The sequence below is a fragment of the Streptomyces sp. P3 genome (genome assembly GCF_003032475.1).
Taxonomy (GTDB): Bacteria; Actinomycetota; Actinomycetes; order Streptomycetales; family Streptomycetaceae; genus Streptomyces.
This window is the reverse complement of sequence record NZ_CP028369.1, coordinates 576,715-634,385: the sequence shown is the minus strand read 5'-3', so window position 1 is coordinate 634,385 and position 57,671 is coordinate 576,715. Positions and strand designations below refer to the sequence as shown.

Annotated in this window: 50 protein-coding genes, 1 tRNA gene and 3 pseudogenes (2 of these 54 only partly in view); 41 read left to right on the top strand and 13 right to left on the bottom strand. The window is 69.1% G+C overall.

The window, feature by feature from the left end:
- The 5 genes and pseudogenes from C6376_RS02605 to C6376_RS02585 all read left to right on the top strand — a co-directional run.
- Positions 1–684 (top strand): annotated as a pseudogene (locus tag C6376_RS02605) (IS1380 family transposase) (its annotated part extends 481 nt beyond the left edge of the window); the annotation flags it as partial.
- 352 nt (positions 685–1,036) lie between these two features.
- Positions 1,037–2,650, top strand: a complete 1,614-nt coding sequence (locus C6376_RS02600) for an ISL3 family transposase (protein WP_107441907.1) — start codon at positions 1,037–1,039, stop codon at positions 2,648–2,650.
- Between the two features lie 83 nt (positions 2,651–2,733).
- Positions 2,734–2,982, top strand: a pseudogene (locus C6376_RS02595) (transposase); the annotation flags it as partial.
- Between the two features lie 190 nt (positions 2,983–3,172).
- Positions 3,173–4,294 carry an IS630 family transposase gene (locus C6376_RS02590; RefSeq protein WP_107441906.1) on the top strand — a complete coding sequence of 374 codons (1,122 nt, stop codon included), beginning with the start codon at positions 3,173–3,175 and terminating at the stop codon, positions 4,292–4,294.
- A 122-nt stretch (positions 4,295–4,416) separates the two neighbouring features.
- Positions 4,417–5,349 carry a MamI family restriction endonuclease gene (locus tag C6376_RS02585; RefSeq protein WP_159083139.1) on the top strand — a complete coding sequence of 311 codons (933 nt, stop codon included), beginning with the start codon at positions 4,417–4,419 and terminating at the stop codon, positions 5,347–5,349.
- Between the two features lie 57 nt (positions 5,350–5,406).
- Here C6376_RS02585 and C6376_RS02580 read toward each other — a convergent pair whose 3' ends face one another.
- Positions 5,407–7,416 carry a class I SAM-dependent DNA methyltransferase gene (locus C6376_RS02580; RefSeq protein WP_159083138.1) on the bottom strand — a complete coding sequence of 670 codons (2,010 nt, stop codon included), beginning with the start codon at positions 7,414–7,416 and terminating at the stop codon, positions 5,407–5,409.
- Between the two features lie 459 nt (positions 7,417–7,875).
- On the opposite strand from C6376_RS02580, the gene C6376_RS02575 reads away from it, so the two are divergent.
- The 5 genes and pseudogenes from C6376_RS02575 to C6376_RS44940 all read left to right on the top strand — a co-directional run bounded on the left by C6376_RS02575 (position 7,876) and on the right by C6376_RS44940 (position 12,223).
- Positions 7,876–8,724: an IS5 family transposase gene (locus tag C6376_RS02575; RefSeq protein ID WP_107441903.1), complete on the top strand. Its 849-nt coding sequence runs from the start codon at positions 7,876–7,878 to the stop codon at positions 8,722–8,724.
- A complete protein-coding gene (locus tag C6376_RS44945) occupies positions 8,721–9,191 on the top strand; it encodes a hypothetical protein (RefSeq protein WP_254075815.1) in 471 nt (156 codons plus the stop codon). The genes C6376_RS02575 and C6376_RS44945 overlap by 4 nt, the downstream gene beginning before the upstream one ends.
- 37 nt (positions 9,192–9,228) lie before the next feature.
- Positions 9,229–10,046 (top strand): IS5 family transposase gene (locus C6376_RS02565; protein WP_107441902.1). Its coding sequence is split into 2 segments (ribosomal slippage): positions 9,229–9,571 and positions 9,571–10,046, totalling 819 coding nucleotides; the frame shifts between segments, so codons are not numbered across the junction.
- Positions 10,047–10,242: 196 nt separating this feature from the next.
- A pseudogene (locus tag C6376_RS02560) lies at positions 10,243–11,935 on the top strand (ISAzo13 family transposase).
- 78 nt (positions 11,936–12,013) lie between these two features.
- Positions 12,014–12,223, top strand: a complete 210-nt coding sequence (locus tag C6376_RS44940; RefSeq protein WP_254075814.1) for a nuclease-related domain-containing protein — start codon at positions 12,014–12,016, stop codon at positions 12,221–12,223.
- A gap of 324 nt (positions 12,224–12,547) precedes the next feature.
- Here C6376_RS44940 and C6376_RS44935 read toward each other — a convergent pair whose 3' ends face one another.
- Both C6376_RS44935 and C6376_RS02545 read right to left on the bottom strand, forming a co-directional pair.
- Entirely contained in the window at positions 12,548–12,865 is a 318-nt protein-coding gene (locus C6376_RS44935) for a hypothetical protein (protein WP_254075813.1), read from the bottom strand.
- A gap of 591 nt (positions 12,866–13,456) precedes the next feature.
- Positions 13,457–13,528 (bottom strand) — tRNA-Arg (locus tag C6376_RS02545).
- A gap of 111 nt (positions 13,529–13,639) precedes the next feature.
- On the opposite strand from C6376_RS02545, the gene C6376_RS02540 reads away from it, so the two are divergent.
- From C6376_RS02540 to C6376_RS02405, 26 genes are all read left to right on the top strand, one after another.
- Positions 13,640–14,131 (top strand): response regulator, encoded by a 492-nt coding sequence (locus C6376_RS02540; protein WP_107448732.1) that lies wholly within the window; start codon positions 13,640–13,642, stop codon positions 14,129–14,131.
- A 333-nt stretch (positions 14,132–14,464) separates the two neighbouring features.
- Positions 14,465–15,559 carry an ArgS-related anticodon-binding protein NrtL gene (nrtL, locus tag C6376_RS02530; protein WP_107441901.1) on the top strand — a complete coding sequence of 365 codons (1,095 nt, stop codon included), beginning with the start codon at positions 14,465–14,467 and terminating at the stop codon, positions 15,557–15,559.
- A 14-nt stretch (positions 15,560–15,573) separates the two neighbouring features.
- Positions 15,574–16,965, top strand: a complete 1,392-nt coding sequence (lysA, locus tag C6376_RS02525; protein ID WP_107441900.1) for a diaminopimelate decarboxylase — start codon at positions 15,574–15,576, stop codon at positions 16,963–16,965.
- 196 nt (positions 16,966–17,161) lie between these two features.
- Complete coding sequence (locus C6376_RS02520) at positions 17,162–18,454, top strand: homoserine dehydrogenase (RefSeq protein WP_173985564.1); 1,293 nt, start codon at positions 17,162–17,164, stop codon at positions 18,452–18,454.
- Positions 18,455–18,457: 3 nt separating this feature from the next.
- Complete coding sequence (gene thrC, locus C6376_RS02515) at positions 18,458–19,516, top strand: threonine synthase (protein WP_107441899.1); 1,059 nt, start codon at positions 18,458–18,460, stop codon at positions 19,514–19,516.
- Positions 19,517–20,129: 613 nt separating this feature from the next.
- Positions 20,130–21,059 carry a homoserine kinase gene (gene thrB / locus C6376_RS02505; RefSeq protein ID WP_107441898.1) on the top strand — a complete coding sequence of 310 codons (930 nt, stop codon included), beginning with the start codon at positions 20,130–20,132 and terminating at the stop codon, positions 21,057–21,059.
- Between the two features lie 427 nt (positions 21,060–21,486).
- On the top strand, positions 21,487–23,523 hold the full coding sequence (gene rho, locus C6376_RS02500) for a transcription termination factor Rho (protein WP_107441897.1): 2,037 nt from the start codon (positions 21,487–21,489) through the stop codon (positions 23,521–23,523).
- A gap of 198 nt (positions 23,524–23,721) precedes the next feature.
- The gene (locus C6376_RS02495; RefSeq protein WP_107441896.1) at positions 23,722–25,524 is read left to right on the top strand and encodes a trypsin-like serine protease; all 1,803 of its coding nucleotides are present in this window, start codon (positions 23,722–23,724) and stop codon (positions 25,522–25,524) included.
- A gap of 168 nt (positions 25,525–25,692) precedes the next feature.
- Positions 25,693–26,868, top strand: a complete 1,176-nt coding sequence (locus C6376_RS02490) for an LCP family protein (RefSeq protein WP_107441895.1) — start codon at positions 25,693–25,695, stop codon at positions 26,866–26,868.
- Between the two features lie 169 nt (positions 26,869–27,037).
- Positions 27,038–27,262, top strand: coding sequence for a 50S ribosomal protein L31 (rpmE, locus tag C6376_RS02485; RefSeq protein ID WP_069769943.1), 225 nt, complete (start codon positions 27,038–27,040; stop codon positions 27,260–27,262).
- 107 nt (positions 27,263–27,369) lie between these two features.
- On the top strand, positions 27,370–28,446 hold the full coding sequence (gene prfA / locus C6376_RS02480) for a peptide chain release factor 1 (RefSeq protein ID WP_057584061.1): 1,077 nt from the start codon (positions 27,370–27,372) through the stop codon (positions 28,444–28,446).
- Between the two features lie 87 nt (positions 28,447–28,533).
- On the top strand, positions 28,534–29,373 hold the full coding sequence (gene prmC / locus C6376_RS02475; protein ID WP_107448730.1) for a peptide chain release factor N(5)-glutamine methyltransferase: 840 nt from the start codon (positions 28,534–28,536) through the stop codon (positions 29,371–29,373).
- 89 nt (positions 29,374–29,462) lie between these two features.
- A complete protein-coding gene (locus C6376_RS02470; RefSeq protein ID WP_107441894.1) occupies positions 29,463–30,110 on the top strand; it encodes an L-threonylcarbamoyladenylate synthase in 648 nt (215 codons plus the stop codon).
- Positions 30,107–30,784, top strand: coding sequence for a protein-tyrosine-phosphatase (locus C6376_RS02465; protein ID WP_057584057.1), 678 nt, complete (start codon positions 30,107–30,109; stop codon positions 30,782–30,784). Before C6376_RS02470 ends, C6376_RS02465 begins: the two co-directional genes overlap by 4 nt.
- 76 nt (positions 30,785–30,860) lie before the next feature.
- Complete coding sequence (gene glyA / locus C6376_RS02460) at positions 30,861–32,099, top strand: serine hydroxymethyltransferase (protein ID WP_107441893.1); 1,239 nt, start codon at positions 30,861–30,863, stop codon at positions 32,097–32,099.
- A gap of 174 nt (positions 32,100–32,273) precedes the next feature.
- Positions 32,274–33,626 carry an MraY family glycosyltransferase gene (locus C6376_RS02455; protein ID WP_107441892.1) on the top strand — a complete coding sequence of 451 codons (1,353 nt, stop codon included), beginning with the start codon at positions 32,274–32,276 and terminating at the stop codon, positions 33,624–33,626.
- A gap of 303 nt (positions 33,627–33,929) precedes the next feature.
- Positions 33,930–34,343, top strand: coding sequence for a hypothetical protein (locus tag C6376_RS02450; RefSeq protein WP_057584054.1), 414 nt, complete (start codon positions 33,930–33,932; stop codon positions 34,341–34,343).
- A gap of 222 nt (positions 34,344–34,565) precedes the next feature.
- Complete coding sequence (gene atpB / locus C6376_RS02445) at positions 34,566–35,375, top strand: F0F1 ATP synthase subunit A (RefSeq protein WP_107441891.1); 810 nt, start codon at positions 34,566–34,568, stop codon at positions 35,373–35,375.
- Between the two features lie 72 nt (positions 35,376–35,447).
- Entirely contained in the window at positions 35,448–35,696 is a 249-nt protein-coding gene (locus tag C6376_RS02440) for a F0F1 ATP synthase subunit C (protein ID WP_107441890.1), read from the top strand.
- Between the two features lie 45 nt (positions 35,697–35,741).
- Positions 35,742–36,290: a F0F1 ATP synthase subunit B gene (locus C6376_RS02435; RefSeq protein ID WP_107448729.1), complete on the top strand. Its 549-nt coding sequence runs from the start codon at positions 35,742–35,744 to the stop codon at positions 36,288–36,290.
- Positions 36,287–37,108, top strand: a complete 822-nt coding sequence (locus tag C6376_RS02430) for a F0F1 ATP synthase subunit delta (protein ID WP_107441889.1) — start codon at positions 36,287–36,289, stop codon at positions 37,106–37,108. The genes C6376_RS02435 and C6376_RS02430 overlap by 4 nt, the downstream gene beginning before the upstream one ends.
- A gap of 134 nt (positions 37,109–37,242) precedes the next feature.
- Positions 37,243–38,832: a F0F1 ATP synthase subunit alpha gene (gene atpA / locus C6376_RS02425; protein ID WP_057584041.1), complete on the top strand. Its 1,590-nt coding sequence runs from the start codon at positions 37,243–37,245 to the stop codon at positions 38,830–38,832.
- Between the two features lie 21 nt (positions 38,833–38,853).
- Positions 38,854–39,795 (top strand): F0F1 ATP synthase subunit gamma, encoded by a 942-nt coding sequence (locus C6376_RS02420; RefSeq protein WP_107441888.1) that lies wholly within the window; start codon positions 38,854–38,856, stop codon positions 39,793–39,795.
- Positions 39,795–41,231 (top strand): F0F1 ATP synthase subunit beta, encoded by a 1,437-nt coding sequence (atpD, locus tag C6376_RS02415; protein ID WP_107441887.1) that lies wholly within the window; start codon positions 39,795–39,797, stop codon positions 41,229–41,231. The genes C6376_RS02420 and atpD overlap by 1 nt, the downstream gene beginning before the upstream one ends.
- A gap of 133 nt (positions 41,232–41,364) precedes the next feature.
- A complete protein-coding gene (locus tag C6376_RS02410) occupies positions 41,365–41,739 on the top strand; it encodes a F0F1 ATP synthase subunit epsilon (RefSeq protein WP_057584029.1) in 375 nt (124 codons plus the stop codon).
- 142 nt (positions 41,740–41,881) lie between these two features.
- On the top strand, positions 41,882–42,328 hold the full coding sequence (locus tag C6376_RS02405) for a DUF2550 domain-containing protein (RefSeq protein ID WP_107441886.1): 447 nt from the start codon (positions 41,882–41,884) through the stop codon (positions 42,326–42,328).
- A 44-nt stretch (positions 42,329–42,372) separates the two neighbouring features.
- Here C6376_RS02405 and C6376_RS02400 read toward each other — a convergent pair whose 3' ends face one another.
- From C6376_RS02400 to C6376_RS02390, 3 genes are all read right to left on the bottom strand, one after another.
- Positions 42,373–44,190, bottom strand: a complete 1,818-nt coding sequence (locus tag C6376_RS02400) for a glycoside hydrolase family 18 chitinase (RefSeq protein WP_107441885.1) — start codon at positions 44,188–44,190, stop codon at positions 42,373–42,375.
- 126 nt (positions 44,191–44,316) lie between these two features.
- Entirely contained in the window at positions 44,317–44,970 is a 654-nt protein-coding gene (locus C6376_RS02395; protein ID WP_107441884.1) for a response regulator transcription factor, read from the bottom strand.
- Positions 44,967–46,154: a sensor histidine kinase gene (locus tag C6376_RS02390; protein ID WP_107448728.1), complete on the bottom strand. Its 1,188-nt coding sequence runs from the start codon at positions 46,152–46,154 to the stop codon at positions 44,967–44,969. The genes C6376_RS02395 and C6376_RS02390 overlap by 4 nt, the downstream gene beginning before the upstream one ends.
- Before the next feature lie 153 nt (positions 46,155–46,307).
- On the opposite strand from C6376_RS02390, the gene C6376_RS02385 reads away from it, so the two are divergent.
- Complete coding sequence (locus C6376_RS02385; RefSeq protein ID WP_107441883.1) at positions 46,308–46,877, top strand: hypothetical protein; 570 nt, start codon at positions 46,308–46,310, stop codon at positions 46,875–46,877.
- Here the strand turns inward: C6376_RS02385 and C6376_RS02380 are convergent.
- Complete coding sequence (locus C6376_RS02380) at positions 46,874–47,446, bottom strand: cob(I)yrinic acid a,c-diamide adenosyltransferase (protein WP_107441882.1); 573 nt, start codon at positions 47,444–47,446, stop codon at positions 46,874–46,876. The genes C6376_RS02385 and C6376_RS02380 overlap by 4 nt on opposite strands.
- 470 nt (positions 47,447–47,916) lie before the next feature.
- Here C6376_RS02380 and C6376_RS02375 point away from each other — a divergent pair, with 470 nt between their 5' ends.
- Both C6376_RS02375 and C6376_RS02370 read left to right on the top strand, forming a co-directional pair.
- Complete coding sequence (locus tag C6376_RS02375) at positions 47,917–48,240, top strand: STAS domain-containing protein (RefSeq protein ID WP_057584016.1); 324 nt, start codon at positions 47,917–47,919, stop codon at positions 48,238–48,240.
- 258 nt (positions 48,241–48,498) lie between these two features.
- Complete coding sequence (locus C6376_RS02370) at positions 48,499–51,063, top strand: ATP-binding protein (RefSeq protein WP_107441881.1); 2,565 nt, start codon at positions 48,499–48,501, stop codon at positions 51,061–51,063.
- A gap of 136 nt (positions 51,064–51,199) precedes the next feature.
- Here the strand turns inward: C6376_RS02370 and nucS are convergent, their stop codons facing one another.
- The gene (gene nucS / locus C6376_RS02365) at positions 51,200–51,880 is read right to left on the bottom strand and encodes an endonuclease NucS (protein WP_173985563.1); all 681 of its coding nucleotides are present in this window, start codon (positions 51,878–51,880) and stop codon (positions 51,200–51,202) included.
- 312 nt (positions 51,881–52,192) lie between these two features.
- Between nucS and C6376_RS02360 the strand changes: the two genes are divergently transcribed.
- Positions 52,193–52,585 (top strand): SCO5389 family protein, encoded by a 393-nt coding sequence (locus C6376_RS02360; RefSeq protein ID WP_107441879.1) that lies wholly within the window; start codon positions 52,193–52,195, stop codon positions 52,583–52,585.
- Between the two features lie 96 nt (positions 52,586–52,681).
- Here C6376_RS02360 and C6376_RS02355 read toward each other — a convergent pair whose 3' ends face one another.
- On the bottom strand, positions 52,682–53,710 hold the full coding sequence (locus tag C6376_RS02355; RefSeq protein ID WP_107441878.1) for an LLM class flavin-dependent oxidoreductase: 1,029 nt from the start codon (positions 53,708–53,710) through the stop codon (positions 52,682–52,684).
- Positions 53,711–53,930: 220 nt separating this feature from the next.
- Here C6376_RS02355 and C6376_RS02350 point away from each other — a divergent pair, with 220 nt between their 5' ends.
- Entirely contained in the window at positions 53,931–54,263 is a 333-nt protein-coding gene (locus tag C6376_RS02350; RefSeq protein ID WP_107441877.1) for an ATP/GTP-binding protein, read from the top strand.
- Between the two features lie 34 nt (positions 54,264–54,297).
- Here the strand turns inward: C6376_RS02350 and C6376_RS02345 are convergent, their stop codons facing one another.
- From C6376_RS02345 to C6376_RS02330, 4 genes are all read right to left on the bottom strand, one after another.
- Complete coding sequence (locus tag C6376_RS02345; RefSeq protein ID WP_107441876.1) at positions 54,298–55,179, bottom strand: ABC transporter permease; 882 nt, start codon at positions 55,177–55,179, stop codon at positions 54,298–54,300.
- The gene (locus tag C6376_RS02340; protein ID WP_107441875.1) at positions 55,176–56,471 is read right to left on the bottom strand and encodes an ABC transporter ATP-binding protein; all 1,296 of its coding nucleotides are present in this window, start codon (positions 56,469–56,471) and stop codon (positions 55,176–55,178) included. Before C6376_RS02340 ends, C6376_RS02345 begins: the two co-directional genes overlap by 4 nt.
- A 110-nt stretch (positions 56,472–56,581) precedes the next feature.
- On the bottom strand, positions 56,582–57,352 hold the full coding sequence (locus C6376_RS02335) for an ABC transporter permease (RefSeq protein WP_107441874.1): 771 nt from the start codon (positions 57,350–57,352) through the stop codon (positions 56,582–56,584).
- Positions 57,353–57,354: 2 nt separating this feature from the next.
- Positions 57,355–57,671, bottom strand: partial view of an ATP-binding cassette domain-containing protein gene (locus C6376_RS02330; protein ID WP_107441873.1) — the 3' end only. It continues 676 nt past the right edge of the window; only the last 317 of its 993 coding nucleotides appear in the window; its start codon lies off the right edge, out of view; its stop codon occupies positions 57,355–57,357.

Below are 57,671 nucleotides of genomic sequence, written 5' to 3'. Positions count from 1 at the left end.
GACGCCACGCTGGTCGCCTGTCACTCGGAAAAGGAACAGGCCGCCCCGACCTATAAGGGCGGCTTCGGCTTCCATCCGTTCCTGTGTTTCCTCGCGAACACCGGCGAGGCCGTGTCGGGGCGGCTGCGGCCGGGAACTCCGGAGCCAACACTGCCGCTGATCACGTTGTGGTGCTCGACCAGGCGCTCGCGCAGATCCCTGACGCTCACCGGCGCGGCATCGACATCCTGGTCCGCGCCGACAGTGCCGGCGAAAGTCTTCCTCACCCACATCGGCGACCTGCGGAAACGAGGAATCCGTACCTTCTTCTCAGTCGGATACGCGGTCACCGAGCCCGTCCGCCGCGCGATCCGCTCGGTGCCCGACCGCCTCTGGCATCCCGCCCTGGACCAGGGCGGGACGCTGCGTGATGGCGCAGAGGTTGCCGAGCTGACCGGCATAGTCGATCTGGACGGCTACCCGGCCGGCACCCGCATCATCGTGCGCCGCGAGCGGCCACACCCCGGTGCCCAGCTGTCCCTGTTCGATCAGGACGAGGGCCTGCGACATCAGGTGTTCCTCACCGACACCCCGTACTCCGGTGGTGGCTCCGCCCAGTTACTCGAGGTCCGCCACCGCGGGCATGCCACAGTCGAGGACCACATCCGGTGCGGTAAGACCGCCGGCTTCGGCCGTTTCCCCTCCCGCGGCTTCGGCGCCAACGCTGTCTCGGCGACGCCTGAATTCTGGTTCTGGATCACTTTCCGTGCAGCGTTGACGGACGGCACGGACCCACCCGGGCCGTGGGGCGGTCACGCGGCCAGCAGGACGCGCTTGCGTAGCAGGGCCAAGCCGGCCCGGCCGAACATCTGCCGCTTCAGCATCTTGATCCGGTTCACCTGCCCCTCGACCGCCCCCGAGCTGAACGGCAAGGTCAGCCCCACCTCCACCGCCCGCAGATCACACCCGATCCCGTTCACGAACGACACCCGTCTCTTGTGATCACTTCCGGTGCTTCCCTGCGCCGCCGCCCCCGGATGCCTAACGATCAAGGCCCGTGAGTGATGTGGAGGTAGAGGACGTCTTGTTCGCCGACCTGGACGGCCTGCAGGTCGACGATGTCGAGCTCAGCGACGACGCGGTCATCGTGGCCGCCCGCGCGTGCGCGGGCGAAGCCGCCTGCCCGGCCTGTAGGACGAGATCCCGGCGGGTCCACAGCTCCTATCATCGCCGCCTGGCCGACGCAGCGGTAGGCAGCCGGCCGGTGGTCGTGCACCTGCAGGTCCGGCGCTTCCGATGCCCGGCGGCATCGTGCCCCCGGGCGACGTTCGTCGAGCAGATCGACGGGCTCACCGTCCGGCACGGGCGGCGAAGCCAGCGGCTGAACACTGTCTTGCAGATGGTCGCGCTGATGCTGGCCGGACGAGCCGGAGCCCGCCTGGCCGCCGTTCTCAGCGCGGCCGTCAGCCGCTCCACCCTCCTGCGGCTGATCCACGCCCTGCCGGACCCGCCGACCGTGACACCGCGCGTGCTCGGCGTCGACGACTTCGCCCTGCGCAAGGGCCACGTCTACGGCACCGTACTGATCGACGTCGAGACCCGCCGCCCGATCGACCTGCTACCCGACCGGGAGTCGGCGACCCTGGCCCGCTGGCTGTCCGAGCACCCCGGAGTCGAGATCATCTGCCGCGACCGCGCCAGCGGCTACGCCGAAGGCGCCCGCCTCGGCGCCCCGGACGCCGTGCAAGTCGCAGACCGCTGGCACCTGTTCCACAACCTCACCGAAGCCGTGGACCGCTGCGTGACCAGGCACTCCACCCACTTACGCACCCCGGAGCCGCCGCCCAGCCCATCGGTCTCCGCCGCTGCGGCCGCCGAACTGGAGAAGATCACGGAGACCGTGAAGGCAGAACGAGCCGCCCACAGTTGCGCCGACCGCACCCGCGACCGGCACCAGGAGATACACGCCCTGATCGACAAGGGGCTCACCCTGCGCGAGATCAGCCGCGAGCTCGGCCTGGCCCGCAACACCGTGCGCAAGTTCACCCACGCCGCCACCGCGGAGGAGCTGAACGCGGGCAAGTGGCAGGGTCGCGCGAGCGTCCTTGACGACTACAAGCCCTACCTGCATCAGCGCTGGCAGGAGGGCTGCACGAGCGCCAAGAAGCTCTTCGAAGAGATCAAGGCCGCAGGGTTCCGGGGCGGCTACTCGGTGGTCCGCGACTACCTCCAGCCACTGCGTGCTGGAGCCAAGCCCGCCGACCGGGCACGTCGGCCGCCGTCGGTCCGGGAGGTCACCGGCTGGATCACCCGCCACCCCGACAGCCTCACCCAGGACGAGACTCTGCAGCTCAAGGACATCCTGACCCGGTGTCCGCAGCTCGATGCCACCGCCGAGCACGTCCGGGCCTTCGCCGAGATGATGAACGGGCGAGCCGGTCACAAGCTCGCGGCCTGGATCGACGGCGTGAAGGCTGGCGACCTGCCCGAGCTGGTGTCGTTCGTGAACGGGATCGGGTGTGATCTGCGGGCGGTGGAGGTGGGGCTGACCTTGCCGTTCAGCTCGGGGGCGGTCGAGGGGCAGGTGAACCGGATCAAGATGCTGAAGCGGCAGATGTTCGGCCGGGCCGGCTTGGCCCTGCTACGCAAGCGCGTCCTGCTGGCCGCGTGACCGCCCCACGGCCCGGGTGGGTCCGTGCCGTCCGTCAACGCTGCACGGAAAGTGATCCAGAACCCAGGTTTAGCCGCCGCCGACACGCTGTCTGGCTCGAACTCAGCCTCGCGGCGATCGACCTGCTGGCCTGGACGCGCGTCCTGCTGCTGGACGGGGAGCTGGCCACTGCCGAGCCGAAGAAGCTCCGCTACCGGCTGCTGCACGTCGCTGCCCGCCTCACCCGCGGCGGCCGACGCCTGCGCTTGCGGATATCGGCGACCTGGCCATGGAGAAACGAACTGGTCGCGGCCTTCCACCGTCTCGCCGCACTGCCCCGTCCCGCCAGCTGACCAGCAACCACCCTGCCCTCCCACGACCCGACGGACTCCGGAGAACCCGACCACCGCGCCGGGATTCCGCAATGTCCGAGCAACGAAATAGCGTCGGTCACCCCGCAGTTGTCCCTCAGCGACGACTCATCGCTCCAACCGAAACGGCGAGGCTAGTGTCCTGCGCCAGTAGTTGATCGTTAGTAGTTGTGTGACTTCTGCTGCTGGTGCGTCAGTTCCTCGTCGGGGCCCGAAGCTGGAACCGTTGCTGCTGTCTGATGACGAGCGGGCGGAGTTGGAGCGGTGGACGCGTAGGGCGACATCGGCCCAGGCCGTGGCCTTGCGGGCGCGGATTGTGCTGGCGTGCGCTGGTCCGGAGGTACCGCCAATCGTCGTGGTCGCCCGCGAGTTGCGGGTGGCCGCCGACACCGTCCGTAAGTGGCGGCGGCGGTTTTTGGCGGAGCGGCTGGACGGCCTGGTCGACGAGCCCCGGCCGGGCCGGCCGCCCACCATCAGCGTCGACCAGGTGGAGGCGGTCGTGGTCACGACGCTGGAGGAGATCCCGAAGAACGCCACCCACTGGTCGCGGAAGTCGATGGCGGAGCACAGCGGCCTGTCGAAGTCCACGGTCGGCCGGATCTGGCGGAAGTTCCAGCTCAAGCCGCATCTGGCGGACACGTTCAAGCTGTCGACGGATCCGTTGTTCGTGGAGAAGGTCTACGACGTCGTGGGTCTGTACTTCAACCCGCCCGAGGGTGCGGTGGTCCTCTCGGTGGACGAGAAGTCGCAGATCCAGGCCCTGGACCGGTCGCAGCCGGTGCTGCCGATAATGCCGGGCATGCCCGAGCGGCGTACTCACGACTACGTCCGCAACGGCCTGACCACCTTGTTCGCCGCGTTCGATGTCGCCACCGGCGAGGTGATCAGTGCCCTGCACCGTCGGCATCGGGCCGTGGAGTTCAAGAAGTTCCTGATCCGGATCGACAAGGAGGTGCCCGCGCACCTGCAGGTCCACTTGATCGTGGACAATTACGGCACTCACAAGACTCCCGCGATCAAGGCCTGGCTGGCCAAACACCCCAGGTTCGAGCTGCACTTCACCCCGACCGGCTCCTCCTGGATCAACCAGGTCGAGCGGTGGTTCGGCTACCTGGCCCACCAGATGATCCGCCGCGGCGCACACAAGAACATCCAGGCCCTCGAAGCCGACATTCGGGCATGGGTCAAGGACTGGAACAAAGAACCCAAGCCGTTCATCTGGACCAAGACAGCCCAAGAGATCCTCGACTCCCTTGCCCGCTTCTGCCGACGGATCTCTGGCGCAGGACACTAGCCTTCGACAGACAGTTAGAGTGGCGCTCGTCCACTCCTGGTCCACAGCGAACGGCTGGCTGCACGGCGTTGGTTGTCAGCTTCGCTCGTGTGCTACCCGTGTGAGCTGAGGTTGGAGCACTGGTGAAAAATGAGACTGCTGCTGCTATCGCACTAGGAATTACGAAGAGGAGAGAGCTTCTCAGGAAACTCACGCATAACCAGCGAAGGAAGCTCCTGGAAGAACTTTTCATAGACTTCTTCGCTAATCAGCATCTGACGTTGCAGAAATGGGCAGCATTGACTGGGCAGACCGCTCAGGTTGATACAGGATATATAGCCCAATTTGTTGCGTCTATCGTTCTCCAGGAACCTGGGCAAGGCTTTCGGGGAAAAGGTGACGACTTGACTGATGGTAGTGAGGTTAAGAGCGCAGCGAATATTTCCGGGGTGGACAGGCCGCGATGGAATCACAATCTCGGCTCATTGGTGGATGACGCGGTTCAGATAGAAAATGGAAGAGAGGAGCGTTGGAGGAAATATCTGAATTCCCCCTACCTCTTCTATGTGCTTGTAGATAGGCCCTTTACTGCAGGTGGAAAATCTGGAGGTGTGCCGATCAGAATAAGGGCTTGGTGTATTGATGCTCAGGAGGACGAAAGTTGGCGGTCGCTGATCCTTAAATTCGTTGAGAGTCGTAGCGGCAGAACCTACAACTTCCAGCTTCATCCGCCAGTAGGGCATGACGATGATCTAGTGGTTAATACGCTGGGCAACCTGGACTTTCGAGAGGTCTTGGTATTTGACGCTCGCTTGTATGTGAGGCCGGACGGCCAGCATAAGCTCGAATGGCATAAAGAACTTCCATCCGAAGTTCTGGGAATTAGAGGAAGAACCGTCGCCCTGGAATACGAACGCCAGCCAAGTCGGGCCACTAGGCTAACGGAAACGTCCGATATTGTTGCGGACGTAGCAATGGTCCCGCAACTCTTCGCGTCCGTCTTCGCTGAGGCTCAGGTTGAGGCAGTCGAAGAGGCCCTTAAGGCGGATATGGGGTCGTCGTCCGACCAAGACTAAGAACAGTTGCCCACTCCGCCCTTTCGCACATTGCGGGGTGGGCAACTAGATGTTGGCCTAGCCCGCTGCGATCTTTCCGAATTCGCTGCTTAGCGTGGCCCGGGCCCGGCTAATAGACTCCAGTGATTCCTTCAGCTTTATGTCCAACCGCGACATTGCTTGTTCGTCCAGCATGGGAACGGTGAGAGAGAGTACATCCTCCTCGTTAATTCGCCTGCGAGAGCTGGAAGTTCCTCGACCCAGCGGGCGCAGTTGTGCTTTAACACTCTCGGAGTACAGCAGTCCGAGAATTGCATAGGGATGCTGATGGGGTTTAAAGACTCCAAACTCGGCGGATACCTGTACGGTCTTCAATTCTTCGGGGATGACCGAGGCTCGTAGTTTTGAAGGATTGAGCAGGGAAATAATCAGATCCCCACCAGATGCAAGGATTCCCGGAGTGGTCGGCTGGTACCTTTCGGCTTCATGCCATGCGATAGTTCCCAGATCGTCGATGTGAAGCACGGAGATGAAGGGAACATCGGGGAGAAGCCGCGAACGGCGGGCGCGTACCTCCTGCATTAGAGCTTGGAGCTCCATGCCTCCGCGTTCCTTGATGGAGGCTCGCGCCCGGAGGGCCGCCGGGTCTACGCGTGAGGGGTCGAAGGACTGCAAGGCCCCCGGTTGCGCGATAGCAACTAGTGGCTCTTGGCTTTCAATGAATACCAGCGCGTTGCCAGCGGCTGATAGACCGCTACGCATCAGTTTCGGAATGCGAGGCAGATCGTTTCCCTGCGGGTCCCTTGCCGCCTTGCCGGCCTGGCGAAGATAGCCGACATGTTGGACGCGCGCCAAGGCGACCTGTGTACGCCTACTTTCCTTCTTGAGGAAAATGGCGCTTGTCTTTGCAACGGTACCGCTTAGGGAGAAAGTCGCTGTCGGGAGACTGACATTTGCTGCGACAGAAATGCCCCCCCCAAGGATTCCATTTCGTCCAGATGTTAGATCATCGAACGCACGAGACTCGATAACACCGTCGGGCAGGACAATCCCAAGGACCCCGCCCGGCTTCAGTAGCAGGAGCGATTGCACGAGGCCTGCTAGTGCAGGGTCAATCTTTTTCTTACCTGTTACCCGCGGGATGACGTATGCAGTTTGGGAGATGCCCGCCAGGCTGTCATACTTACCCTCGCCGAAAGGGGGGTTGGTGAGGATAATTTGAATTTTCCCGTGCAGCTTTGACAGGTCTTTGTCGACGATGGAGTCGGGAGTGGTCCATACAAGAGGATGCTCAACGCCATAAAGCATCATGTTGATGCGGGCTTTGGCCACAGAAGAGGTTGATTGGTCGGATCCAAACAGTCCCGTCGAGATGGCTTTCGTTGCTTCCGGTGTCCCGATTTCCCGGAGGATTTCAGCTGCTGCAACAAGAAATCGTCCAGTTCCGCAGAATGGATCTCCCAAAAGTAGATTTTCGGGCGTGTCGAAGCATGGTGCCTCTAGGAGATCGAAGGCGATCTCTGCCATCATTCGTGCGACACTGCTGGGTGTAAGATAGGTTCCCAAACCGCCGCTGTGGTCGTAACGGCCACTAAGTAGCGCATCGAATGCTGTACCCAGAGGATCTGAAACAGCTGGTGTGTGATCCTGAATCAGGTCTGAGACCAGCTTCACTGCTGAATCTAGTACATCGGGATTGCTCAGGCGAAATGGCTCGTCTACGGGCCATAGAGATTCTTTGATGCCGCTGGGAGTGAGGGCGGACAACTCGTCCGCGTTCAAAGCAAGATTGAATGCCTGCTTGAAGCTCTCAACCAGTCGTTGGCCGTTTTCTTTGGGTGAGAAGAGGATGTCGAGAGTAAGACCTGACGGCAGTGAGGTGTCGGGCTTTTTGAGCCACCAGAGGCGAAGGAAGATGAGCTTGGCCACTTCTTCGACTGCAGCATTGGTAGGGCGGACTCCGCCCTGCCGGTAGATCAATTGATGCAGGTCATCAAAACGTCGTGCAAATTCAATCTCTGCAAATCCGAATGAGCCGGATACCCCCAGCAGTGGGCTCTCTGCTGTCGAATCATCAGAAATGCTCATTGGATCTTCCCTCTCGTCTGTGTTCTGCGACATCTTAGCGGTCCTGTCGGTGGTCAAGTTAAGTGCAAGCAAGTTGGGCAGGCGGTCTAGCCATAATCAGCAAGCCTCACGGCACCTGCGGAGGTGCCGGTCATATGCTCGGTAGCGGGGTGGGCTCCTCGTCGGTCGGGCAGCTCTGCCAGACCAGGGTTCTCCAGGGGCCGCCAAGGCTCACATCGTGACGCTTGCACTTGGCCTTGGCGGCCCCTGGAGGTTCCTGGTACGCCTCCGAGGCCCGATCGACGAGGAGCCCACCCCGCGGCCCAAATCCAGGGCTGGAAGTATCTACAGTCGACCGCAGCAGATGGCACCTCTAAGTGGGCGGTTCGTGAGTCTTTGAGCGGTTCTGCTGTCGCCTGATGGTGTGGTGGCGGGGCGGAATCTACCGGTCCGCGGTTGGTGATCTGGTGATGTGACCGGGTGAGTGAACGCAAGCCGTACCCGAGTGACTTGTCGGACGAGCAGTGGTCGTTGATCGAGCCGGTGATCACCGCGTGGAAGGACCGGCACCGCTCGGTCAGCGGCCACCGGGGCGCCTACGACATGCGGGAAATCGTGAACGCGATCCTCTACCAGGGCCGGACCGGCTGCCAGTGGGCCTATCTCCCGCACGACCTGCCGCAGATGAGCGTGACCTACTACTACTTCGCCGCCTGGCGGGACGACGGGACCGACCAGGTCATCCATGAACTCCCGCGCTGCCAGGTCCGTGAACGCGCCCGGCGATTAGAGGACCCGACCCTGGTGGTCCTGGACACCCAGAGTGTCCACGTGGCCGCCGGGGTCCCCACCGCCACGAGCGGCCACGATCCGGCCAAGCGGGTGCCCGGCCGCAGGCGGGGCCTTGCGGTGGATGTCCTCGGCCTGGTCATCGCGGTCGTCGTCCTCGCCGCGAACGCCCACGACAACGCCGCGGGCATCGCCTTGCTGGACCAGGTCGCCGAGCACGCCGGCAGCACGGTCCGCAAAGCCCTGGTCGACCAGGGCTGCAAGAACCAGGTCGTCCTGCACGGCGCCGGCCTGGGGATCGACGTCGAGATCGTCGAGCGCAACCCGCTGGTCAAGGGGTTCGTGCCGCGGCCGAAGCGGTGGAGGGTCGAGCAGACCTACGGGATCCTGATACTGCACCGGCGCCTGGTCCGCGACTACGAGCACTGCCCCTCCTCCTCCGCCTCCCGCGTCTACTGGGCGATGACCCACGTCATGGCACGACGCCTCACCGGCGCGAACGCTCCCACCTGGCGCGAGCCGCAGGCAGCGGCAGCGTGAACATCCAGCCCCTGCTCGACGCCCTGGACCTCCAGGAACACGCCGCCCGGGCCCTGACCGACGACCTGCGCGCACAGATCGACTACCTGCAGACCCGTTTACGGGAGGCCGAGACCCACTTGGACCACATCGCGATCACCCGCAAGACCATCACCGGCCTCACCGACCGGCTCCCGGCGTCTTTGCCGGAGCTGCCCGAGCACCCGGACTACACGGGCATCCTCGCCGTCTTCAACGAGGCGACCGGCTCCCTGCGGGCCAAAGACGTCTGCGAAGCTCTCGGCCACGAACTGCCGAAGAAGGTCGAGGGCACCCGGGCCAAGCTGAAGCGCCTGGTCAAACTCGGCATCCTCACCGAAGTCGGCACCGGCAAACTTCGCCAGGAAGCAATAACCGACGCCACGACCAGCAACCCTGCTCCAAGCGTCACCCGGAAGCGGACATCACCTTACGAACCGCCCACTTAGACGGTGTCCTACGTGGTGATCGCTCGTTGGTCTGTTCATGGGGCGGGGTAAGTGGAGTTGGATTGTTCCGGACGGCTTGTGGGAGCTCGCCAGGCCGTTGATTCCGGAGGACCGGGTGCGGCCGCAGGGCGGTGGAACGCCGAACGCGCCTGATGAGACGCTGTTCGCGGCGATCGTCTATGTGCTGGTCAGCGGGTGCGCCTGGCGGGCCCTGCCGCCGTGCTTCGGGATATCGAAGTCGACGGCCCATCGCCGATTCCTGATCTGGTCGCGGGCCGGGGTATGGGGCCGGCTGCACGAGGCGGTCCTGCATCGGCTCGACGACGCGGGCCTCATCGACGTCTCCCGCGTGGTGCTCGATTCCGCCCACGTGCGGGCTAAAAAGGGGGCAGACACACAGGTCCGAGCCCCGTGGACCGGGGCAAGCCGGGTTCCAAGATGCACGTTCTGTCGGACGCGAACGGACTGCCCCTGGTCGTCGGCGTCTCCGCCGCCAACGTCCACGACAGCGAAGGGCTGAAGCCCATGGTGGCCGGTCACCAAACGAGACACGACCCCCACAACGGCCGCTACTTCAAGCCTCAGCGCCTACACGCGGACAAGGCCTACGACATTCCCCACCTACGGAAATGGTTACGGGGCAAGCGCATCGGCGTGCGTATCGCCCGCAAGGGCATCGAGTCCAGCGAACGCTTGGGCCGACGAAGGTGGGTGATCGAGCGCACGATCTCGTGGCTGTCCGGCTACCGCAGACTCAGCCCTCGCTATGAACGCGATCCACGCAACTACCTGGCCTTTCTCGGCCTCGCCGCAGCAATGTGCTGCTACAAGCGATTCGTCCGCCTCACCACGTAGGACACCGTCTTAGAACTCCTAGCCTCGATCTTTCGTGACGGTCTACCGACTCCGTCGGTAGACCGTCACGAAAGATCGAGGCTAACAACCCATCAGGCGCCAACATTCCAAGGTAATTGCAGCATTCTGTTAGGGGTTCTTAGGGCCCGTAAAGAATCAACACGTTGCTTCACGGTCTCCTTGTCGTTGGTGTGGTATGCGCATACCGAGCGAGACTCTTGACCAACTCGCCCTGCGATTCGGGGTGTTGTTACCTCATCTCAATGAGCGGCAGCAGCGGCTGGCGCTGGCTGCCGAGGCCCGGCTGCTGGGGCACGGCGGGGTCCGGGCCGTCGCGCGTGCCGCAGGGGTGAGCGAGACGACAGTACGGAAAGGTGTATACGAGTTGGAGGGCGGTGAGGCCCCACTGCCCGATGGCCGGGTCCGCCGGGATGGCGGCGGTCGCAAGAGCGCCGAGGAGCTTGACCCGCTGCTCGTTCCGGCGTTGCTGGCGCTGGTCGAGCCGGATGAACGGGGCGATCCGATGTCGCCGCTGCGCTGGACGACCAAGTCGCTGCGGTCTCTGGCTGGGGAGCTGACACGGCAGGGCCATGCCGCGTCAGCACCGACCGTGGGCAGGCTGTTACGGGAGAACGGTTTCAGTCTGCAGGCCAACGCCAAGACCCTTGAGGGCGCTCAGCACCCTGACCGGGACGCGCAGTTCCGGTACATCAACGACCAGGTCAAGGACCATCAGGCGGACGGTCGGCCAGTGGTCAGTGTGGATACGAAGAAGAAGGAAGTCCTCGGGGAGTTCAAGAATGCGGGACGTCAATGACGACCGGTCGGCGAGCCGGTGCGGGTCGATGTTCATGACTTCCCCGGTGATGCACTGGGCAAAGCCCTGCCCTACGGCATCTACGACCTGGCGGCGGACACCGGCTGGGTGAACGTCGGTACGGATCACGACACCGCGGCCTTCGCGGTCGAATCGATCCGCCGCTGGTGGAACGGGCAAGGACGCCTCGACTACCCACAGGCCAGACGTCTGCTGATCACCGCGGACGCTGGCGGCTCCAACGGCTACCGCACCCGGGCCTTCAAGACCGAGCTCGCTGCGTTCGTCGCCCGGACCGGCCTGACTGTCACGGTGTGCCACATGCCGCCGGGCACATCGAAGTGGAACAAAGTGGAGCACCGGCTGTTCTCCGCGATCACGATGAACTGGCGCGGCAGGCCCCTGAACAGCCATGAGGTCGTCGTGCAGTCCATCGCCGCGACCACCACCCGCACCGGTCTCACCGTCCACGCGGAACTCGACACCGGCGCCTATCCAGTCGGTGTGAAGGTCAGCGACGCCGAGCTGAACGCAGTGCCGGTCACCGGACATGCCTTCCACGGCGAATGGAACTACACCGTCCACCCCCACCCCCGCCGGCCCGGCAGGCCCCACCGGGCCAGCGTCCGAGCCGGCGGCGGTCTTCGACCGCGGTGATTTGTCGCACCCTGCACTGACCGGCATGACCCGCACCGCACTGACCGAGCTGACCGAAACCCTGAACGCCGACTGGCAGACGCTGCAGAAACAGGACGCCACCACACGACGCGACGGTGGTCAACGACGCCGGGCCCCGGGCGGCGGCCGCAAAGCCAAACTCGACCTGGCCGACCGGGTCCTGGTCACCGTGCTACAACAAAACCTCGCCCTGCCGCCCACCGTGCTGGCCCGCCTCTTCGCCGTCAGCAAAGACACCATCCGCCACACCACAAGCGAGATCCGGCGCTTGATGGACCAGCACGCACACACACCCCAGCAACCAGCACCACACCTCAACACCCTGGCAGGACTCCTCGTCCACGCCACCGCACACGGCGCGACCCTCACGGCTGAGACCAAATCAACGTGTTGATTCTTTACGGGCCCTTACAGATCCTGCGGCGCCCCCGAGTGGGACTCCTGGCGGAAGGGCCTGGCGGGGGAGCGGTGGGTGAGAGCCGAGCTGAACCGCTTGGAGCGGCACGGCTGGCGCGTCCTGCATTCCATCCTCTTGGCCGTCAAGGTCGACGTGGACCATTTGCTGATCGGGCCCGGTGGCGTGTTCAGCATCAATACGAAACACCATCACAAAAGGGCTGTGTGGGTCGGCGACGACTCCGTGAAGTTGGATTACGGAAAGCTGGCGCCGTATGCGCGTTAGAGCAGGGCTGAGGCCAAGCGGGTAGCCCGAGTGCTTGAGTGCTACTGCGGTTTTCCCGTACCAGTGGAGCCGGTGCTCGTTTTCGTGGGCGTGACTGATCTGAAGATGGTTGCCACGCAGCTCAGCGTGCGCGTGTACCGGAACCTGAGGTGGCGGCACTGGCGCCGCTCTCAGGGGTGCTGACAGTCGACCAGGTCGAGCAGGTGTACGGCGTCGCCCACCATCGCCAGGCTTGGAGCCAGGTCCCGCCGACGGCGACATGACCTTGCTCGTGTTTGAGGGCCGTGACGTGATGCCCAGAGGCCTCGTCGTTTCCTTGGCCCGTCAAGCAGGCCGGGTCGTCCGCGCCTGTTCGGAGGAGAGTAGACGTTCAAGGATCCTTCGCTCGCCATCGAGCACGGCGAGTATCCGTGTGCATGTGCGTTTGAAGTCGGGCTCGACCTCGACACCGAGGTCATGGCGCAGAGTGACCCGCAGCAGATACACCCCGTCGGACATTGGGCCGCTGAACCAAGCTTTGGCACGGCTGTACGACTCGTCCGGGTCAGGACTGTTCGGCAATTGTTTGACTACGGAATACCCGACTCCGAGCGCCCTGTTGAGGATCGAAACAATTTCGTGGACATGCTTCGGCAGCGCCATCTGTGCCGAAGAGTATTGCTCCAACCAAGCGTCCCTGGCGGTGTCAAGGACTGCTGGCTCGACGGTTTCACCACGCTCGGCTGCTCGGACGGAGTCTCGGGCAGCGACCCGATAAGCGCGAGCCGTGGTGTTCAGGCGGCGTAGAGATCCCGTCTGGCTTCCTGCGCTCGGTCGTGACGGTCCTCTGCTCGTTCACGATCCGCGCGCTGGTTCTGCTCTCGGGTGACGCGCTGGCTGAGCAGCGCTCCGCCCAGAGTTCCGCCGAGCGTTCCTGCGACGCCGCTGAGAGTAACTGCAAGCGTGGTCACGTCCAGGAGATCCCCCACCTCGTCCGATCATTTGCCCGTCGGCGGCGGTCGTCAGTCTTCCCTCCCTCAACGTCATCCACTACCGGGACGACGATAGCGAGCGGCGCTGCCGATCGACTTCCATGCGCTGTGCCACCTGCGGGAATGCCTCAAGATCCCGTCCACGCCTCGTCCACAGACCTCGACATACGACCGCTTCGGGCTGCATCCGGCTGCACATATGCCAAGACCCCGTCCTCAGCGAAACCGCTGGTGGCGGGGTCTTTGGGCACCTCATGCAAGGTGCCCCCGGCAGGATTCGAACCTGCGCACACGGCTCCGGAGGCCGTTGCTCTATCCCCTGAGCTACGGGGGCGTGTCGGGCCGGAGTTGTTTGCTCGCGGCGACGGGTAGAACACTACCAGCTCCCTCGGGGTGTTCATGAACGTGTTTCCGCGGGCCGGAGCGTCGCCCGCGGGGGGTGGAAGTGGGGAAAACCCGGACGCGGTGGCCGGTCCGGACCTACTCTCGAGGTGTGCCAGGCGCGTCGGGCCGGGTGCTTGTTGTCGACGACAACAAGGTCATCCGGCAGCTGATCAGGGTCAATCTCGAGCTGGAGGGCATCGAGGTCGTGACCGCGTCCGATGGTGTCGAGTGTCTGGAAGTCGTTCATCAGGTGCGACCCGATCTCGTGACACTCGATGTCGCCATGCCTCGGCTCGACGGGCTGCGGACCGCCGCTCGACTGCGTACCGATCCACGCACGCGCGATCTTCCGCTCGCCATCATCAGTGCCTGTACGCAGTACGAGGTGGAGGCCGGTCTGGAGGTCGGCGTCGACGCCTTTCTCGCCAAGCCCTTCGATCCCGCCGAACTCGTCTCGCTCATTCGGGCCTTGATGGACCGGGAGAGCGGTGCAGGGGAGGGCGTGAGGGCCGGGACGGGTGGCGGGTCCGGCGCGGGGCCCATGACCGAGTAGGGCTGCCTTCCTTGTTTCTGACCCCGGCCCGGCCTCGCCCCAACGCCCGGCCCGCCCTCGCCCCAACGCCCGGCCCCGCCCAGTACCCCGCCACCGCCTCGGTACCCGACCCCGCCACCGCCTCGGTACCCGGCCGCGCCCCAGCACCCGGCCCGGCCTCGTTTCCTCTCCCTGTTCCGGGCTTCGCTCTCTCCTGTCGTTCCGGGTTTCGCTTTCCTTCGCTGTTCCGGGATGCGCTTCCCGTTGCCCCTCTTTCCTGTGCGGGCGTCCACATCGCGGACCTCTCGTAAACCTGCTCGCCTACCCACCCCCCTCCTCCCCTACGCTTGTCCCGTGACCCCCGTCGAGCTCTCCCGTACCGTGCTGTGCGCGGTGCGTCGTGCCGTGGAGGCCGGGGAGCTCAGCGTGGCCGTGCCCGCGCGGGCCGTGGTCGCGCCGCCGGGGCCCGGTGGGCGTGGGGACTACGCCACCAACATCGCCCTTCAGCTCGCCCGGCCGGCCGGGCAGCCGCCGCTCCGTGTCGCCGAGGTGCTCCGGTCGTACCTGGCCGCCTCCGAAGGGGTCGCCGGCGTCGAGATCACCGGGCCGGGGTTCCTCAACCTCCGCCTCGACGGTTCCGCCGGCTCAGTCCTCGTCCGGCGGGTCCTTCGTGAGGGATCGCGGTACGGGCACGGCGACCGGCTCGCCGGGCAGGTCTTCGCGGTGCGGGTGCCGTACGAGGTGCGGGCGGAGGTCGTCGCCGACGCGCTCGCGCGGATCGTCGCGGCGCAGGGCGGCCGCGTCGACATCGGTCACGGCGGTCCCGTCACCCTGCGGCCCGCGCCCGCCCCCGAGGACCCCGCCCCGCTCGGTCCCGACGCCGCCCGCTGGGCCCTGCTCCACCCGGCCCCGCACGACCGGCCCCGGATCACCGCCGACCACCTGGTCCAGCGGGAGAGCAATCCTGTCTTCCGCGTCCGTTACGCCCACGCCCGCACCCGGGCCGTGCGCCGCAACGCCGCAGATCTCGGATTCGGGCCGTGGTCCGACTCCGGCCCGCACGACACCGTCGCGGATACCGTCGTGGACGCCGCTGCCGCGGATACCGCCGGGGATACCCTCGCCGCCGGCCTCGGCCAGCAGGCGTCGTCCGAGGCTCACGACCTGCTTCCTCTTCTCGCGGACTACCCCCGCATCCTCGCCACGGCCGTGACCGACGCCCCACAGCCGGGCACCCCCGGCCTCGACGCCGGCGCTCCCTCCCGTCTCGCCCGACACCTTCTCGCTCTGGCCGACGCGACCCTCGTCCTGCTTCCCGCCGTCCTTCCCCGTGGTGAGGAGAAACCCTCGGCCGCCCACCGTGCCCGGCTCGCGCTTGCCGAAGCCGCCGGGGCGGTGCTGGCCGGTGGCCTGTCCCTGCTCGGTATCGACGCACCCGATCACCTCTGAGAGAGCACGCCCAGATGAGCCGTTCCGCCCACCCCGCCGGGCCCCGTCACGCCGACGTCCTGCCCGAGGGCCACTACTCCGCGCCGCCCGCCGACCTGAACACCCTCGACGCCAAGGTCTGGGCGCAGACCGTCACGCGCAACGCCGACGGCGTGCTGACCGTCGGCGGCGTCGACGTCGTCAGCCTCGCCGAACAGCACGGCACCCCGGCCTACATCCTCGACGAGGCGGACTTCCGCGGCCGGGCGCGCGCCTGGCGCACCGCGTTCGGCAAAGACGCCGACGTCTTCTACGCCGGTAAGGCGTTCCTGTCCCGGGCCGTCGTGCGGTGGCTGCACGAGGAGGGGCTCAACCTCGACGTCTGTTCCGGCGGAGAGCTGGCCACCGCCCTGTCCGCGGGAATGCCGGCCGACCGCATCGCCTTCCACGGCAACAACAAGTCGACGGAGGAGATCCGCCGGGCCGTCGAGTCCGGGGTCGGGCGCATCGTCCTCGACTCCTTCCAGGAGATCGTGCGGGTCGCGCACATCGCGCAGTCCCTCGGCAGGCGCCAGCGGGTGCAGATCCGCGTCACCGTCGGCGTCGAGGCCCACACGCACGAGTTCATCGCGACCGCCCACGAGGACCAGAAGTTCGGGATCCCGCTCGCCGGCGGCCAGGCCGCCGAGGCGGTGCGGCGCGCCCTTCAGCTCGACGGGCTCGAACTGATCGGGATCCACTCGCACATCGGGTCGCAGATCTTCGACATGTCGGGGTTCGAGGTCGCCGCCCACCGGGTGGTCGGGCTGCTCAAGGTGATCAGGGACGAGCACGGCGTCGAACTGCCCGAGATCGACCTCGGCGGCGGTCTCGGCATCGCCTACACCAGCGACGACGACCCCCGCGAGCCGCACGAGATCGCCAAGGCGCTGACCGAGATCGTCACCCGGGAGTGCGAGGCCGCGCGGCTGCGCACCCCGCGCATCTCCGTCGAGCCGGGCCGCGCGATCGTCGGACCGACCGCCTTCACCCTCTACGAGGTGGGCACCGTCAAGCCGCTCGACGGGCTGCGGACGTACGTCTCCGTCGACGGCGGCATGTCCGACAACATCCGCACCGCGCTGTACGACGCCGAGTACAGCGTGGCGCTCGTCTCGCGTGCCAGCGACGCCGAGCCGATGCTGGCACGCGTGGTCGGCAAGCACTGCGAGAGCGGGGACATCGTGGTGAAGGACGCTTTCCTGCCGTCGGACCTGGCACCCGGTGACCTCGTCGCCGTCCCCGCGACGGGGGCGTACTGCCGTTCCATGGCCAGCAACTACAACCACGTGCTGAGGCCGCCGGTGGTCGTCGTGCGCGAGGGGGAGTCGCGGGTCGTCGTGCGCAGGGAGACCGAGGAGGACCTGTTGCGGCTCGACGTGGGCTGAGCGGCCGGCCGGGAAATCGGCCCCGCGAAGGAGAATGGGCGGCGGAGAGGAAAGGGCGGAAGATCTCCTGTCTGCCGCCTCTGCGAAAATGAAATAGATGTCTCACGATCCGGACCGGGGATAGAAACTCCGGTCCGGTGAGTGAGACTGAACCAACCGGAAACAGTCGTAGACGGTATTCAGGAAACGAGGTCGGATGATGCGTACGCGTCCGCTGAAGGTGGCGCTGCTGGGCTGTGGAGTGGTCGGCTCAGAGGTGGCGCGCATCATGACGACGCACGCCGACGACCTCGCCGCGCGGATCGGCGCTCCCGTGGAGCTCGCCGGTGTCGCCGTGCGGCGGCCGTCGCGGGTCCGGGAGGGCATCGATCCCGCCCTCGTCACCACCGACGCCACCGCCCTCGTCAAACGCGGGGACATCGACGTCGTCGTCGAGGTCATCGGCGGCATCGAGCCCGCCCGCACGCTCATCACCACCGCCTTCGAGCACGGCGCCTCCGTCGTCTCCGCCAACAAGGCGCTGCTCGCCCAGGACGGCGCGGCGCTGCACGCCGCCGCCGACGGGCACGGCAAGGACCTCTACTACGAGGCCGCCGTCGCCGGCGCCATCCCGCTGATCCGGCCGCTGCGCGAGTCGCTCGCCGGCGACAAGGTGAACCGGGTGCTCGGCATCGTCAACGGCACCACCAACTTCATCCTCGACAAGATGGACTCCACCGGCGCCGGTTACCAGGAGGCCCTCGACGAGGCCACCGCCCTGGGGTACGCGGAGGCCGACCCGACCGCCGACGTCGAGGCCTTCGACGCGGCCGCCAAGGCCGCCATCCTCGCCGGGATCGCCTTCCACACGCGCGTGCGCCTCGACGACGTCTACCGCGAGGGCATGACCGAGGTGACGTCGGCCGACTTCGCCTCCGCCCGGCAGATGGGCTGCACCATCAAGCTGCTCGCCATCTGCGAGCGGGCTGCCGACGGAGGGTCCGTGACCGCGCGGGTGCACCCCGCCATGATTCCGCTGAGCCACCCGCTCGCCTCGGTGCGCGGGGCCTACAACGCCGTGTTCGTCGAGTCGGACGCGGCCGGCCAGCTCATGTTCTACGGCCCCGGCGCCGGCGGTGCACCCACCGCCTCAGCCGTGCTCGGCGACCTCGTCGCCGTCTGCCGTAACCGGCTCAGCGGGGCGACGGGGCCCGGCGAGTCGGCGTACGCCGCCCTGCCGGTGTCGCCCATGGGCGATGTCGTCACGCGCTACCACATCAGCCTGGACGTCGCCGACAAACCGGGTGTTCTCGCCCAGGTGGCGACCGTGTTCGCCGAGCACGGGGTGTCCATCGATACGGTGCGCCAACAGGGCAAGGACGGCGAGGCCTCTCTCGTCGTCGTCACCCATCGCGCGTCCGACGCCTCCCTGACGGGGACCGTCGAGGCGTTGCGCAAGCTCGACACCGTGCGGGGTGTCGCCAGCATCATGCGGGTTGAAGGAGAGTAACCAATGACCCACCAGTGGCGCGGAATCATCGAGGAGTACCGGGACCGGCTGCCGGTATCCGACAGCACGCCGGTCGTGACGCTCCGTGAGGGCGGTACGCCGCTCGTCCCCGCGCAGGTGCTCTCCGAGCGCACGGGCTGCGAGGTCCACCTGAAGGTGGAGGGCGCCAACCCGACGGGGTCCTTCAAGGACCGCGGCATGACGATGGCGATCACGCGGGCGAAGGAGGAGGGCGCGCAGGCGGTCATCTGCGCCTCGACGGGCAACACCTCTGCCTCCGCCGCCGCCTACGCCGTCCGTGCGGGCATGGTCTCGGCCGTGCTCGTGCCGCGCGGCAAGATCGCGCTCGGCAAGATGGGCCAGGCCCTCGTCCACGGCGCGAAGATCCTCCAGGTCGACGGCAACTTCGACGACTGCCTCACCCTCGCCCGTGCGCTGAGCGACAACTACCCCGTGGCGCTGGTCAATTCGGTGAACCCGGTGCGCATCGAGGGACAGAAGACGGCCGCCTTCGAGATCGTCGACATGCTCGGCGACGCCCCCGACATCCACGTCCTGCCGGTCGGCAACGCGGGCAACATCACCGCGTACTGGAAGGGGTACCAGGAGTACGCAGCCGACAAGATCGCCGCCAAGACCCCCCGGATGTGGGGGTTCCAGGCGTCCGGCAGCGCTCCGATCGTGCGCGGCGAGATCGTCAAGGACCCGTCGACGATCGCCACCGCGATCCGCATCGGCAACCCCGCCTCCTGGAAGTTCGCGCTGGCGGCGCAGGAGGAGTCCGGCGGCCGGATCGACGAGGTGACGGACCGTGAGATCCTGCGCGCCTACCGGCTGTTGGCGGCTCAGGAGGGCGTCTTCGTGGAGCCCGCGTCCGCCGCGTCGGTGGCCGGTCTGCTGAAGGCCGCCGAGCAGGGTCTGGTCGACCCGGGCCAGCGCATCGTCTGCACGGTCACCGGCAACGGCCTCAAGGACCCCGACTGGGCCGTCGCCGGCGCGCCGCAACCCGTCACCGTCCCGGTCGACGCGGTCACTGCGGCCGAGCGCCTCGGCCTCGCGTAGCGGAACCCTGTCCACCGCGGACCGACCGGCGGCACACCGGCACACCGGCACACCGGCACACCGGCACACCGGCACACCGGCACACCGGCACACCGGCACACCGGCACACCGGCACACCGGCACACCGGCACACCGGCACACCGGCACACCGGCACACCGGCACACCGGCACACCGGCACACCGGCACACCGGCACACCGGCACACCGGTCCGCGGTGGACGCGACCGGCCCGGAGCATCCGCTCCGCCGGTACGCCGGTCGACGGGGGACGAACGACCGGGAGCACCCGCTCCACCGCGGACGGCCGCTCCATCGGGAACATCCGTTCCGCGAGGGACACCCGTTCCGCGAGGGACACCCGCTCCACCGGGAACACCGCTTCCCCTGCACCCCCGACAGGGACTTCCCCGTCGGGGGTGCACAGGGGGCTTACGACACGCATCGTGCGCCTCCTGTGCGCCCTATGTCGCCGCTGAACCTTCCTTCGATAGGCTGTACTGAACCCGCCCGCCGCATATGCCGCGGCGCCGCGTCGCCGTAGCGGCGGCAGGGTCCTCATGTACGTAGCGCATCTCATTCGACAGCCCCGCAGCTCAAGGAGAGTCATCGCAAGATGGCCGGTCCCGCCTTCCGTGCCGCCCCCGTGCGCGTGCGCGTTCCCGCCACCAGCGCCAATCTCGGCCCGGGTTTCGACGCCTTCGGCCTCGCACTGGGGCTCTACGACGACGTCGTCGTCCGGGTGGCCGACTCCGGGCTGCACATCGACATCGCGGGCGAGGGCAGCGAGACGCTGCCGCGCGACGAGACGCACCTGCTCGTCCGTTCCCTGCGCACCGCCTTCGACGTCCTCGGCGGCCAGCCGCGCGGACTGGAGATCGTCTGCGCCAACCGCATCCCGCACGGCCGGGGCCTCGGCTCCTCGTCCGCCGCGATCTGCGCCGGCATCGTCGCCGCGCGCGCGGTGACCATAGGCGGGGAGAGCAGGCTCGACGACGCCGCCCTGCTCGAGCTCGCGACCGAGATCGAGGGCCACCCGGACAACGTGGCGGCCTGCCTGCTCGGCGGTTTCACCCTGTCCTGGATGGAGGCCGGCTCCGCGCGGGCGATCAGGACTGAGCCCGCCGATTCCATCGTTCCGGTGGTTTTCGTGCCCGGGAAGCCGGTCCTCACCGAGACCGCGCGCGGTCTGCTCCCGCGTTCCGTCCCGCACGTCGACGCGGCGGCCAACGCCGGCCGGGCCGCGCTGCTCGTCGAAGCCCTCACCCGGCGCCCCGAACTGCTGCTGCCCGCCACCGAGGACCGTCTGCACCAGGAGTACCGCGCGCCTGCCATGCCGGAGAGCGCCGCGCTGGTGGAGCGGCTGCGCGCCGACGGGATCCCGGCCGTCATCTCCGGCGCCGGACCCACCGTGATGGCACTGGCCGACGCGGCCACCGCCGACAAGATCGAATCCTCGGCCGGCGCGGACTGGGCCGCGAACCGCCTGGCCATGGACCTGCAAGGGGCGTGCGTAATGCCTCTTGCGCCCTCCGGCGACATGTGAAAGGCGCACGGTTGCCGGATTTCGAGAGGGGGAATGTTTGTTGGATCCGGTAGTGTTAACCTCAAGTCTGCACCCGACCCCACCACGGCGCGGTGCTTCGTGTCCCGCTTCGGGACAGACATTCTTCCGGGAGCTCCCCAAGCCGCACTGCGTTCCGTACGTCGTACCTGGGCAGTACGCCGTGCAACGACGCTGAGCGGCCCGCAGATGGGGGTCCCCCCTCTGGGGGAGCTTCGGAATCGGTGCTACCACGCCACGTGACACTGGGTGTCACGACTCGTCGGGGAAGCGCCATCACCAGCAAATTCTCTTCCGCCGCATAAGGCGGACCACCGCCCCGGCTTCGCCTCAGCAAGGACCGAAGCCGGACAGCACAAACGGTCGCCGAGCCAGACAGGCCGACGTCCGCTCCAGGGAAGGACCCTTCGTGAGCGACACCACCGATCTGATGGGCGCACGTGTCGAGGAGACCGCTGCCGCGCCCGCCACGGACGCCTCCGCGCCTGCCACCGGTGCAGGCTCCCGGCGACGCCGCGGTACCGGCCTCGATGGCATGGTGCTGGCCGAGCTGCAGCAGGTCGCATCAGGCCTCGGCATCAAGGGCACCGCGCGGATGCGCAAGAGCCAGCTGATCGAGGTCATCAAGGAGGCGCAGGCCGGAGGCGGTGCCCCGGCCAAGGCCGAGGACCCGGCCGCCGAGGCCAAGCCCAAGCGCCGCGCCACCTCCAAGGCCCGCACGGGAGAGGCCGCCGACAAGAAGGCGGACGCCGCCCCGGCCGAGGCCGCCGCCGAGAAGGCCGTGGCCCAGCAGCAGATCGAGATTCCGGGCCAGCCGGCCGGCGCCGACGCGCCCGCCGAGCGCCGTCGCCGTCGTGCCACCGCCGACGCGGGCAGCCCGGAGACGGTCGCCGCCGAGGCCAAGAGCGCACCGAAGGCCGAGACGCCCGCGCAGGCGCAGACCGAGGCCCAGGCGCAGTCCCAGGGTGACGCCAGGAGCGACGCCGACGGTGGCGAGGGCCGTCGCCGCGACCGCCGTGAGCGCGGCCGCGACCGTGGCGAGCGCGGTGACCGGGGCGACCGCGGTGACCGCCGCAAGGGCGACGACCAGCAGGGCGGCCAGCAGGGTCAGCAGCAGCGCGGCGGCCAGCAGGGTCAGCAGCAGGGCGGCGGTCGTCAGGACCGTCAGCAGCGCGACAACGGCCCGCAGGACGACGACGAGTTCGGCGACGGCCGGCGTGGCCGCCGCGGCCGCTACCGCGACCGCCGTGGGCGCCGCGGGCGCGACGAGATCGGCGCCCCCGAGCCGCAGCTCGCCGACGACGACGTGCTGATCCCCGTCGCGGGCATCCTGGACATCCTGGACAACTACGCGTTCATCCGGACCTCCGGCTACCTGCCGGGCCCGAACGACGTGTACGTCTCGCTCGCCCAGGTCCGCAAGAACGGCCTGCGCAAGGGCGACCACGTCACCGGCGCCGTCCGCCAGCCCAAGGACGGGGAGCGCCGCGAGAAGTTCAACGCGTTGGTCCGCCTGGACTCGCAGAACGGCATGGCGCCCGAATCCGGGCGCGGCCGCCCCGAGTTCAACAAGCTGACGCCGCTCTACCCGCAGGACCGGCTCCGCCTGGAGACCGACCCGGGCGTTCTCACCACCCGCATCATCGACCTCGTCGCGCCGATCGGTAAGGGCCAGCGCGGTCTGATCGTGGCCCCGCCGAAGACCGGCAAGACCATGATCATGCAGGCGATCGCCAACGCGATCACGCACAACAACCCCGAGTGCCACCTGATGGTCGTCCTGGTCGACGAGCGTCCGGAAGAGGTCACCGACATGCAGCGGTCGGTCAAGGGCGAGGTCATCTCCTCGACCTTCGACCGTCCGGCCGAGGACCACACCACGGTCGCCGAGCTCGCCATCGAGCGCGCCAAGCGTCTGGTGGAGCTGGGCCACGACGTCGTCGTCCTGCTCGACTCGATCACGCGTCTGGGCCGTGCGTACAACCTCGCCGCCCCGGCCTCCGGCCGCATCCTGTCCGGTGGTGTCGACTCGACGGCCCTGTACCCGCCGAAGCGCTTCTTCGGTGCGGCCCGCAACATCGAGGACGGCGGCTCGCTGACCATCCTCGCCACCGCGCTGGTGGACACCGGGTCCCGCATGGACGAGGTGATCTTCGAGGAGTTCAAGGGCACCGGCAACGCCGAGCTCAAGCTCGACCGCAAGCTCGCCGACAAGCGCATCTTCCCGGCGGTGGACGTGGACGCGTCCGGCACCCGCAAGGAAGAGATCCTGCTCGGCAACGAGGAGCTCGCGGTCACCTGGAAGCTGCGCCGGGTGCTGCACGCGCTCGACCAGCAGCAGGCGATCGAGCTGCTCCTCGACAAGATGAAGCAGACGAAGTCGAACGGCGAGTTCCTGATGCAGATCCAGAAGACGACGCCGTCGCCGGGCAACAACAACGACTGACGTCGACAACGACTGCTGTCAACGAAGACCGACGTCAACGACGACCGACGTCGTCGACGACTGACGTCGTAGCCCGCAGACATCGGATCAGGGCCGTCCCCGCACGCGGGGGCGGCCCTGATCCGCGCTTCACGGGCGGGATACGATCTCGCTCTTCCACCATCCTGATCCCGAGGGGGGACTCGCGTGGGTACACCCATGTCCGGGGGCGGCGGCCGGCACAGACGCCGGATACGGATCGCCCTGCCCGTCGCCGCGGCCGGCCTGGCAGCGGCCGTCGCCGGCGCGCTGTTCCTGTCGTCCGCACAGGCGGCCGAGGCGCCGCCGGCGCCCGCCACGGCCGCGACGAAGTCGGCCAAGGAACTGCGGAAGCTGATCGACGTCGCGGTCGGCGGCGACGAGACGCCGGGGCAGACCTCGAAGGCATCCCTCAGCGGGAGCACGAGCGCCGGATCGGCCAAGGTCGACCCGAAGATCATCGGCGGTACGACGACGACCGTCGCCCGGGCCCCGTGGATGGCCCAGCTCTGGTACGGCGACGACCGTGGCACCAGCACCACCAGCGACGACGTCGGATTCTTCTGCGGCGGCTCGGTCGTCTCGCCGACGAAGATCCTCACCGCCGCGCACTGCGTCAAGAACTACAACTGGCAGGCCCACGGTTACGTCGTCACGGGCAGCGCCCAGCTGATGTCCGAGGACGGCAGCCTGCACGGCGGGACCGGCACCTACGTCCGCCGGCAGTGGAACCACCCGTCGTACAGCGCCACGACCATCGACAACGACATCGCCGTGCTGACCCTCGAGACGCCGGTCAGGGCCACGCCGATCAAGATGACGACGAGCACGGACACCGCCTCGTACGCGACCGGCGCCAAGGCCACGCTGTACGGCTGGGGCCGGACCACCTCCACCACGCAGGACCTCTCCGAGACGCTGAAGACGGCCGTGCTGCCGATGCGGTCGGACGCCACCTGCGCGGACTACTACGGCGCCGACTACCGCAAGGGCCACATGGTGTGCGCGGGCACGCCCGCCACCGGCGTCGACACGGGCACCACCAGCGCCTGCAACGGCGACTCCGGCGGTCCGCTGATCGTGCGGAACGCGGCCGGCCAGGACCGGATCGTGGGCGTCGTCTCGTGGGGCGTCACCGACTGCGTCGAGAGCGGCGCGTACAGCGTCTTCAGCAAGGTCTCCGCGTACGTCGGCAGCGCCTACCCGCGCGTCGACGACAGCAACCTCAGCGGCGACCAGCTGGCCGACCTGTGGGCGCGCACCGCGTCGACCAAGACCGGGTACGAGATGGACTCCAAGGGCGCCTCGCTGGGCGCCCGCGAGTCCTGGGGCACCTGGAGCAGCTACAACCTGGTCCTGCAGACCGACCTGGACCGCGACGGCGTCCAGGACCTCCTCCTGCGGCGCGCGTCCGACGGTGACGTCTTCTGGCGGCACTACGTGCCCTCCAGCGGCACCTGGGCGACCAAGCTGATCGCCGACAACTGGAAGACCCGCACCCAGATCGTCGCCCCCGGCGACGTCACGGGCGACTACCTTCCCGACCTGGTCTCCGTCGACTCGGCCGGCGCCCTGTGGGTCTACCCGGGCAACGGCGGCGGCTCCTTCGCCGCGCGGGTCAAGAACGGCACGGGCTGGAACCAGTACAACGTCCTGCGCGGACACGGCGACTTCACCGCCGACGGCAGGGCGGACCTGATCGCCCGCAACAAGAGCACCGGCGCGGTCTACCTCTACAAGGGCAACGGCGCCGCCGCGTCCGCCTTCGCGGCCCGCGTCAAGGTCGCCACCTGGAGCAGCACGACGTACAACGTCGTCGCCGCCGTCGGGGACGTCAACGGCGACGGCGTGGCCGACCTGCTGGCCCGCACGCCCGCCGGAGTGCTCTATCTGTACAAGGGGACCGGAAGCGCCACGAGTGCGATCTTTGCCACAAGGGTCTCACTCGGGACGACTTTCAAGCAGTACGACATCTTCGGCTGACGCCCCACGAAGCCGCAGGTGAGCGCCGTGTGCGGCGCTCACCTGCGGCACGCTCCGTGTCCGTTCCGGCACGTTTCGCACACAGGGCGACGTGTAACCCTGTCCCGAGTTTCCCCGTCCGTCCTGGCGGAGCGACGATGGTGAGGTTCCACGAGAACAGAGGAGCACATGTCTGCCGAGAGCACGCCGGAGCCCGGCACACCGGGTGAAGCCGGCACGACGAGCGGGGCCGGCCACAGCGGTCCCGGCCACCCGGGCGGCCGGGACGGTCGGCGCGGTCCGCGCCACCGCAAGCAGCGCGGCGGCAGACGCAAGGGCCTGCTGATCGCCGCGTGGAGCGCCGCGGGCGTCCTCGTCCTGGGCGGCACCGGAGCGGGATACCTGTACTTCAAGCTCAACGGCAACATCAAGAGCGTCGACATCGACCAGGCGCTGGGCACGTCGCGGCCCCCCAAGGCCGACAACGGCTCCGAGAACATCCTCGTGCTGGGCTCGGACACCCGCTCCGGCACGAACAAGAAGCTCGGCGGCGGCGCCGACGACGGCAGCGCCCGTTCCGACACGGCGATGGTCGTGCACGTCTACGAGGGCCACAAGAGGGCCAGTGTGGTCTCCATACCGCGCGACACCCTCGTCGACCGGCCCGCCTGCACGGACACGAAGGGCGTCACGCACGACGCCGCGCCCGACGCGATGTTCAACTCGGCGTACTCGACCGGCGGCGCGGCCTGCGCGGTCAAGACGGTCGAGGCGATCAGCGGTATCCGCATGGACCACTACCTGGAAGTCGACTTCGCCGGCTTCGAGAAGCTGATCGACGAACTCGGCGGCGTCGAGGTCACCACGACCCGGGCCATCGACGACCCCGACAGCCACCTGAAACTCGACGCGGGCACCCACAGGCTCACCGGCGGCCAGGCGCTCGGCCTGGTCCGCACCCGGCACGGCGTGGGCGACGGCTCCGACCTCGGCCGTATCCAGCTCCAGCAGGCCTTCCTCAAGGCCCTGGTCGACCAGGTCGAGCACGTCGGTCTGTTCACCGGCGGGACCAAGCTGTACGACCTCGCCGACACCGCCACCAAGGCCGTCACCACCGACTCCCGCCTAGGGTCGCTGAACTCCCTGATGTCCTTCGCGCGCGGTCTCAAGGGTATCGGCGCGGCGGACATGACCATGGTGACGATGCCGGTCCGGTACGACCCGTCCGACCTCAACCGCGTCCTCGTCTCCGAGGCGAAGGCCGAGCAGGTGTGGACGGCGCTCAGGAACGACCGGCCCGTCCCGAAGGCGGCCACCGAGGGCAACGCCAGCGGTGAGGCGGCCGGGGTCGTGGCCGCGTCGTAGCCGCCCGGGGGCCCACCGCACCCGGCGCCGAGGCCCCCGGGAATAGATCGCCCCGCCCCCCGGTTTTGGGGGATACGGCCAGTGCTGGCAGACTGGTACGTCGGCTCCGGTTCACGTTTGCCGTATCCCGCGGCAGCGACCCGGCGCCCTCCCGAAACTAGGAGACACCTTGAAGCGCGACATCCACCCCGAGTACGTCGAGACGCAGGTCAGCTGCACCTGTGGCGCGTCGTTCACCACCCGCAGCACGATCGAGGGCGGCAACATCCGCGCCGACGTCTGCTCCGAGTGCCACCCGTTCTACACGGGCAAGCAGAAGATCCTCGACACCGGTGGCCGTGTGGCCCGCTTCGAGGCCCGCTTCGGCAAGGCCGCCGCCGGCTCCAAGAAGTAGCGAGCCCCTCTTCGCCGGTCCACGGCAGTGTCCCCGCCCGGGACACGCCGGGACCGGCGTTTTTGGTCGCCCGCCCTTCCCCCACGTACGTCATTCAGGAGCCCACCATGTTCGAGGCCGTCGAGGAGTTGCTCGGAGAGCACGCCGACCTGGAGAAGAAGCTCGCCGACCCGTCGGTCCACGCCGACCAGGCCAACGCGCGCAAGCTGAACAAGCGCTACGCCGAGCTCACCCCCATCGTCGGTACGTACCGCTCCTGGAAGCAGACCGGCGACGACGTCGAGACCGCGCGCGAGTTCGCCGCCTCCGACCCGGACTTCGCCGCCGAGGTCAAGGAGCTGGAGAAGCAGCGCGAGGAGCTGACGGAGAAGCTGCGGCTGCTGCTCGTGCCCCGGGACCCGTCCGACGACAAGGACGTCATCCTCGAGATCAAGGCGGGCGCGGGCGGCGACGAGTCGGCCCTGTTCGCCGGCGACCTGCTGCGGATGTATCTGCGCTACGCCGAACGCGTGGGCTGGAAGACCGAGATCATCGACGCGACCGAGTCCGAGCTGGGCGGCTACAAGGACGTCCAGGTCGCGGTGAAGACCAAGGGCGGGCAGGGCGCGACGGAACCCGGACAGGGCGTCTGGGCGCGGCTGAAGTACGAGGGCGGAGTGCACCGTGTGCAGCGGGTGCCCGCGACCGAGTCGCAGGGCCGGATCCACACCTCCGCCGCCGGCGTGCTGGTGACGCCCGAGGCCGAGGAGGTCGACGTCGAGATCAACGCGAACGACCTGCGCATCGACGTGTACCGGTCCTCCGGGCCCGGCGGCCAGTCCGTCAACACCACCGACTCCGCCGTGCGCATCACGCACGTTCCCACCGGAGTCGTGGCCTCCTGCCAGAACGAGAAGAGCCAGCTGCAGAACAAGGAGCAGGCGATGCGTATCCTGCGCTCCAGGCTGCTGGCGGCGGCGCAGGAGGAGGCGGAGCGGGAGGCCGCCGACGCCCGCCGCAGTCAGGTCCGCACCGTCGACCGCTCCGAGAAGATCCGCACGTACAACTTCCCGGAGAACCGCCTCTCGGACCACCGCGTCGGCTTCAAGGCGTACAACCTGGACCAGGTCCTGGACGGCGACCTCGACGCGGTGATCCAGGCCTGCGTCGACGCGGACTCGGCCGCCAAGCTCGCGGCCGCGTAGGCGTTGTAGGACGGACGCACGACGAGTACGACACGGAGGACTTGCGTGCAGCAATCATTTGGGGGACGCCCCCCGAGCCCTCGCAGTCTGCTGCTCGCTGAGGTAGCTCAGGCCACCCAGCGGCTGGCCGACGCCGGCGTGCCCTCGCCGCGCAACGACGCGGAGGAGCTCGCCGCGTTCGTGCACGGCGTCAAGCGCGGTGAACTCCACTCCGTGAAGGACCCCGACTTCGACGCCCGGTACTGGGAGACCATCGCCCGGCGCGAGCAGCGCGAGCCGCTCCAGCACATCACCGGCAGGGCCTTCTTCCGGTACCTGGAGCTCCAGGTCGGCCCCGGCGTCTTCGTGCCGCGTCCCGAGACCGAGTCGGTCGTCGGCTGGGCCATAGACGCCGTACGCGCCATGGACGTCGTCGAGCCGCGGATCGTCGACCTGTGCACCGGCAGCGGCGCCATCGCGCTCGCCCTCGCGCAGGAGGTCCCGCGCTCCCGGGTGCACGCCGTGGAGCTGTCCGAGGACGCCCTGGTGTGGACCCGCAGGAACATGGAGGGCTCCAGGGTCGACCTGCGCCAGGGCGACGCCCTGGACGCCTTCCGCGACCTCGACGGCCAGGTCGACCTCGTCGTCTCCAACCCGCCGTACATCCCGCTCACCGAGTGGGAGTACGTCGCCCCCGAGGCGCGTGACTACGACCCCGAGCTCGCCCTGTTCTCCGGTGAGGACGGGCTCGACCTGATCCGCGGCATCGAGCGCACCGCGCACCGGCTGCTGCGTCCGGGCGGCGTCGTCGTCATCGAGCACGCCGACACCCAGGGCGGCCAGGTGCCGTGGATCTTCACCGAGGAGCGGGGCTGGGCCGACGCGGCCGACCACCCCGACCTCAACAACCGTCCGCGCTTCGCCACCGCCCGCAGGGCGACGCCGTGAGCGCCCCCCGCACTCTCGACCCGCAGCAGGACGCGTACGCGTCCGTATTCGTGTACTTCGTGAATTCCGTGTACGAGGAGGCTCGCTAGATGGCCCGGCGATACGACACCAACGACGCGACCGACCGTGTGACGGGTCTGCGCGAGGCCGCGTCCGCCGTCCGCCGGGGCGAGCTCGTGGTCCTGCCGACCGACACGGTGTACGGGATCGGCGCCGACGCGTTCTCCTCGGAGGCCGTCGCCGACCTGCTGGACGCCAAGGGCCGGGGCCGCAACATGCCCACCCCCGTCCTCATCGGCTCCCCGAACACGCTGCACGGCCTCGTCACCGACTTCTCCGAGCTGGCCTGGGAACTGGTCGACGCCTTCTGGCCGGGCGCGCTGACGCTCGTCGCCAGGCACCAGCCGTCCCTGCAGTGGGACCTGGGCGACACCCGGGGCACGGTCGCCGTGCGCATGCCGCTGCACCCGGTCGCCATCGAACTGCTGACCGAGGTCGGCCCGATGGCGGTCTCCTCCGCCAACCTCACCGGCCACCCGGCGCCGGAGAACTGCGACTACGCGCAGGAGATGCTCGGCGACTCCGTCTCCGTCTACCTCGACGGCGGTCCGACCCCCGGCAACGTGCCCTCCTCGATCGTCGACGTCAGCCGTGAGGTGCCGCTGCTGCTGCGGGCGGGCGCGATCTCCGCGGACGAGCTGCGGAAGGTCGTACCCGACCTCGAGGTGGCGAATTGACAGCCCCTGACGCGGGGCGTGGCATAGGCAACGGGGAACGTGCCGCGGAGCAGACGACGACGTTCGGATATCCGCGCGACACCTTCCGCATCCTCCACGTCAGCACCGGCAACGTCTGCCGCTCGCCGATCACCGAGCGGCTGACCCGGCATTTCGTGTCGCAGCGGCTCGGTCTGCTGGGCGGCGGGCTGATCGTGGAGAGCGCGGGCACCTGGGGCCACGAGGGCGCGCCGATGGAGGCCAACGCGGAGACCGTGCTGGCCGAGTTCGGCGCGGACGCCTCCGGGTTCACCGGCCGGGAACTCCTCGACGAGCACGTCATCATGGCCGACCTGGTCCTGACCGCCACCCGCGACCACCGTGCCCAGGTCATCTCCATGGGCCACTCGGCGGGGCTGCGCACCTTCACCCTGAAGGAGTTCACCCGCCTGGTGAACGCCATCGACCCGGCCACCCTCCCGCCGCTGGACGAGGGCGTGGTGATGCGCGCACGGGCGCTGGTCCGCGCGGCGGCGGCGCTACGCGGGTGGCTCCTGGCCCCGACCCTGGAGGCCGACGAGGTCTACGACCCGTACGGGGCGCCCCTGCCGTTCTTCCGCTCCATCGGCGACGAGATACACCAGGCCCTGGACCCGGTGGTCACGGCCCTGACCGGGGTGCCGACGCGAGCTTGACCTCGCGAGCACGGGGCATGGCGGGCGGTGCGGGCCTACATTGGACGTACGTCACCGTCGACGCCCGGAGCGCACCATGTCGGTCACCCATGCCCCCGAGACCGATGTCCTGCGCCGGCAGGACCCCGAGCTGGCCGGGATCATCCTCGGCGAACGGGAGCGGCAGGCGTCGACGCTCCAGCTGATCGCCGCCGAGAACTTCACCTCGCCCGCCGTGCTCGCCGCCCTCGGCTCGCCGCTCGCCAACAAGTACGCGGAGGGGTATCCGGGCGCCCGTCACCACGGCGGCTGCGAGATCGTCGACATCGCCGAGCGCATCGCCGTGGACCGCGCCAAGGCGCTGTTCGGCGCCGAACACGCCAACGTGCAGGCGCACTCGGGTTCCTCGGCGGTGCTGGCCGCCTACGCCGCCCTGCTGCGGCCCGGCGACACCGTGCTGGCCCTCGGGCTGCCCCACGGCGGCCATCTCACCCACGGGTCGCCGGCGAACTTCTCCGGACGCTGGTTCGACTTCGTCCCCTACGGGGTGGACGCGGAGACCGGGCTCATCGACCACGAGCAGGTCCGCACGCTGGCCCGGGCGCATCGGCCCAAGGCGATCGTGTACGGGTCCATCGCCTACCCGCGCCACTTCGACCACGGCTTCTTCCGCGAGGTGGCCGACGAGGCCGGCGCGTTCCTGATCGCCGACGCGGCCCATCCCATCGGGCTGGTCGCCGGGGGAGCGGCGCCCTCCCCGGTGCCGTACGCCGACATCGTCTGCGCCACCACCCACAAGGTGCTGCGCGGGCCGCGCGGCGGAATGATCCTGTGCGGCAGCGACCTCGCCGAGCGGGTGGACCGGGCCGTCTTCCCGTTCACGCAGGGCGGTGCGCAGATGCACACGATCGCGGCGAAGGCGGTGGCGTTCGGGGAGGCGGCGACTCCTGCGTTCGCGCTGTACGCCCATCAGGTGGTCGCCAACGCGAAGGTTCTCGCGGCCGCGCTGCAGCGGGAGGGGCTGGTCGTGACGACCGGCGGCACGGACACGCACCTCATCACCGCCGACACCGCGCCCCTGGGGGTCGACGGACGTGCCGCGCGGGGGCTGCTGGCGGCCGCCGGGATCGTCCTGGACTGCTGCGCCCTGCCGCACGGCAACGCGCGCGGCCTGCGCCTGGGCACCGCCGCGGTGACCACGCAGGGCATGCGGGAGGAGGAGATGACGCGGATCGCGGCGCTGCTGGCCGGGGTGCTCAGGGAGGACACCGAAGCCAGGACGGCCCGTGAGGACGTGCGCGAACTGACCCGGGCGTTCCCGCCCTGTCCGGCCTGAAACCGGGTAGACGCGCCCTGTGCGCTCCCGGGTGCGCACCCCCGGTGCGCCACGGCTCACAGCCTCACGTGAAACCATCGTCACTACCCGGGAGTCCTCACACATATGCGCCGTGACGTAGTCGATCGCTAGGGTGTGGGACTGAGATGGCCGGCGAGACATGTGGGGAAGCCCGTGCGTGAATACCTGCTGACGCTCTGCATCACGGCCGCGGTGACGTATCTGCTGACAGGGCCGGTACGGAAATTCGCGATCGTGGCCGGAGCGATGCCGGAGATCAGGGCCCGTGACGTGCACCGGGAACCCACTCCGCGGCTCGGCGGGATCGCGATGTTCTTCGGTCTGTGCGCCGGCCTGCTGGTCGCCGACCATCTCACCAACCTCAACGAGGTCTTCGAGAAGTCGAACGAGCCGCGCGCCCTGCTGTCCGGAGCCGCGCTGATCTGGCTGATCGGCGTCCTGGACGACAAGTTCGAGATCGACGCCCTGATCAAGCTGGGCGGTCAGATGATCGCCGCGGGCGTGATGGTCATGCAGGGTCTGACGATCCTGTGGCTGCCGGTGCCGCTGGTCGGCACGGTCGCCCTGACACAGTGGCAGGGCACGCTGCTGACGGTGGCGCTGGTCGTCATCACCATCAACGCCGTCAACTTCGTGGACGGGCTCGACGGTCTCGCCGCCGGCATGGTGTGCATCGCCGCGGCCGCGTTCTTCATGTACGCGTACCGCATCTGGTACTCGTACGGCATCGAGGCGGCCGCCCCGGCGACGCTGTTCGCGGCGATCCTGATGGGCATGTGCCTGGGCTTCCTGCCGCACAACATGCATCCCGCCCGGATCTTCATGGGCGACTCGGGCTCCATGCTGATCGGGCTGGTGCTGGCCGCGGGCGCGATCTCCGTCACGGGTCAGGTCGACCCCGATGTGATGAAGCTGTTCTCCGGTTCGGAACGCGCCGCCGTCCACCAGATGGTGCCGGTCTACATCCCGCTGGTGATGCCGCTGACGATCATCGCGATCCCGGCCGCCGACCTGATCCTGGCGATCGTGCGCCGCACCTGGCGGGGGCAGTCGCCGTTCGCGGCGGACCGCGGGCACCTGCACCACCGGCTGCTGGAGATCGGCCACTCGCACAGCCGCGCGGTGCTGATCATGTACTTCTGGTCGGCACTGATCGCCTTCGGCGCGCTCGCCTACTCGGTCAACTCGGCCTCTATGTGGATCGTCCTCGGCGTCGTGTTCCTCAGTGCGATCGGGCTGGTGCTGCTTCTGCTGCCGCGCTTCACGCCGCGCACGCCGCGCTGGGCCGAGGCGTTCGTCCCGCCGCGCTACCGGCGCCGGCGGCGCTCCGTGGCTGCCCTGGAGCAGCAGTCGGCGGTGGACTCCGTCGAGCAGTCCGCGGGGGATGCGGAGCCTGTCGCGGCCCGTGCGGGGGAGGAGCGGCAGACCCCTGTCACGGTCGGGGTGGCGGGGGCCAACGGGGCCACCGCGATCGGCGGTCGGCGCAGCTCCAAGGTAAGAATCTGACGAGAGCATTGCCAAGTCGTGGGGGAGTCAGGGGAGGGCAAAGCCCCCATTACCAGACAAGCCACCCCGGATTCCGCACAGACGCGCACTGTCACTCTCATGTGTGACAGTGGGCACACCCTCCAGGTAAAGACCTCATCAAATAGTTTGTGATACGGTTCACGAGAACCCCCGGATAGAGCCGAAGGACCGTGCTGAGACGGTTCGTTGGAGCGAGGCGGAGCGAGGTCACTCGCCCCCTCGAGCCGGGACTACGCTCGTCCATGACGACACCCTGCCCCCGTTGAATGCGGAGTTGCCGCCATGCAGTCCAACGACGTACGAACGCTCCTGCACTGTGCCCTGCCCACCGCGGTCGCGGGTGTGGCGGGAGTCGCGGTGAGCGCCGCCGTTGCCGGCGGCAAGGGAGCGCTCGGCGCCGTCTTCGGTGCGGTGCTCGTCCTGCTTTTCATGGGCGGCGGGCTGATGGTGCTGCTGCGCACCGCGCGCCAGCTTCCCCATCTGTTCCAGTCGATGGGGCTGTTGCTGTACACCACTCAGATTTTGCTGTTGATGATCGTGCTGATCACGTTCAAGGGGACCTCGGCCTTCGATCCGAAATGTTTCGCCTTCACGCTGCTCGCGGCCACTCTGGTGTGGATCGCCGCCCAGGTGCGTTCGCACATGAAGGCCAAGATCCTCTACGTCGAGCCGGATTCCGCTCGGACGTCGTCGTGACCTGTAGGGCCGGTGTAAAGGGACTTCCGCTCTTTTGCTATGGTCTCGCCACAACTGCGGCAGAGCTGGCGCGGGCGGCAAGCGTGCCTGTGACGTCTCACGGTTCGGAGCCCAGTCGCCGCCCCCTAATCCGCAAGTCCAGTCCAGTGCCGTCCCGCGGTCGCAGGCCGCGCCGACACATCGAGGTTGCCGTACCCATGCGCCACGCTGAAGGAGCTCGCGGTGAGTAACGCCAAGACGCTCGCCTTCGAGACCGACTGTCATATTTTCGACGGGTGCGGTTTCCCGACCCCCGGCCTGCACTCGTTCATGTTCGAGCCGCTCTTCACTGTCGGCGGCATCGAATTCAACAAGCCGATGCTGCTCTCGCTGGTGAGCACCGTCGTCGTCATCGGATTCTTCTGGGCGGCCTTCAACAAGCCGAAGCTGATCCCCGGCAAGCTCCAGATGGTCGGCGAGGCCGGCTACGACTTCGTCCGCCGCGGAGTGGTCTACGAGACGATCGGCAAGCGCGAGGGCGAGAAGTACGTCCCGCTGATGTTCGCGCTGTTCTTCTTCATCTGGATCATGAACCTGTGGTCGATCGTCCCGGTGGCCCAGTTCCCGGCCACCGCGGTGATCGCCTTCCCGGCAGGTCTCGCCGCGCTCGTCTACATCCTGTGGATGAGCATCACGTTCAAGCGCCACGGCTTCGTCGGCGGCTTCAAGAACATCACCGGCTACGACCGCTCGCTCGGCCCGGTGTTCCCGATGGTCATGTTCTTCGAGTTCCTGTCGAACGTGTTCATCCGGCCCTTCACCCACGCCGTCCGGCTCTTCGCCAACATGTTCGCCGGGCACGTGCTGATCCTGATCTTCACCATCGGAACCTGGTACCTGCTCAACGGCATCGGTATCGCCTACTCGGCGGTCTCGTTCCTGATGGTCCTCGTGATGACGGTGTTCGAGCTGTTCATCCAGGCTCTCCAGGCCTACGTCTTCATCCTCCTGTCCTGCAGCTACATCCAGGGCGCGCTCGCCGAGCACCACTGAGCACCCGCACCACCCCCTGAACTTCCGGTGGCCAACCCCCACCGGCCTGTGTAAAGAGAAGGAAGTTACGGCATGTCCGCTCTCGACACCCTCGCCGCGGTCGAAATCAAGGGCAACCTCGCTGCCATCGGCTACGGTCTCGCGGCCATCGGCCCCGGCGTCGGCGTTGGCATCATCTTCGGCAACGGCACCCAGGCGCTGGCCCGCCAGCCCGAGGCCGCCGGCCTGATCCGTCAGAACCAGATCCTCGGCTTCGTCCTCTGTGAGGCGCTCGCCCTGATCGGTCTGGTCATGGGCTTCGTCTACCCGACGTCGTCCTGATCCGGTCCACGCCGACGAGAGAATTCCACGGAAGGAACTGATGTGATCTCGCCCTTGCTGCAAATCGCGGCTGAGGAGGAGGCCCAGAATCCTCTGATCCCGGAGATCCCCGAGCTCGTCATCGGTCTGATCGCCTTCGCGATCGTGTTCTTCGTCCTGGGCAAGAAGCTCCTTCCGAACATCAACAAGGTTCTGGAAGAGCGTCGCGACGCCATCGAGGGCGGGATCGAACAGGCCGAGATTGCTCGCACGGAGGCCCAGAGCGTCCTGGAGCAGTACAAGGCCCAGCTCGCCGAGGCCCGTCATGAGGCCGCGCGGCTGCGCCAGGAGGCGCAGGAGCAGGGCGCCACGCTCATCACCGAGATGCGCGCGGAAGGCCAGCGCCAGCGCGAGGAGATCGTCGCCGCCGGGCACAGCCAGATCGAGGCGGACCGCAAGGCCGCCGCGTCCGCGCTGCGTCAGGACGTCGGCAAGCTCGCCACCGAACTGGCCGGCAAGCTCGTCGGGGAGTCCCTCGAGGACCACGCCCGCCAGAGCCGCGTCATCGACCGCTTCCTCGACGAGCTCGAGGAGAAGGCCGAGGCGTCTCGATGACCGCACACGGAGCGAGCCGCGAGGCATTCGCAGCAGCCCGTGAGCGTCTCGACGCGCTGACGGACTCCACGTCCGTGGACGCCGCGCAGCTTGCCGGTGAGCTGGCGACCGTCACCGCGCTGCTCGACCGCGAGGTCTCACTGCGTCGGGTCCTCACCGACCCGGCGCAGGCCGGCGAGGCCAAGGCCGAGCTGGTCCAGCGCCTGCTCGGCTCCCGGATCAGCGGCCCCGCCGCCGACCTGGTGTCCGGCCTGGTGCGTTCCCGCTGGTCGCAGCCCCGCGACCTGGTGGACGTGCTGGAGGAGCTGGCGTCCATCGCCGACCTCACGGCCGCGCAGAAGGCCGGCACGCTCGACGACGTCGAGGACGAGCTGTTCCGCTTCGGACGGATCGTCTCCTCGAACACCGAGCTGCGCGCCGCACTGACCAACCGGAAGGCCACCGTCTCGGCCAAGAGCGAGCTGCTGGGCAGCCTGCTCGGCAGCCGGGCCGACGCGGCCACCGAGCGACTGGTGACGCGCCTCGTGACCGCGCCGCGTGGACGTAGCCTGGAAGCGGGCCTCGAAGCCCTGTCCAAGCTCGCCGCAGAGCGCCGGGACCGCATGGTCGCCGTCGTCACCTCGGCGGTACCGCTGAGCGACCCGCAGAAGCAGCGCCTCGGCGCCGCCCTTGCCAAGCTCTACGGCCGCCCGATGCACCTCAACCTCGACGTGGACCCCGCGGTCCTCGGCGGGATCCGGGTGCAGGTCGGCGACGAGGTGATCAACGGTTCCCTCGCGGACCGCATCGAGGACGCCGCCCGCCGCATGGCGAGCTAGCAGCAACTCAAGACCGCAGTACGAACTGATGGCGGCCCTGGTTGGGCCGTGCAGAGGATTCACCTCTTTCAGGGGGGAGTCCCCATCCCCCCAAAGTGAAACTTCGGGCCCAACAAGGAGAGCAGGGAACCCAGATGGCGGAGCTCACGATCCGGCCGGAGGAGATCCGGGACGCGCTGGAGAACTTTGTCCAGTCGTACAAGCCGGACGCGGCCTCGCGCGAGGAGGTCGGTACGGTCACCCTTGCCGGCGACGGCATCGCGAAGGTCGAGGGCCTCCCCTCGGCCATGGCCAACGAACTGCTGAAGTTCGAGGACGGCACCCTCGGTCTTGCGCTCAACCTCGAAGAGCGCGAGATCGGTACCGTCATCCTCGGCGAGTTCAGCGGCGTCGAAGAGGGCCAGCCGGTCACCCGCACGGGAGAGGTCCTGTCCGTCGCCGTCGGCGAGGGCTACCTCGGCCGTGTCGTCGACCCGCTCGGCAACCCGATCGACGGCCTCGGCGAGATCGAGACGTCCGGTCGCCGTGCGCTGGAGCTGCAGGCTCCCGGCGTCATGGCCCGTAAGTCGGTGCACGAGCCGATGGAGACCGGCTACAAGGCCGTCGACGCGATGACCCCGATCGGCCGTGGCCAGCGTCAGCTGATCATCGGTGACCGCCAGACCGGCAAGACCGCCCTGGCCGTCGACACGATCATCAACCAGCGTGACAACTGGCGCTCCGGTGACGTGAAGAAGCAGGTCCGCTGCGTCTACGTCGCCATCGGCCAGAAGGGCTCGACCATCGCCTCCGTGCGTGGCGCCCTCGAAGAGGCCGGCGCGCTGGAGTACACGACCATCGTCGCCGCCCCGGCGTCCGACCCGGCCGGCTTCAAGTACCTGGCGCCGTACACCGGTTCGGCCATCGGCCAGCAGTGGATGTACGAGGGCAAGCACGTCCTCATCATCTTCGACGACCTCTCGAAGCAGGCCGACGCCTACCGCGCCGTGTCCCTGCTGCTGCGCCGCCCGCCGGGCCGCGAGGCCTACCCGGGTGACGTCTTCTACCTGCACTCCCGTCTGCTGGAGCGCTGCGCGAAGCTCTCCGACGACCTGGGCGCCGGCTCGATGACCGGTCTGCCGATCGTCGAGACGAAGGCCAACGACGTCTCGGCGTTCATCCCGACCAACGTCATCTCCATCACCGACGGCCAGTGCTTCCTGGAGTCCGACCTGTTCAACGCCGGCCAGCGTCCGGCCCTGAACGTCGGTATCTCGGTCTCCCGCGTCGGCGGTTCCGCCCAGCACAAGGCCATGCGCCAGGTGTCCGGCCGGCTCCGCCTCGACCTCGCCCAGTACCGCGAGCTGGAGGCGTTCGCCGCCTTCGGTTCCGACCTGGACGCGGCGTCGAAGTCGCAGCTGGAGCGCGGTCAGCGCCTGGTCGAGCTGCTCAAGCAGCCGCAGTACCAGCCGATGCCGACCGAGGACCAGGTCGTCTCCGTGTGGGCCGGTACCACCGGCAAGATGGACGACGTTCCGGTCTCCGACGTCCGCCGCTTCGAGAAGGAGCTCCTGGAGTACCTGCACCGCAAGGAGCAGGGCCTCATGACCTCCATCAAGGAGGGCGCGAAGATGTCGGACGACACCCTCACCGCTGTTGCCGACGCCATCGCCGAGTTCAAGAAGCAGTTCGAGACCTCGGACGGCAAGCTTCTCGGCGAGGACGCCCCGGCCGCGGCCAAGTGACGTAAGGAAGGGACCTGACTCATGGGAGCCCAGCTCCGGGTCTACAAGCGTCGCATCCGATCCGTCACCGCGACCAAGAAGATCACCAAGGCGATGGAGATGATCGCCGCCTCGCGCGTCGTCAAGGCGCAGCGCAAGGTGGCGGCCTCCGCGCCGTACGCGACCGAGCTCACCCGCGCGGTCACGGCGGTCGGCACCGGTTCGAACACGAAGCACGCGCTGACCACGCAGGCCGAGACGGTCGTGCGGTCCGCGGTGCTGCTCCTCACGAGCGACCGCGGTCTCGCCGGCGCCTTCAACTCCAACGCCATCAAGGCCGCGGAGCAGCTGACGGCACGCCTCGAGGCCGAGGGCAAGCAGGTCGACACGTACATCGTCGGCCGGCGTGGTCTCGCGCACTACAACTTCCGTGAGCGCAAGGTCGCGGAGTCGTGGTCGGGCTTCACGGACGAGCCGACGTACGCGGACGCCAAGAAGGTCGCGGGTCCGCTGATCGAGGCCATCGAGAAGGACACGGCGGACGGTGGGGTGGACGAACTCCACATCGTCTTCACCGAGTTCGTCTCGATGATGACGCAGACGGCGCTCGGCGACCGTCTGCTGCCGCTCAGCCTCGACGAGGTCGCGAAGACCGAGTCATCAGCGGCTCCCGCCGCGGGGGCGCCGAAGGGCGAGATCCTTCCGCTGTACGACTTCGAGCCCTCGGCGGAGGACGTCCTCGACGCCCTGCTGCCGCGCTACGTGGAGAGCCGCGTCTACAACGCTCTCCTCCAGTCGGCAGCCTCGAAGCACGCCGCCACGCGGCGCGCGATGAAGTCGGCGACCGACAACGCGGGCGAGCTCATCGAGACGCTCTCCCGGCTTGCCAACGCGGCCCGCCAGGCCGAAATCACCCAGGAAATCAGCGAGATCGTCGGTGGCTCCGCAGCCCTGGCCGACGCGACCGCGGGGAGTGACAGGTAATGACGACGACAGTTGAGACGGCCGTTGCCACGGGCCGCGTCGCCCGGGTCATCGGCCCGGTCGTCGACGTGGAATTCCCCGTCGACGCCATGCCGGAGATCTACAACGCCCTTCACGTCGAGGTGGCCGACCCGGCCCAGGACGGCGCGAAGAAGACGCTGACCCTGGAGGTCGCCCAGCACCTGGGTGACGGCCTGGTCCGCACGATCTCGATGCAGCCCACCGACGGCCTGGTCCGCCAGGCCCCGGTCACCGACACCGGCACGGGCATCACCGTCCCGGTCGGCGACTTCACCAAGGGCAAGGTGTTCAACACCCTCGGTGAGGTGCTGAACGTCGACGAGAGCTACGAGGGCGAGCGCTGGTCCATCCACCGCAAGGCCCCGAACTTCGACGAGCTCGAGTCGAAGACCGAGATGTTCGAGACCGGCGTCAAGGTCATCGACCTTCTCACCCCGTACGTCAAGGGTGGAAAGATCGGTCTGTTCGGCGGCGCCGGCGTCGGCAAGACGGTGCTCATCCAGGAGATGATCTACCGCGTCGCCAACAACCACGACGGTGTCTCCGTGTTCGCCGGCGTCGGTGAGCGCACCCGTGAGGGCAACGACCTCATCGAGGAGATGGCCGACTCGGGCGTCATCGACAAGACCGCCCTGGTCTTCGGTCAGATGGACGAGCCCCCGGGCACCCGTCTGCGCGTGGCCCTGGCCGGTCTGACCATGGCGGAGTACTTCCGCGATGTGCAGAAGCAGGACGTGCTGTTCTTCATCGACAACATCTTCCGCTTCACCCAGGCCGGTTCCGAGGTCTCGACCCTGCTCGGCCGGATGCCCTCCGCGGTGGGCTACCAGCCGAACCTGGCCGACGAGATGGGTCTCCTCCAGGAGCGCATCACCTCGACCCGTGGTCACTCGATCACCTCGATGCAGGCGATCTACGTCCCCGCGGACGACCTGACCGACCCGGCGCCGGCCACCACCTTCGCCCACCTCGACGCGACGACGGTGCTCTCCCGTCCGATCTCCGAGAAGGGCATCTACCCGGCCGTGGACCCGCTGGACTCCACGTCCCGGATCCTGGACCCCCGCTACATCGCGGCGGACCACTACAACACCGCGATGCGCGTCAAGACGGTCCTGCAGAAGTACAAGGACCTTCAGGACATCATCGCCATCCTCGGCATCGACGAGCTGGGCGAGGAGGACAAGCTCACCGTCCACCGCGCCCGTCGCGTGGAGCGCTTCCTGTCCCAGAACACCCACGTCGCCAAGCAGTTCACCGGCGTCGACGGGTCGGACGTGCCCCTGGACGAGTCGATCACCGCGTTCAACGCGATCATCGACGGCGACTACGACCACTTCCCGGAGCAGGCGTTCTTCCTGTGCGGTGGTATCGAGGACCTGAAGGCCAACGCCAAGGAGCTGGGCGTCTCCTGAACTCCCTGAGTTCGAAGTGAGCCCTTCGGCTCACGTCTGAGGGGGCGGGCGCGTCCCGCCCCCTCACGCACGCCCCTTAGACTTGTAACCAACACCCGGCAGAACCCGCCGGGTGGTGACCCGAGGAGCCACCTTGGCTGCTGAGCTGCACGTCGCGCTGGTCGCGGCCGACCGAGAGGTCTGGTCCGGCGAGGCCACCCTGGTCGTCGCGCGCACCACGTCCGGCGACATCGGCGTCATGCCCGGTCACCAGCCGCTGCTCGGTGTGCTGGAGTCGGGCCCGGTGACCATCCGTACGAGTGATGGTGGAACGGTCGTCGCCGCGGTGCACGGCGGTTTCATCTCGTTCGCGGACAACAAGCTGTCGCTGCTGGCCGAGATCGCCGAGTTGTCGGACGAGATCGACGTCCAGCGCGTGGAGCGCGAACTCGAGCGCGCGAAGGCGGAGGGCGATGCCGCCGCCGAGCGTCGCGCGGACGTACGACTGCGTGCGGCGGCCTCGCGCTGACCCAGCGCGGAACCGCAGGACGTCACTCAGCCGCGGTCGGCACCGGAGCAATCCGGAGCCGACCGCGGCTGAGGCAGATATGGATGATTTTTCCGTTCCGTTACCTATTTTCGGTACCCAGGAGACGAGGAGGTCGGTGTCGATGGTCCTCGCTCTGACTGTGTGCGGAATTGTCGTGGCCCTGGTGGCGCTGGGGTTGTTCGTCTTCGGCCTGCGCCGCAGACTCATCCAGCGTTCCGGCGGCACCTTCGACTGTTCCCTGCGCTGGGATGTCTCGGAGAAACCGGATACGAGCGGCAAGGGCTGGAGCTACGGCGTCGCCCGCTACAACGGCGACCGCATCGAGTGGTACCGGGTCTTCTCCTACGCGTACCGCCCGCGCCGGGTCCTGGAGCGCGGCTCGATCGAGGTGGCCGGCCGCCGGCTCCCCGAGGGCGAGGAGGAGCTGGCGTTGCTGTCCGACGCGGTGATCCTCGTCTGCCTGCACCGGGGCACACGCCTGGAGCTCGCGATGAGCGAGGACGCGCTGACCGGATTTCTCGCGTGGCTGGAGGCGGCCCCGCCCGGACAGCGGGTGAACGTGGCGTAGGGCCGTTCACCCGCTGGATCATCCGTGCTCTCCCGCGACGGTCGTCACAGTCCCCTGTTGATGGCGTTCACCAGTTCGCCGTTCGCGGTGTCTCCGCTGAACTCCCAGAAGAACGCGCCGCCGAGGCCCTGGTTCCTGGCCCAGGCCATCTTCCCGGCGATGGTGGCGGGGGTGTCGTAGGACCACCAGTTGCCGCCGCACTTCGCATACGCCGTGCCGGCGATCGTGCCGGTGGCCGGACAGGACGTCTTGAGGACCTTGTAGTCCTCGATGCCCTGCTCGTAGGTTCCCGGCGCCGGGCCCGTGGCGGTGCCGCCCGGGGCGTCCTGGGTGACGCCCGTCCAGCCGCGTCCGTAGAAGCCGATGCCGATGAGCAGCTTGCTCGCGGGTACGCCCTTCGCCTTGAACTTGGCCATCGCGTCGGCCGTCGTGAACCCGGCCGTGGGGATGCCGCTGTACGAGGTGAGCGGCGAGTGCGGGGCGGTCGGGCCCTGGGCCGCCCAGGCGCCGAAGAAGTCGTACGTCATCACGTTGTACCAGTTGACGTACTGTGCGGCGCCGGCGTAGTCGGCGGCGTCGATCTTGCCTCCGGAGGTGCCGTCGGCGGTGGTCGCCGCGGTGACCAGGTTGCCCGTGCCGAACTTGGCGCGCAGTGCCTGCATCAGGTTCTTGTAGGCAGCCGCCCCGCTGGTGTCGCAGGACAGGCCGCAGGCGTTCGGGTACTCCCAGTCGATGTCGATGCCGTCGAAGACGTCGGCCCAGCGCGGGTCCTCGACCAGGTTGTAGCAGGACTGGGCGAACGCGGCCGGGTTGGCCGCGGCCTGGCCGAAGCCGCCGGACCAGGTCCAGCCGCCGAACGACCAGAGCACCTTGATGTGCGGGTACTTGGCCTTCAGCTGGCGCAACTGGTTGAAGTTGCCCCGCAGCGGCTGGTCCCAGGTGTCGGCGACGCCGCTGACCGACTGGTCGGCGGTGAAGGCCTTGTCGTAGTCGGCGTAGGAGTCGCCGATCGCGCACTGTCCGTTGGTGACGTTGCCGAAGGCGTAGTTGATGTGGGTGATCTTCGCGGCCGAGCCCGACGTCACCAGGTTCTTGACGTTGTAGTTGCGGCCGTAGATGCCCCACTCGGTGAAGTAGCCGAGCTTGACCTTGTCGCCGGTGGTCGGGGGAGTGGTGCCGCCGGAGGTACGGACGGCGACCGCGCCGCCGGCCGGTCCCGTCTGGTCGGCGGTGTCACGGGCCCGGACGGTGTAGGAGTAGTCGGTGCCCGCGGTGAGACCGGTGTCGGTGTACGAGGTGGTCGTCACGGTGGCGACCCTGGCGCCGTCGCGCAGGACGTCGTAGTTATTGACGCCCTTGTCGTCGGTGGCGGCGGACCAGGTCAGTTTCACCGAGGTGTCGGTGACCGAGGAGGCCGTGGGCGTGCCGGGGGCCGAGGGGGCGGCGTCACCGGGGACCGACGTGCCGTCGCAACCGCCGCCGTTGAGCCTGCAGGCGGAGGGCGAGCCCGAGCCGGTGCCGTTGAAGCCGAAGGAGACGGAGGCGCCGGGGGCGAGGGAGCCGTTCCACGACTTGTTCCTGGCGGTCCAGTGGACGCCGGCGGAGGTGACGTCGGCGTCCCAGGCGGAGGTGACGGCCGTGCCGGAGGGGAAGTCCCACTCGACCGTCCAGGAGCTGATGGCGGTGGCGCCGGTGTTCTTCACCGTCCACCTGCCCTCGAAGCCGGTGCCCCAGTCCGAGGCCTTGGTGTAGGTGGCGGTGGCGGTCGTGGCTGCCTGGGCGGGGCTCGCCAGGCCGACCAGCCCGGCCAGGGGGAGCAACAGCGTCGCGAATCCTGCCGTGGCTCTGTGTCCGAAGCGCATCCTGCGCCTCCTCGGGGAGTCGGGGGGGCGTGACTGAGCCTTCACGCCCACGGTGCCGCGAGAATAGAAAGGTCTGGACCACAGGTCAATAGGTCTGGACCAGTACGATCTGCCCCGCTCCCGGATTCACCGGACGCCCAACTCCTGCGCCAGGACCGCCGCTTGCACCCGGCTGCGCAGTCCCAGCTTGCCCAGCAGTCGGCTGACGTGCGTCTTCACCGTCGCCTCCGCCATGTCGAGGCGCTCGGCGGTCTCCGCGTTGGACAGCCCCCGGCCCAGACAGGCCAGCACCTCGTGCTCACGCCGGGTCAGCGCGTCGAGGACGGCGGGGTCGGCCCCGGGCGCCCGCGCGGGCACGGCGGCGAACTCGGCGATCAGACGACGGGTCACGGCCGGGGCGATCAGGCCCTCGCCGCCCGCCACGGTCCGGACCGCGGCCAACAGGTCCCGCGCCTCCGTGTCCTTGAGCAGGAATCCGGCCGCACCGGCACGCAACGCCCCGAAGACGTAGGCGTCGAGGTCGAAGGTGGTCAGGACGAGGACGTCGGCCAACCCCTCCTCGACGACCATCCGGGTCGCCGACACCCCGTCGAGGCGCGGCATCTGAACGTCCATCAGCACCAGGTCCGGCCGCAGCTCGCGGGCCAGTGCCACCGCCTGCTCCCCGTCCGCGGCCTCTCCGACGACCTCGATGTCGGACGCGCTGCGCAGGATGAGGACCAGGCCGGCGCGCACGGCCGACTGGTCCTCGGCGACGAGCACACGGATGACGGAGCTCATGCGGGCTCTCCTTCGACGAGGGGCAAGGTGGTGCGGACGGTCCAGCGGGACCCCTGCGGCCCGGCGTCGAACGTGCCGCCCAGCAGGGCCGCCCGCTCCCGCATGCCGACCAGCCCCGCCCCGGAACCGGGGGCGCGCGGTCCGTCCCGGCGGCCGTAGGGGCTGCTCACCCGCACGTCGAGCGTGTGGTCGCGCCGGCGCAGGGCGACGGTGACCCGGCCGGGGCAGGCGTGCTTCAGCGCGTTGGTCAGCGACTCCTGCACGATCCTGTACGCGGCCAGTTCGACGGGGGCGGGGACCGGGCCGTGGCCGGCGTCCGGGGCCATGTCCAGGGTCACGTCGAGCCCGTTGGCGCGGGCGCCGTCGACGAGGGCCGCCAGCCCGTCGAGGGTCGCTGCCGCGACCGGTTCGTGGTCCCCGCTGCCGTCGCGCAGGATCCCGATGAGCCGCCGCATCTCCGTCAGCCCCTCGACGCTGTTCTCGCGGATCACGGTCAGCGCCTGCCGGGACGTGTCCGGATCGTCGATCGACAGCGCCGCCGTCGAGTGGATGGCGATCGCGGACAGGTGGTTGGCGACCATGTCGTGCAACTCCCTTGCCATCCGCGCCCGTTCGGCGGTGACGGCCTGGGTCCGGTCCATCTCGGCGAGCAGCGCGGTCTGTTCGGCGCGCAGCCGGGCCGCCTCGGCGGCGTCGCGGTGGTCGCGCACGATCCAGCCGGTGGCGGCGGGCCCGTACGCGACGACGCCGACCACCACGCCGATCAGCAGGGCCTCGGGCACCCGCCAGATCGCGAACGGCACCAGCGTCCCCGCCACCGTCAGCAGCCCGGTGATCCACTGGATGCGGCGGGCGGAGGCGAGCGGGCCGTACAGGACGGCCGCGTACACGAGGTCGGTGTACATCAGGATCGTGGACAGGTTGCCCTGGGTCACGAGGTCCGCGGTGATCGCGGCCGTGCCGGTGAGCAGGGCCGCGCGGGGAGCCGTCCGGCGCAGCACCTCGCAGCCGGCCATCACGGTGAGCGGCACCAGCACCGGCCAGGGGCCGTCGAACAGCGTGATCGGGTCGTCGGACGGCCGGGTGCCCAGACCGATCACCACCAGCAACAACCCGCCCAGCAGTCCACCGACCCCCACCCAGACGTCGAACCGGTGCGGGCGGGGCAGTCGTCGTACGGCCATGCCCTCCATCCAACACGCCTCGCAGGGCGTGCGCCTGCTCCCCGGGGACGGTCCGGAACTGCATCTTTCGATGTACCGGAACCTCGTCACCGGCGACGACGCATCCGGCAGCGCGGGACGGGAGCCTGGGACGGTGAGCGAGGGGAGCGAACCGTGGTCGTCACACTGATCGTCGTCTGCGAGGTGGCCTTCTGGGTGCTGCTGGCCGCCGGGCTGGCCTTCCGGTACGTCTTCCGGATGCCGCGACTGGGCCTCGCCCTGCTGCTGTGCGAGCCGCTGCTGGAGATCGTGCTGTTCGCCGTGACCGCGACCGACCTCAAGAACGGCGCCGAGCCGGACTGGCGGCACGGCCTCGCCGCCGTCTACATCGGCTTCACCGTGGGCCTCGGCCACTCCACGATCAGATGGGCCGACGCCCGGGTCGCCCACCGGTTCGCCGGTGGCCCGCCGCCGGTACGGCCGCCGAAGTACGGCACGGCCCGCGCCGTGCACGAGTGGAAGGTCGCGGGCCGGTGGACCCTCGCCGCTCTGGTCGCCGTCGCCCTGCTCCAGGCGGCCGTCCGGTACGTCGGCGGCGACGCGGAGACCGGCTCGCTGCGGGCCTGGCAGCAGCGGATGCTGTTCGTCGTCGGCGTCAACGTCCTGATCGCCGCGAGCTACACCCTCTTCCCGAAGCGGGAACCGAAGGGCGGCCCGGAGCGGGAACCGGCCAAGATGGACTAGCGTTCCCCGCCCGGCACCCACAGCACGTCCCCGACCGCCTTGTTGGCGGTGCGGGCGAGGATGAACAACAGGTCCGACAGCCGGTTGAGGTAGGTCGCGGTGAGCGGGTTCATCTGCTCGCCGTGCGCCTCCAGGGCGGCCCACGTGGAGCGCTCGGCACGCCGTACCACCGTGCACGCCTGATGCAGCAGGGCCGCGCCCGGGGTGCCGCCGGGCAGGATGAACGACCGCAGCTTGTCCAACTGCTCGTTGAAGCGGTCGCAGTCCGCCTCCAGCCGGTCGATGTAGAACTGCTCGACCCGCAGGGGCGGGAACTCCGGGTTCTCCACCACCGGCGTCGACAGGTCGGCGCCCACGTCGAACAGGTCGTTCTGGACGCGGACGAGGACCTCGGCCGGCTCCTCGTCGAGTCCGCCCAGTGCGAGGGCCGTGCCGATGACCGCGTTCGCCTCGTTGGCGTCGGCGTAGGCGGCGATCCGCAGGTCGGTCTTGGCGACCCGGCTCATGTCGCCGAGGGCGGTGGTGCCCTGGTCGCCGGTCCTGGTGTAGATGCGCGTCAGATTGACCATGCCGCCAATCTAGACCTTCCCCGCCGGTCCGCTCCGTTCCCTTCGTCACGGTCCGCGGCCGACCGGGCCGAAGGCCCTCCGCAGGGGACCGACGCCTGCTCAGGACGGGGCCAATCGGACTGAATCGGACAGGATTTGACGACGTGACCGGCGTCTCACGCCGTGAGACGTGAGACGCGTTACTAACCGGTCACGCAGCGCCTCACGACCGCTAATCTCCGGCCGAGAGGCACACGGACAGGCAACCGGGTCGGCTGCGCCGGATGGTTGACGCCGGTGACATCGGACGCGTGAGCGGGCAGGGCTCTACAGGCACCGGAACCGGCACAGGGCCCAGGAGCCTCACCCTTGCGGGTGAATTGGGTATCGGTTCGCTCACAGACGGCAACCTCTGACCGCTTCTCGCAGTCAGAAGATGCAACACCGGACACCACACCGCGGAGCACGAGACGCACGCTTAGGGGAGCGCTATGCACATCAAGGGCGACCACGTCGAGCTGGTCGTCGGGGGCCGCCTCGACGTCCGCAGCGCGGCGGACGCCCGTACGGCCCTGCACACGGCGGTCGATGACGGAGTCGGCGACCTGGTGCTCGACCTGTCCGGACTCGACTCGTGGGACGCCACCGGACTCGGCGTCATCATGGGCGTCCACCGACGGGCCGGCCGCTGCGGCCGGCGCCTGGTGCTGCGCGGCGTGCCGCCGCAGATGCAACGCCTGCTGGTGGCCACCCGGCTGCACCGGATCCTCGCGATCGAGGGCGGCATCGGAGTGGAGTCCCTGCCCCGCGTGTGACGCGCAGGGGGTGTGGCCTGCGACGGGAACCGTGTGACGGGCGGGACGGGTGCGAGCGGCCGGGTGCAATCCTCACGAGACCGTGACGCTTCGGGCGGCCCGGCACCCCGGGCTGTCGTAGATACTGTGCGAAGGTTTACGGTTCGTCTGCCCGCCGCCCGCAGCCCTCGAGCGGGCACCGGACCAGAAGCGACAGCCCAGTGTGCGGCAAGGCCGGGAGGGGCTACCGCCACACGACGCTTTTGGGGGGCTTGACCCATGGACCCGAACACCCGGGGACCCGAGGAGCACGGCCACGACGCGGGGGACGCCTCCCGGTCGAGCGCCTTCGACTCCGGGCCCGGCCAGACCTCGCGCCCGCGCCCGTCCAGGGACCCCCTCACCCCCGACTTCGGCCAGCCCGCCCCTGCCCTGGCCCGCACGGTGCGCCTGGTCGCCGGCGACCATCTGCTCACCGTCAACCCGGTCGACGGCAGCGAGATCGAGCTGTGCCCGCCCACCGAACGGGCCGAGCGGCCCGTCAGACGCACGCCCGAGCGGCGCGCCGAGGCCGAGCGCGCCGCCCGTCCGCCCGTTCCCGCCGGAGCCGCCCCGCCCGCGCGGCAGCTCCTCGGGCGGCAGGACGAACGCGAACAACTGGTCCGTCTGCTCGCCCGCGGCCGCTCCGTCCGCCTCACCGGTGCCCCCGGCTCCGGCCGCACCAGCCTCCTCGACCTGGTCGCCGAGGACTGCGAGGACCTCGCCCCCGACGGCGTCGTCCGCCTCACCGGCCACCTGCGCACCACCGCCGACCTGCTGCAGGACCTCTTCCACGCCGTCTACGACGCCCCGCGGCACCGCCCCGACGAGGACGATCTGCGCGAGCTGGTTCGCGAGATCGGCGCGGTCGTGGTGGTCGACGACCTCGACCTCGGCGGCGCCGCTCTCGACGACCTGCTGGACGCGACGCCCGAGTGCGCCTTCCTGCTCGGCGCGACGCCGGACACCCCGCTGCCCTCCGCGGACTCCGCCGTCGAGGAGGTCGTCCTCACCGGTCTCGACCGCGCGGGCGGCGTCGAGGTCATCGAGCGCGCCGTCGGCCGCGTCCTCACCGAGGAGGAGGCCAACTGGGCCGGCGACCTCTGGTTCGAGTCCGAGGGCCTGCCGCTGCGGTTCGTGCAGGCCGGCGCCCTGCTCGCGCAGCGCGACCGGCTGCGGGCCAGCGCCGACGCGGTCGACGCGTTCGGCGTCTTCGAGGACGCCCGGCCGCTCCCGACCCCCGCCGACACCGTCGCCGGGGCCGGGGAGGCCGAGGCGATAGCCCTGCCCTCCCTCGGCGAGGCCGCCGCGCCCGCGCCCCTGCTCGCCTCCCGCCTCAGCGCCTCGGCCCGCGCCACCCTGCGGTTCGCCGTCGCCCTCGGCGGCGAGGTCCCGCACCAGGCCCACCTGCCCGCCCTGGTGGGCGACACCCACGCCGACGCGGCCCTCGGCGAGCTGGCAGGCTGCGGGCTCGTCTCCCCGGTCGGCAACCGCTACCGGCTCGCCGCCGGCGTCCGGACCCAGCTCGAGGCCGCCGGATACGCCGAAGACGTCGAGACCCACGCCCACGCCGCCGCCCAGCACTACGCCTGGTGGACCGGTCACCCCTCGGTCACCCCGGAACGGGTCTGCGCGGAGGCCGACGCCGTCCTCGCCGCCCTCGTTGCGGTCGTCCCGGACACGACCCGGCCCGAGGAGGGCGAGGAGGCCACCGCCGTCCGGCTCGCCCGCACGGCGGCGCCCGCGTTCGCCGCGGGGCTCCAGTGGGGCGCCTGGTCGAGCGCGTTGCACGAGGGCGCGGAGGCCGCCCGGCTCGCGGCGCAGTCCGCGGACCGCGCCTACTTCCACCACGAACTCGGCGTCCTCGCGCTGTGCGCCGGGGACCTCGACCGGTCCCGTTCCGAGCTGGAGGCCTCGCTCGCCCTGCGCGGCACGATCGCCGACAAGCGCGGCACCGTCGCGGGCCGGCGCGCCCTCGCGCTCGTCGCCGACCAATCGGGCGACGTGCCCGGCCTGCCCGCCGCGACGTTCGGCGACGAGACGCCCGACGTCCGTCACGAGGAGCAGGCGTCCCCGCCCCGCGGCATCCAGGCGGTCCTCCCGACCTACCCGCCGGAGGCCGAGACCCTCGTCGCCCGCCGTGAGCCGCCCGCCAAACCGACACGGCACAGCCGAGGCGGCCTGCGGAGCCTGGCCAGGCGCAACCTGGTCGGGGTCGGCGCCGGCGCGCTGCTCGTCGCCGTGCTGGGCACGGTGGTCACCCTGGGCGCGACCTCGAACAAGGACGCCGACGACCCCTCCGGCCGGGTCGGCGTCAAGCCGTCCGTCTCCACCGGCGTCGACGGCAAGGACCCCGGCACGGACACCCCCGGCGAGGACAAGGGCTCCGCCGACACGGGCGAGGCGACCAGCAGGCCGACGGACCCGGGCCCGGACGGGACCATGGGCACCTCGGACGACCCGACGCCCACGGGTTCGGCGGAGCCGTCGGCGGGGCCGAGCGGTTCGCGCGACCCCGGGGACGGGAAGCCTTCCGGCTCGCCCGAGCCGACCGGCGGGCCGTCGGCCGACCCGACCGGGTCCGGGTCGACTTCGCCCTCGGCGTCCGCGTCCTCCACCGGCGGGACCGGCTCGACGTCGCCGTCGCCGTCCACTTCGGAGACGACCGCCCCGACGCCCTCCGGCAACACCTCGACCTCGGCCGGCAACTCCATGTCCTCCGCCCCCGTGGGCAGCACGATGAGCTCCTCCGGGCTGTCCGGCCCCTCCGGCGCGGCGGCGACCTCGCCGGACGAGGTGATCTGAGCCGCGGGGCCACGGCCCCCGGCACACGACGAGGGCCGGGTTCCTCTAGGGGAACCCGGCCCTCGTCGTCGTACGGACGCGGTACGGATGCCTTACGGCCGTCGCGCGGCCGTCGTACGGGACGTCGTACAGAACGTCAGAACAGCCGCAGCTTGTCGTCCTCGATGCCGCGCATGGCGTTGTAGTCGAGGACCGTGCACCCGATGCCGCGGTCCGTGGCGAGGACGCGGGCCTGGGGTTTGATCTCCTGGGCGGCGAACACGCCGCGGACCGGGGCGAGATGGGGGTCGCGGTTCAACAGCTCGAGGTAGCGGGTGAGTTGCTCGACCCCGTCGATCTCGCCGCGTCGCTTGATCTCCACCGCGACGGTCTGCCCGTCGGCGTCCCGGCACAGGATGTCGACCGGGCCGATGGCCGTCATGTACTCGCGGCGGATGAGGGTGTAGCCCTCGCCGAGGGTCTCGATGCGGTCCGCGAGCAGTTCCTGCAGGTGCGCTTCCACGCCGTCCTTGATCAGGCCGGGATCGACGCCCAGTTCGTGCGACGAGTCGTGGAGGATCTCCTCCATCGTGATGATGAGCTTCTCACCGCCCTTGTTGACGACGGTCCAGACGCCCGCCACGCCTTCGGAGTCCCCCGCGTCCTCCTTCAGGGTGCAGGGCGGCGACATCCAGTTGAGGGGCTTGTAGGCCCGGTCGTCCGCGTGGATGGAGACGCTGCCGTCCGCCTTCACCAGGATCAGACGGGGGGCGGAGGGGAGGTGGGCGGTGAGCCGGCCGGCGTAGTCGACGGAGCACCGGGCGATGACGAGACGCATGGTCGGCAACGCTATCCGACGCCCCGCCGTGCCCGCGATCCGCCCGCCCGTCCGCCGGCCCCGCACGCCACGGGCGACCCTTCGGCCTCGCCCCTTTTGATCAGGAAAACCTCTGTTCGACAGTGGCCGATTGTGTGCCCAACAGGGGTTCCCTATGTGCTCATTCTCCTGGTGCGGTCACCGTCCGTTGCCTACCGTAGTGAACGGGAGGTCGCGATGCGTGTACTCAGCGTGTGCGGTATTTCGACATGGCGGACTCCCGTTCCCTGTCCGTCAACCCTCGTCCTTGTCGGGGGTGCGAGAGGAGTACCCATGTCGCTCGACGTCTCACCGGCCCTACTCGATCAGGCCGAGCGAGGCGAGGTCGACGAAGCAGAATTCGTCGACTGCGTCCGGACCTCCCTGCCCTACGCATGGGAGATGGTCAGCTCCCTGGTGGCCCAGCTGAAGGTGGACGGCGAAGACTTCGCCGACAACCAGACGCCCCCGCCGGACGAGCAGGCACGCGGGCAGCTGCTGCGCGCGCTCGCGAGTGACGCCATACGCGGCGCGCTGCAGCGCCACTTCGGCGTGCGGCTCGCCTTCCAGAACTGCCACCGGGTGGCGGTGTTCCCGTTGGACTCGGCTGTCGACGAGAAGCTGAACCGCTTCACCTCGATCCGCAGCCAGGTGCTCAACCAGTCCCCGGAATTCCGGGACTGCTGACGGCATGACGATCTCGCTTGCCGCTCCTGACGCGGGAGGTTTCCGACACCACGGGAGCATCACGGGAGCGGCAGGCTCAGCGGCCGGCTGGGCCGCTCACCGGAGGTGGGGGAGCACCTCCGAGCCCAGCCGCCGTACGTTCTCCTCGGTGGCCGCCAGGTCCCCGGAGCCCTCCACGAGCAGGGCGAAGCGCGAGATGCCCGTCCGCTCGCTGGTGGCCGCGAGGCGGTCGGCGCAGAGCCGCGGGGTGCCCACCGGGTGCAGCCCGCAGAGCAGTTCGGTGTACGCCACCGGGTCCCGCATGGAGCGGGGCCGGCCGTCCACCGTGACATGGGCGTCGAGCCCCTGCCTCAGCCAGCCCGGCATGGCCTTCACCAGGGTCTCGACCGCGTCCGTGCGCCGGTCCGCGATCTGGCAGACGCCCGCCGAGACATGCGCCGCGCCGCGGATCTCACCCTCGGAGCGCCCGGCCGCGCGGGCGAACCGCCGCCACTGGGCGACCATCTCGGCCTTCTCCTCGTCCCCGACGTGCATGCCGAGCAGCATCGGCAGGCCGCGTTCGGCGGCCAGCCGCACGCTCGCGGGGGAGGTGCATGCGACGACGACCTCCGGCCCCGCGGCCTCCGTCAGAGCCTCCGACGGCCGGGGCACGACGGGGACTTCACGGAAACGGAAGCGCGCGCCGTCAGCTCCCACCGACGGTTCACGCAGCCAGCGCACCAGCAGATCGAGTGATTCCGGGAACCCCTTCTCGTACGCCTCCAGACCGGAGCCGAACACCTCGAGGTCGACCCACGGCCCGCCGCGGCCGACGCCCAGCGAGAAGCGGCCGCCGCTGGTCAGGTGCAGCAGCGCCGCCTGTTCGCCGAGCGCGACGGGATGGACGGTGGGCAGCACGCTGACCGCCGTGCCCACCCTGATGCGGCGGGTGCGGCCCAGCAGCAGGGCGGCGAGTGTGACCGCCGACGGGCAGGTGCCGTACGGCACGAAGTGGTGCTCGGCCAGCCAGACCGACTCGAGCCCCGCCTCCTCGGCGACCTCGGCCGAGCGGACCGCGCGGTGCAGTGCCTCGCCCTGACCCTGGCCCGGGAACTGGGCCCCCAACACAAAACTTCCAACGCGCATGGACTTTCCTGCTTCCTTGGCTCCGACACGGAGCTCCCCCGCCCGGCATAACCGTCCGACACGTGCCGAGGACACGGCTTGGCGGAGAGATTTGCGGATTGTCTGCCGAATGCGACGTCCGGGAAGGGGCCTGCGGGTCCGCCGCCCCACGGGTGCCCGGGCTCGCGCCGCGTACGCTGGAGAACGGCCCTGCCCCCTGTATAGCTCCGTGAGGTGTCCTGTGTCGCCGCGTCGCAACCGACCCAAGGATGAGGGCTCGTCGGGCCGGAGCGCCGAGGACGACCGCGCGAGCCGCTACGGCGGCTGGGAGGCGGCGCAGGACTGGCGCGGCGAACAGTGGAGCGTACGGCATGTGGCCGGGGCGAGCGCCCAGGGCAAGACGTACCGGTGCCCCGGCTGCGACCAGTTGATCCCCGGCGGCGTCCCGCACGTGGTGGCCTGGCCGGAGCACGCGGGTGTCGACGACCGGCGCCACTGGCACAAGGCGTGCTGGAACGCACGGGACCGCCGCACCCCGGGGATGCAGCGGTCCCGTAACGCACCCAGGTTCTGAACCCGGGGCCGTTCTCGGCGTGGGGGCGCGGTGACTACACGTCCCGCTTCTCCAGCAGTGCGAAGGCGGCGCCCAGCACGACGGTGGTCGTGCCCAGCGCGATCCACAACGGGTCCCAGCCGCTGGGCCCGCTCTCGCTGAGCGAGGCCGCGTAGAAGACGCCGAGCTGGCTGGGGACCGAGTACTCGAAGAGGGCCTGGCGCACGCCCTCCAGCGAGGACGAGAACATGAAGATCGCGATGACCAGCGGGGCCAGCAGCAGACCGATCATGATGGTGATGGCGCCCGCCGAGTGCCGGATGATCGAGCCGACGGCCAGCGACACCAGCCCGAGCAGCGCCAGGTAGAGGGACACGCCCACGGTGGCCTTCAGCCACTCCTCGCCGCTCGGCTCGCGGGAGCCGGACAGCATCGCCACCTGGACCACGGCCACGAAGCCCGACGCCACGAGCGTCACCGTGAAGGCGACGACGAAGAACACGATCGCCTTCGCGGCGAGGACCCGGCCCCGGGAGGGGCAGGCGACCATGGTCGTGCGGATCATGCCGGTGCCGTACTCGGAGGCCGTGGTCAGCACGCCGAGCGTGATGACGCACATGCTGCCGAGGAGCAGTCCGAAGAAGCCGAACGGCAGCGCGGTGTCGCCCGCGAGGTCCTGCTCGGAGGCGTTCGCGGCGACGATCGCACCGGCGCCCAGCCCGATGCCCATGACGAGGAGCACGTACACGCCGAGCGTCCACATGGTGGAGCGCACCGACCGGATCTTGGTCCACTCCGAGGCGATGGCGTTGCCGAGATGGGTGCGCCTGACCGGGATCGGCGAGTTGTAGACGGGGCCGGCCGCGGCGTACGCGGCGCCGGGCGCCGTCTGCCAGGCGGGCGCGGCCTGCGGCGACGGGTGCTGCGGGGTGCTCATCGGGCGTCCTCGGACTCGGTCGGGGCGTCGGGGGCGGAAACGGGCGCGGGCGCCGGGGCGGCGGGCGCCTTGTCCAGCGAGGGAGCCGGCGCGGACGGCGCCGCGGGCGTGGGCGCCGGCGGCGCGGCCGGGGCCTGCGCGGGCGGCTGCGCGTACGGGTTGGCGACGTTCGGGCCGGGGGCCGGACCGGGTGCTGCCGGGGCGCCGTACGCCCCGTGGGCGGCCGCCGCGGGCGCCGGGGCCGGCTGCGCGGGCGCGTAGCCCTGCTGCTGCGGGGGAGGCGGGGCGTACCAGCCAGGCTGGCCCTGGCCCGGCACCGGCATCGGCGGCTGCGCCCCGGGCGGCAGCTGCTGCTGGAGGCCGGCCTTCTGGTCGATGGTCGACCGGTAGTCCACCGCGCCCTGCGTCATCCGCATGTACGCCTCCTCCAGGGAGGCCTGGTGCGGCGACAGCTCCCACAGACGGACGTCCGTGTCGTGGGCGATGTCGCTGATGCGGGGCAACGGCAGTCCGGTCACCCGCAGCGCGCCGTCCTGCTCGGGCAGGACGTGGCCGCCCGCCCCGGTGAGTGCCGAGGCCAGCTTCTCGCGCAGCTCCGGGTCGGTGTGCGGGGTGCGCACGCGCGCGAAGTCGGCGGAGTTGGCGGAGATGAAGTCCTTCACGCTCATGTCGGAGAGCAACTGCCCGCGCCCGATGACGATCAGGTGGTCGGCGGTCAGCGCCATCTCGCTCATCAGGTGGGAGGAGACGAACACCGTGCGGCCCTCGGCGGCCAGCGCCTTCATCAGGTTGCGCACCCAGAGGATGCCCTCCGGGTCGAGGCCGTTGACCGGCTCGTCGAAGAGCAGCACCTGGGGGTCGCCGAGCAGGGCCGCCGCGATGCCCAGCCGCTGGCCCATGCCCAGGGAGAAGCCCTTGGAGCGCTTTCGGGCCACGTCCTGGAGGCCGACCACGCCGAGCACCTCGTCGACCCGCCGGGCCGGGATGCCGGACAGCTGGGCCAGGCTCAGCAGGTGGTTGCGGGCGTGCCGGCCGCCGTGCACCGCCTTGGCGTCCAACAGGGCGCCCACCTGGCGGGCGGCGTTCGGCAGTCGCCGGTACGGGTAGCCGCCGATCGTCACCGACCCGGCGGTCGGGTTGTCGAGGCCCAGGATCATCCGCATGGTCGTGGACTTGCCCGAGCCGTTCGGCCCGAGGAAGCCGGTGACGGCGCCGGGGCGCACCTGGAAGGAAAGGTTGTACACAGCGGTCTTGTCGCCGTAGCGCTTGGTCAGGCCGACTGCTTCGATCATGCTCCGCACCCATCGAAAGGTTCAGGACTGCAGGGCATACGCCCCCGTAAGGGTTAGGAGACTATCGGGGCGCTGACGGTTCCGCTCAAAAGAAGGCAAAGCCCAAAGCGTTACGCATCGCGTCTCTTCAGCAGGAGGTAGCCGCCGGCGAGCGCCGCCGCCGTCCACAGCGCCATGATCGCGAACCCGCCCCAGGGCCCGTACGGCGTGTCGTCGTCGATCCGTGTGACCACCTGCATGACCCTGCTGCCCGCCTGGTCGGGCAGATACCGGCCGATCTTCTTCGTGGCGGAGACGTTGCCGAGGATGTTGGAGATCAGGAAGAAGAACGGCATCAGGATGCCGAGCGACAGCATCGGCGAACGCAGCATCGTGGCCACGCCCATCGAGAAGACGGCGATGAGCGTCATGTACAGACCACCGCCGATCACCGCCCGCAGGACGCCGCTGTCCTCGATCGACGCCCGGTGGGAGCCGAGCATCGCCTGCCCCAGGAAGAACGTGACGAAGCTGGTCACGAGCCCCACGACCAGCGAGAGCCCGGTCGCCACCGCGATCTTGCTGAACAGGAAGACGCCGCGCTGCGGCACCGCGGCCAGCGAGGTGCGGATCATGCCGGTGCTGTACTCGTTCGACACCACCAGCACCCCGAACACGATCATCGCGAGCTGACCGAGGGTCATCCCGGCGAAGCTGACGAAGGTGGGGTCGAAGGAGAGCCGGTCGTTGCGGCTCATGTTGTCGAACTCATGGCTCGACAGCGCCGAGATCAGCACGCCGAGCGCGACGGTGACCACCACGGCGAGGGACAGTGTCCACACCGTGGACGCCACCGACCGGATCTTGGTCCATTCGGACCGGATGACCTGGGTCGCCGCCATCGTCAGCTCCTCGTCCAGTCGTCGCCCCACCGCTGTTGGAGCTGTGGGGCGGAGGTGCCCGACGCGTCCGAAGGCCCGTCCATCGGCACGTCCGTGTGCGCGTGGTACTGGACCGACTCCGCGGTCAGCTGCATGAACGCCTCCTCCAGGGAGGCCTGCTGGGGGCTCAGCTCGTGCAGCACGATCTGGTGCCGCGCGGCCAGCTCACCGATGTGCTCGGGCTTGCCGTCGTCGACCTCCAGCGCCCCGCCCCCGGTCTCGACGACCACCGTCCCGGCGCCGTGCAGCACGTCGAGCAGCCGCTCCCGCTGCGGCGTGC

Bases quoted from the DNA above. Each gene is read 5' to 3' on its own strand.
- C6376_RS02580 (WP_159083138.1), bottom strand. From the start codon at position 7,416: ATGAGCATTTCTGATGATTCGACAGCAGAGAGCCCACTGCTGGGGGTA.
- C6376_RS44935 (WP_254075813.1), bottom strand. From the start codon at position 12,865: ATGGCGCTGCCGAAGCATGTCCACGAAATTGTTTCGATCCTCAACAGG.
- lysA (WP_107441900.1), top strand. From the start codon at position 15,574: ATGAGCCGTTCCGCCCACCCCGCCGGGCCCCGTCACGCCGACGTCCTG.
- C6376_RS02520 (WP_173985564.1), top strand. From the start codon at position 17,162: ATGATGCGTACGCGTCCGCTGAAGGTGGCGCTGCTGGGCTGTGGAGTG.
- thrC (WP_107441899.1), top strand. From the start codon at position 18,458: ATGACCCACCAGTGGCGCGGAATCATCGAGGAGTACCGGGACCGGCTG.
- thrB (WP_107441898.1), top strand. From the start codon at position 20,130: ATGGCCGGTCCCGCCTTCCGTGCCGCCCCCGTGCGCGTGCGCGTTCCC.
- C6376_RS02495 (WP_107441896.1), top strand. From the start codon at position 23,722: ATGTCCGGGGGCGGCGGCCGGCACAGACGCCGGATACGGATCGCCCTG.
- C6376_RS02490 (WP_107441895.1), top strand. From the start codon at position 25,693: ATGTCTGCCGAGAGCACGCCGGAGCCCGGCACACCGGGTGAAGCCGGC.
- prfA (WP_057584061.1), top strand. From the start codon at position 27,370: ATGTTCGAGGCCGTCGAGGAGTTGCTCGGAGAGCACGCCGACCTGGAG.
- C6376_RS02470 (WP_107441894.1), top strand. From the start codon at position 29,463: ATGGCCCGGCGATACGACACCAACGACGCGACCGACCGTGTGACGGGT.
- glyA (WP_107441893.1), top strand. From the start codon at position 30,861: ATGTCGGTCACCCATGCCCCCGAGACCGATGTCCTGCGCCGGCAGGAC.
- C6376_RS02450 (WP_057584054.1), top strand. From the start codon at position 33,930: ATGCAGTCCAACGACGTACGAACGCTCCTGCACTGTGCCCTGCCCACC.
- C6376_RS02440 (WP_107441890.1), top strand. From the start codon at position 35,448: ATGTCCGCTCTCGACACCCTCGCCGCGGTCGAAATCAAGGGCAACCTC.
- C6376_RS02430 (WP_107441889.1), top strand. From the start codon at position 36,287: ATGACCGCACACGGAGCGAGCCGCGAGGCATTCGCAGCAGCCCGTGAG.
- atpA (WP_057584041.1), top strand. From the start codon at position 37,243: ATGGCGGAGCTCACGATCCGGCCGGAGGAGATCCGGGACGCGCTGGAG.
- C6376_RS02420 (WP_107441888.1), top strand. From the start codon at position 38,854: ATGGGAGCCCAGCTCCGGGTCTACAAGCGTCGCATCCGATCCGTCACC.
- atpD (WP_107441887.1), top strand. From the start codon at position 39,795: ATGACGACGACAGTTGAGACGGCCGTTGCCACGGGCCGCGTCGCCCGG.
- C6376_RS02405 (WP_107441886.1), top strand. From the start codon at position 41,882: ATGGTCCTCGCTCTGACTGTGTGCGGAATTGTCGTGGCCCTGGTGGCG.
- C6376_RS02400 (WP_107441885.1), bottom strand. From the start codon at position 44,190: ATGCGCTTCGGACACAGAGCCACGGCAGGATTCGCGACGCTGTTGCTC.
- C6376_RS02395 (WP_107441884.1), bottom strand. From the start codon at position 44,970: ATGAGCTCCGTCATCCGTGTGCTCGTCGCCGAGGACCAGTCGGCCGTG.
- C6376_RS02390 (WP_107448728.1), bottom strand. From the start codon at position 46,154: ATGGCCGTACGACGACTGCCCCGCCCGCACCGGTTCGACGTCTGGGTG.
- C6376_RS02380 (WP_107441882.1), bottom strand. From the start codon at position 47,446: ATGGTCAATCTGACGCGCATCTACACCAGGACCGGCGACCAGGGCACC.
- C6376_RS02375 (WP_057584016.1), top strand. From the start codon at position 47,917: ATGCACATCAAGGGCGACCACGTCGAGCTGGTCGTCGGGGGCCGCCTC.
- C6376_RS02370 (WP_107441881.1), top strand. From the start codon at position 48,499: ATGGACCCGAACACCCGGGGACCCGAGGAGCACGGCCACGACGCGGGG.
- nucS (WP_173985563.1), bottom strand. From the start codon at position 51,880: ATGCGTCTCGTCATCGCCCGGTGCTCCGTCGACTACGCCGGCCGGCTC.
- C6376_RS02360 (WP_107441879.1), top strand. From the start codon at position 52,193: ATGTCGCTCGACGTCTCACCGGCCCTACTCGATCAGGCCGAGCGAGGC.
- C6376_RS02355 (WP_107441878.1), bottom strand. From the start codon at position 53,710: ATGCGCGTTGGAAGTTTTGTGTTGGGGGCCCAGTTCCCGGGCCAGGGT.
- C6376_RS02345 (WP_107441876.1), bottom strand. From the start codon at position 55,179: ATGAGCACCCCGCAGCACCCGTCGCCGCAGGCCGCGCCCGCCTGGCAG.
- C6376_RS02340 (WP_107441875.1), bottom strand. From the start codon at position 56,471: ATGATCGAAGCAGTCGGCCTGACCAAGCGCTACGGCGACAAGACCGCT.
- C6376_RS02335 (WP_107441874.1), bottom strand. From the start codon at position 57,352: ATGGCGGCGACCCAGGTCATCCGGTCCGAATGGACCAAGATCCGGTCG.